This is a genomic window from Campylobacter hyointestinalis subsp. hyointestinalis (genome assembly GCF_013372145.1).
Taxonomy (GTDB): Bacteria; Campylobacterota; Campylobacteria; order Campylobacterales; family Campylobacteraceae; genus Campylobacter; species Campylobacter hyointestinalis.
Genome location: NZ_CP053827.1, coordinates 397743 through 455413 on the forward strand (window position 1 = coordinate 397743; position 57671 = coordinate 455413).

Below are 57671 nucleotides of genomic sequence, written 5' to 3' on the forward strand. Positions count from 1 at the left end.
TGCTTAGATCTCTAAATACCGCAGTCGTTTCATTTACGCTTTGTAAGATAGCTTTACGATAGACGATGAACATATAAACGGCACTTATGATGATAGAAGTGGTTGCTATCACACCATAAAGTAAATTTGACTTGAAAAGTCCAAAAATGATAAGAAGCTCTCCTATAAAGCCTATGGTTCCTGGTAGTCCTACGCTTGAGATCATAGCTATGGCAAAAAATAGTGCAAAGATCGGCGCTTTTATCGCTATGCCCCCTAGCTTATCTACGTTTCTAGTTAGTAGCTCTTTACTTATGAGTCCTACTAGTAAAAACATAATTCCGCTTGTGATAGCGTGAGCGATAACTTGATACATCGAGCCTACAAAACCCTCTACATCCAAAGAGAAAACTCCGGCCATAATAAGTCCTAAGTGTGAAGTAGAAGCGTAAGCAAGGATCGTTTTAAAATCTTTGGTTTTTATAGCAGCTACGCCAAAATACAGCATCGAAAATAGCCCTAAACCTACAAAAATCCAAGCAAAATTTGAATATGAAAAGCTAAATAGTGGCAATACAAAACGAAGTATCGCGAAAATAGCGACTTTTGATGCGATAACCGATAGCATAAACGTAGCGGTGGTAGGTGACTTCGTATAAGCATCTTTTAGCCATCCATGAAACGGAAATAGTGGAACTTTGATAGCAAAAGCAAGCATAAAGCAAAAAAACAGGGTTGCTTCTATGCTAGGTGTAAAGTTTGTTTTGACTAGATCATTAAGGGCAAAACTGAAAAACCCAAACTCTTTAAAATGAGCAACGCCTATATAGATGATAGCATAAAGCATAATCATAGAGCCAAATATGGCGTAGTATATCATATCCATAGCAGCTACATTTCTATCTTCTTTTTTACCATAAATTCCTATAAAGATAAATATCGGTATAAGCATCATTTCCCAGCCTGCATAAAAAAAGATAAGATCAGTAGCGCTAATAACTGCTAAAAATGCAGATTCCATAAATAATAAATTCGCCCAGTATCCTTTTTTATCAAAATCTACTAAAAAAAATAGCGGTGGAAACGCACAAGAAACTATAAGTAGTATAAGTAAATTTATACCGTCGATACCAACGCCGTAGTTTATACCATAAATATTTACTATATTAAAGTTATCTACAAACTGCATACCGCCGTTTGGAATGAAATTTAAAAAAATATAAAATCCAAGAGCAAGTATAGTTAAGCTAGTCACAAACGCTAGCGTTTTGCCGAATTTGTCATTGCAAAATAACACTATAAAAAGTCCTATGATAAGTGGTAAAAATATCATAAAACTAAGTATATGAGAAAGTATAACTTCTATCATAGATCAACCTTTATATAAATGACGATGATGCAGATCCATAAAACCATATAAAACGCGTAGCTATTTGTAAGTCCGGTTTGTGTAAATTTGGTGTAGATCTTGCTTGTAAATTTAAATGCTAAAGCTAAATTTAAAACGGCGCTATAAAACGCTTTATCTAATACTCCTGTGATAAATTTACTAGCACTAGCAAAAGTACGCACAAAGAGCGCATCATAAATCTCGTCGATATAAAATTTATTTGCGACTATGATTTCAAATTTACTCTCTTGCTCGTTTTTATTTTCATAGTAAAAGAACTTTTTATACGCTATAAAAATTCCCAAAAATGACACACTTAAGCTAATAACTCCTGCTATGATCTCTGCCATAAGGCTAACGTGAGGTAGCTCAAGAGCTAGCATAAGCACTCCACCAAAGAGCGCCAAAAAAGATAAAACAATATTTACGAAAGTCATAATAGACGGCACTTTATGTGCTTTAGGTGCTACATTTTTAGAGTAAAATACCAAGAAAAATAGTCTAAAAACGTAATACGAAGTTAGCCCAGCTACAAAAAGCAAGATTGCGCCTATAAGATAATGTCCTGATAAAAAGGCGTTTAGTATAATGGCGTCTTTTGAGAAAAATCCAGAAAATGGGAAAATTCCGCTTATTGCAAGAGAGCCGATAAGTATAGGATAAAATAAAACCCTATTTTTACGTAAAGAGCCCATTTTAAATATATTTTGTTCGTGATGAAGCGCGATGATAACCGAACCAGCCCCTAAAAATAAAAGCGCTTTGAAAAATCCGTGAGTAAAAAGGTGAAATAGTGATGCACCACTAGCATAGCTAAGGGCTGCAAACATATATCCTAGTTGGCTCATAGTCGAGTATGCTAGAATTTTTTTGATATCGGTTGCTTTTGTAGCTATCACGGCTGCAAAAAGTGCGCTAAAAACACCGATGAGTGCTAAAACTTCTAAAACACTACTTAAATTCTCATATAAAAAGTCAAAACGTATAACCATATAAACGCCAGCAGTTACCATAGTAGCTGCGTGAATTAGAGCCGATATCGGAGTTGGTCCAGCCATCGCGTCAGGTAGCCAAGTGTAAAGAGGAATTTGTGCTGATTTTGCTAAAGCTCCACAGATGAAGCAAGATCCGATAAATATAGCTAAATTCGGTGATATCAAAGATATGTTTGATGCTAAACTATCATAGTCAAATCCACTTATTCCAACAGCTATATATAAAGTGACTAGTCCTATTACAAAGCCGAAGTCTCCTATGCGGTTTAGTATAAAAGCTTTATTTCCAGCTTTTACGTTATCTTTTCCATCAAAATAAAAAGATATAAGCAAGTATGAACAAACGCCTACGCCTTCCCAACCGACAAACATAAAAATAGGAGAGTTGGCTAAAACTAGCACGAGCATACTTCCTAAAAATAGATTCACATAAGAAAAGAACTTACCAAATCCAGGATCTTTATCCATATATCCTATAGAATAAAAATGTATAAGAGTGGCTAAAAAAAGCACGAAAAAGCCCATAATAACGCTAAGCTTATCAAGATAAAATCCTATATTTATCTCAAAACTGCCTGCGCTTATCCAGTTAAATACGCTTAAATTTACTGATTTACTAGCTCCGCCATCAAATAAAATAATACCCATACAAATTAAGCTGATCAAAGGTGCGCTCATACCAAGAGCTGCAAATGTATTTTGCGTGATTTTTAAATTTACTCTATTTAAATAAGCTATGCCTAATACTGCACTACCGATAAACGGAGCTAAAACTACGATATTAATTAGCATCGTTATCCTTTAATTCGTTGTAATTTTCTATATTTAGATTGCGTTTTTGCTTATACATCAAAACGATAAGAGCTAAACCAAAACTAGCTTCAGCTGCGGCTATAGCTATGATAAGTAAAACGATGACTTGCCCATCAAGATTTAAATTTGCTCTAGCAAAAGCAGCAAAGATGAGTGCGACTGCATTTAGCATAAGTTCAACTGACATAAAAATAGTAAAGATATTTTTTCTAAGAACTACCCCAAGCATTCCTATAAAAAATAGTATCAAAGCAACTAATAGATATAGATCAAGCATCGTTTTTACCTTTTAAGATAGTTACTACTGCGATGAGAGCTGCAGTTAGTAAGACCGATATAGCTTCAAAACTAAGTGCCCAATTTGAAAATAGATAAAAACCAAGCGGTTTTATCTCTCCAAAACCATCGTTTGCTACTTCTAATTCAGGGTTTAAGCCTAAAACTAAACTAGCAAATATCGCAAATAAAATTACGATAGGCATCGCAAGAAGTAATGATTTTTTAGAAAATCTTTTTATCAAAAAGTCGCTTTTGATGTTGAAAAACATCACGACAAAAATGCTTAAGACCATAATAGCTCCTGCATATACGACGATTTGTATCAAGAACAGCGTTTTTGCGTTTAGTAAAAGATAAAGTCCTGCTATGCAAACAAGAGTAACTATAAGGCTTAAAGCACTATGGATAGGAGCTTTGAAAAATAGCAGACCAAGGCTACTTACAATAGCTAGTAAAGAGAAATTTATAAATAAAAATAGCTCCATTAAAAATCTCCTTGTTTTGTGTTTGCTAAAGTGACTATATCGACTATAAATGAGTTTCTATCATTTCCTACTTTTGTGAAAATTCCGCTATCCATTCTTATGGCATCTTTTGGACAAGCCTCTACACAAAGTCCGCAATATACGCACTCTAGCAAGTCTATATCAAATTTAATAGGCTCTTTTTCTTTTGAATTTGGTATCTCATGGGCTTCTATAAATATGCAGTTTGACGGACAAGCAGTGGCACACATATCACAAGCTACACATTTTAAAGCTCCTTTTTCATCTTTTAGCAATCTGTGAAGTCCTCTGTATCTAGGCGTTATATCAGAAGGTCTTTGCTCGGGATATTCTAAAAACTCTATGTTTTTACTATTTAGTAAATTCTTAAAAAAATGGCTAAGCGTTCTAGCCATACCGATAAAAATATATGGTAGATAAAGTCTTTGTAAAAGCGGCATTTTCTTTCGTTCTATTTTTTTGATTTTAATTGCCATAAGTCACCACCAATGCAGTTATAATGATATTTAAAATGGCTAGTGGCATAAGCTTTTCCCAGCCAAGGTGTCCGATTTGATCATATCTAAATCTAGGTATGCTCCACCTAACCACGATAAATAAAAATAACACTATGAGAGTTTTTATACTAAATACGCTCATATCTACTACTAAAGCTAAAAATTTGCTACCTTGCGTAGTTAGCCCACTGTTATAAAGATAAAAGCAGATCGCGTCTATAAGAATTACCGTAATAAGCGTGGATATGAGATAAAATTTATTTTCTCTTTTTCGTTTATCATAAGTGGTTTTGTATCTTGTAACGTTATTTTTATACGTCCAAAAGATAAATACCGCTCCAAATAAACTAATAAAAACAGCTATCCCTAAAAGAACTATCTCATAGTTTTGCGCTAAATCTGAAGTGCTTAGATAAGGCAAAGAGTATCCGCCAAAAAATATCGTAACTATAAGCGCACTCATAGCGGTCATTGCTATGTATTCGGCCATAAAAAACATAGCAAAGCTCATCGCGCTATACTCAAGATGATACCCAGCTACTATCTCGCTTTCTCCTTCTGCTAAGTCAAATGGAGCTCTGTTTGTTTCGGCAAATGCACATACTATAAAGATGATAGCGGCTAGTGGCTGAATAAATATGCCCCACGCAGGAAGCCCTAAAAAAGAGCCTTGTTGATATGATACGAAGTCGTTTAAATTTATAGAGCTGTATGTTATCATCATACTAACTACTGCAAGTCCCATAGGAATTTCATAGCTTATAACCCCAGAAGCAGCTCTTAGAGAGCCAAGGAGCGAGTATTTGTTATTTGATGCAAAGCCAGCTAACATTATGCCATATACGCTTAATGAAGCAACGCCAAGGTACCATAGCATTCCGCCATCAAACGCAACTGCTTGCATTATGTGTTTTACGCCACTTATCGTATAATAATCAGAAAATGGCACTACTGCAATGCTAAGAACACTCATCAAAAATAGCACCATAGGGGCTAGTACAAATAGAAATTTAGATCTAATTCCTTTTGGCGTAAAATCCTCTTTTATGGCTAGTTTAAGGGCGTCGGCTAAAGCTTGAACTATACCACCTAGTCTGATGCCTGCAATACTAGCTCTATTTGGCCCTGGTCTGTCTTGAATGAAAGCAGAGATTTTTCTTTCAAGTAGTACTAAGATCGGTATCAATAATAGTACGAATGATAGTATAAAAACAATCCTAAAAATGGTTAGCCCAATCTCACTCATTTAAAAGCCTTTTTATGTCAAATTTAAAACTTTTATCGCAAATTTTAGCTATGATCTCTTCAATGCAAGGAGCCAAAGGTAAAAATGCTGCTTTAGTGCTTCTTAAAATACCGTCTTTATTTATAGTGTGGCCGTTTCTATGATACGCGCTAGCACAAAGCACATCAGCATCTGCTTTTTGGCTTACCGTGATTATATTTTGAATGTTTAGTTTTATAGGAATTCCTAGATTGAAAACTATAACGTTGTCTTTTAAGGCTTCTAAATTCGTACTTATGCCGAAGTATTCTAAGCCTTTTTTATTTGGAGTTTTATTTGGCGATCTAAGGTTTAGCATATTTCCTTTATCATCAAAACTCTCATCAAAAAAATCATCATATCCATAAATGTTTGCACCAAATTCATTTGCAAACTCACGCGCCGCGTACATCTCTTCTAAAGATAGCGCAGAAGTGACAACAACGTCGAATTTAGCTCTGTTTTGCTCTGCAAAAGATTTTAAATTTAACAGAGCTTTCTCATTTGTATCTTTAAAAAACGGTTGTTCATCTTTATATAAATACCTTCCATAATCGCAGATAAAATGCCCATTTACTTCTTTGTCAAAGCGTGGTCTAAAGCGGTAGATTTTGTGATCTTCGTATTTTTCTTTATGAGAGTCTATGTAGATAGCACATCCTTTTTCGCATCCTTGACAGATAGCCTCGCTAATTTTTAGATGCCAAACACGTTTTTTAAATCTAAAATCACCTGAAGTCATAGCGCCGACAGGGCAGATATCGACGATATTTCCTGCGTAAGGATTGTCTATCTTTCTATCATCAAATAAGCTGATGTGGCTATGTTCTCCACGTCCAGCCACGCCAAGTTCATAAGTTTTAGTGCAAATTTGAGTGAATTTTACACAACGTCTGCATAAAACGCAACGCTCACTATCGTGGATAACCAAGCAGCCAAAGTCCTGTTTTTTAGCTTTTTGTACTTTATCTACAAGCTTTACTTTTGAGTCTTGTTTATCGAATTTCATATAGTATTCTTGCAAGGCACATTCGCCGGCTTGATCGCAGACTGGGCAGTCAAGTGGGTGGTTTATAAACTCAAGTTCTAAAAGTCCTCTTTGAACTTTTCTTGTAAGATCACTATTTATCTTTATTTCCATACCTGCAGTTATAGGCATATCGCAAGCTATTTGCGGACGTTTTTGACCGACGACTTCGATAAGACACATTCTACAGTTTCCACTCACTCCTAAAGCTTCGTGGTAGCAAAAGTGAGGAATTTCGATACCGTACTTTTTAAGCTCCGTTATTAGATTGCCTTTTTCATCTACGCTAAGAGTTTTGCCATCAACAATTATATCAACCATTTTCAGTCTTTCTTAAGATATCGTATAAATTCATCTTCAAATTTAGTTATAAAGCCTATTATCACGTCTTTTACAGCCGGTGCAAATACGCATATAGTCTTACCATCAAGCATAAAACATATATCTTTTAACGTTTGCAAGTCTTTTAAACTGCCTTTGCCATCAACTATCTTTTTTACAACTCTATAAGCCCAGCCGCACCCCTCTCTACATGGTGTGCATTGTCCGCAGCTCTCTTCTGTGTAAAACTCGAGTAAATTTAAAAGTGTTTTTGGCATATCTGTTTTATCGTCAAAAACTATCATTCCCCCAGTTCCCAAAGAGCTTTTAAAATCTTTTAAACTTTCATAGTCTAAAGTGGCTTTTAAAACTTCGTCTTTTGTGAGTACTGCGGCACTTGAGCCACCTGGAATGACTGCTTTAAGATCTCTGTTTTTCCATACTCCGCCACCAAATTCGTTTATAAAATCGATCATTTTAGTGCCAAACGCAGCTTCTTTTACGCAAGGTGTATTTACGCAGCCGCTTATCTGAAATAGCAAAGTTCCTGGCGATTTTTCCGTACCTACGCTCCTATAAGCTTCCCAACCGTTTTTTACTATAAAAGGTACGCTTGCTATGGTTTCTACGTTATTTACAACACAAGGCGAACCAAATAAAAAATCAGGCTCGCTTTTGTCGTGTGGTTTAAGCCTTGGATGACCTCTTTTGCCTTCAATTGACTCTAAAAGTGCTGTTTTTTCACCGCAGATATACGCCCCAGCGCCTTTATAAACTATTATCTCAAGTCCATTTAACTCGGCTTTTGCTTCATTTATAGCATTTTTTAACGAGTTATATTCTCTTTCATACTCGCCTCTAATATAGACATAAGCTATATTTGCACCAAGCGCGTAAGCAGAAATTATAATGCCTTCGATCAGCAAGTGAGGATCTAAATTTAGTATATATTTATCCTTGCAAGTTCCTGGTTCGCTTTCATCGCCGTTTATCACAAGGTAACATTTTTTGGCTTCTGTTTTTTTGGCGTAGGCGATCATATTTTTCCATTTTACACCACAACTTCCACCACCACCACCTTTACCTCTAAGTCCGCTTTTATCGATAGCTTCTACTATAAATTCTCTATCTAAATTCAAGTATTTTTCAAGTTCTAAGTACGCACCGTTTGCTTTTGCTACTTCTATTTTATGAGCGTCTTTTATAGAAAATCTTGCGCTTACTACTTGCATTCTTTTGTCCTTAAATTTTCTATCAGATTTGCGACTTTATCTTCATCTAAAGTATCTATTTGCTCTAAATTGCAAAGCATACAAGGAGCTTTTTCGCAGTATCCAAGACATTCAGTCTCTTCAAGACTAAAAAGTCCGTCTTTGGTAGTTTCTCCAAGTTTTATACCAAGTAAGCTTTCGCAAAGCTTGATAAGCTCATCGCTTCCTCTTAATTTACAGCTTATAGTTCTACAAAATTTGAGCTCAAATTTACCCTTTGGCTTGTCATTTAACATAGCAAAAAAGCTAATGGCTTCTTTAAAAAAGATAGCTCTTATACCTAGCGTTTTTTCTAGGTATTTTACGTCTAAATCATCTATAAATCCATTTTTGCGTTGCACCATCCAAAGAGCTGGAAGAACAAGAGCTCTTTTATCATCTACTTTATTTTTAAGCTCATTTATGCTACGTAACTCTTCATCGCTAAATTTAAAATTCATCTATCTAGCTCCCCTGCTATGATATTTAGGCTACCAAGATTTAGTATGCTATCTGCTATCAAAGAGCCCTCTACCATTTTTGAAAATGCGTTTAGTGCGTAAAAACAAGGCGGTCTGAGCTTTAGTCTATATGGTTTTGTCTCGCCACTACTTAGTATAAAAAATCCAAGCTCTCCGTTTGCGCCTTCACTCGCACTATAATAATGACCACTAGGCAATTTTATACCGTCAAATACAAGTTTAAAGTGATTTATAAGTCCTTCTATACTTCCATAAACTTGATCTTTGGGCGGCAATACAATATCTTTGTCTTTTATGTTTATATCACCGTTTGGTATTAAATTTATAGCTTGTCTTATGATAGATATACTCTCTTTCATCTCAAAAAATCTTACAAACATCCTATCATAGATGTCGCCGCAGCTTCCTACTGGAACGCTGAAGTCAAAACTATCATAAAAATAGTACGGTTTATCTTTACGTAAGTCATATGGAACTCCACTAGCTCTTAAATTTGGTCCGCTAAAGCCGTAGCTTAGAGCGTCAGCTTTACTTATTTTACAAATTCCCTGTGTTCTATCTAAAAATATACGGTTTTTTTCTATGAGAGTTAGAGTATCATCAAGCCCTTTTTCGACGTCTATCAGGTGGGCTTTTAGCTCATCTTTCCAACCTTCATAAAAATCATTTGCCATACCGCCTATTCTTGCAAACGAGTTTGTAAATCTAGCTCCTGTTAGCTTTGAAAGGAAGTTGTAAATTTTCTCACGAGGATTATAAAGATACCAGTAATTTGTAAGCCCACCCATATCCACAAACATAGCAGCCAAACAGACTTCGTGGTCGATTATCCTAGCAAGCTCCCCTAAGATCACGCGCATAAATTTAGTGCGATTTGTTATTTCTACGCCTAAAATTTCTTCTACCGCTTTTGCGTAGCCTACGTTATTTAGTAGAGCTGAGCAGTAGTTTAAGCGATCGGTATATGGGATGATCCCAGCGTAAGTATGATGTTCACAAGACTTTTCAAATCCACGGTGTAAATAGCCTATCTCGCTTACGCAAGAAACGATCTTTTCACCATCAAGTGCGACAAAATTTCTAATAGTTCCGTGAGTTGCTGGGTGAGATGGCCCGATGTTTAAAAATGTATATTTTGTTTTAAATTCATCATTTTCTTCGCTTGCAAGATTATTTCTTTTGAGCTCAAGCTTCATCTCATCAACAAGATCATCGCTAGTATGTAAAACTTGATAAGCATCTATAGGATAGTCTTTTCTTAGCGGATGACCGATGAACTCTTTGTGATTTAGTATGCGTTTTAAGTTTGGATGCCCATTAAATATCACGCCAAACTGGTCAAAACACTCTCTCTCAGCCCAATTTGCGCTCTTATAAATGCTTTGTACGCTTTGTACGCTATCATCAGTATCTACCCAAATGCAAAGTTTTTTGGCGTTTAAACTTCTAAAGATATAATAAACGCTAAATCTTTTTGTTTTATTTAAATTTAGATTATCAACGCCGACTATGTCAAGAAGTATCTCGAATTTAAGCGTTTCTTTTATAAATTTTACGGCACTTAGGAGATCTTCTTTGTCTATCTTTATGCTAAGAAGCGAGTTATCATTACAGGTTTCTAAGACTTTAAATTTAGAAGAAAATTCATCAAACATCTAGTATTCCTTTAAAATCTTTATGCCTATCTCTTATGGACTCTTTGGATATTTTTTCTTGTATAGCTAGAAGCGCATCTATGATAGCCTCAGGACGCGGTGGACAGCCACTTATATAAACATCTACTGGGATTATTTTGTCTATTCCTTGAAGTGTTGTATAGTTATCGTAAAATCCACCACTACAAGCACAAGCTCCCATACTTACAACCCATTTTGGTTCGCACATTTGATCGTAAATTTCTTTTAAGATCGGTGCTTGTTTAAACGAGATCGTTCCTGCAACTAGCATTAAGTCGGCTTGTCTTGGAGAAAATCTTATGACTTCAGCACCAAAACGAGATAGATCGTGCCTTGAAGATACAGTACTCATAAACTCTATAGCGCAACACGCGGTTCCAAAAACCATAGGCCAAAGCGAGTTTTTACGCCCCCAGTTAAATAGCTCATCGACTCTTGTAAGTAAGACGTCATTTTTGATCAGATTTTCTATTCCCATTTTAAGATCTTCTTTTTATAAACGTAAAATAATCCAACAAGCAAAATACCCATAAATATAAACATTTCAATAAGTCCAAAAACACCTAAGTCTCTTAAATTCAGAGCCCACGGATACATAAATACCGCTTCTATGTCAAAGATGACAAAAATAATCGCGACAAGATAGTACTTGACGTTTATGCTTGAGTTGATGCCACCATAAATATTTACTATACCGCTTTCATAGCTTCTATTTTTGGATTTTCCATCCACTTTAGGACCTATCTTTTTTGTAAAAGCAAGTCCGGCTATCAAAGCTAGAATAATAAAAATATAAAGATAAAGACTCAAAAAAAGATCACTATCCAAATTTATATCCTTTGCTTAAGTATTTTGGTGGAAATATTACTATGATTTTACATAATATTGTCTTTTGGGGTTAAATTAGTTTTAAGGTTTAATATTAGAAAAAATTACAGTATGGCTGTTTTTTGTTTTACGTAGAAATTTCAATCTTTTGCCTAGTAAAAAAATGTAAATGAAACAAATTCTAAAAAACAGCGTGAAACGCTCAATATAGGATAAAAAATGATGATAAACGTTATTAGAAATTTTTATGTTTATTTAGATTATACTTAGATTTTGAATTTAATTTAACTTTTGAATTTCTATATTTTTTAAATTTAGATATGATAAAATCAATCAGCTTAAAAATAGGACAAAACGTGAATGATTTTTTAGAGCATAATTGGGGTGTTAAAAAACTTTATATAGATCCGAATTTCAGTATATTTGTAGATGAACAAACTGCTAGTGTGATATTAAGCGTGAGTGCGAAAAATTACGACAGATATATGTTGCTTGAGAGTTTTAAAACCATTTTTGACACGGTTAAACTTGAGTTAAATGAGTATAGCGTCCAGCTTATGCAAACAGGAATACTAAATGGCATAATAAATTTAAAGATCAAATTAGACGAAGTTTTAAACGGACTTGAGGAGCTCAGAAAAAATGACGTTTTGGATTTTATTTCTTTTAAATTTATAAGCGAATATCTTTCAAATTTAAAGCTCGTAGAAAAACAAAATAGCGTTTTAAAAAAAGAAGATCTGACGTTTTATAAAAATATAAATAGTCTAAATTTGATCTGCAATGAGCTTAAAGCCTTAGATGAAAGCCATATAAAAAGGCTAGAAAATGCCGAAAATAGTGCAAACAATTCTAAATTTTATATAGCAGTAACTGGTGTCATAAACGCAGGAAAATCAAGCACTCTAAACGCAATGATCGGTAAAAAAATTCTCGGCGTTTCAAATGTACCAGAGACTGCAAATTTAAGCGTTATAACTTACAGTAAAGATGAGTTTGCAAAAGCAGTGTTTTGGAGTGGAAACGAGCAAGAAAGTATGGGACTTGAGCCTAAAAAACTGCAAGATCTAAAGGTAGATGTAAGCGAGCTCGTAAAATATACAGGTGCCTCAAGTCCGCTCGCGCCTTACGTGAAGCAAGTGATTTTAGGAGTGGATTTACCTATGCTTCGAGATGGAATAAACATCGTAGATACCCCAGGGCTTGATGACGCAGTAATCCTAAGAGAAGAGCTAACAAAAGCTTATATGCAAGAGAGCGACTTTACGCTTCATCTTATGAACGGTGCTCAAAGCGCTACAAAAAAAGATATGAGCTTTATAGTAAATACGTTAAAAAACTCCAAAAGTGGTGGGCTTATAGTGGTTTTGACTCACATCGATAAACTAAGCAGCAATGATCAAGCTGAAGTTTTAGAATACACGAAAAAAAGTATTGCCGCTGAGCTTAAAGAGTATGGATTTGATGAATCTCTTGCTTTGGATGTTAAGTTTTTCTTAGTTTCTGCGGTAAAAAATATCGGCATAGAAAATCTTAAAAATTACCTTTACGAGAGCTTTTTTGGAAGTAACTCTAAAAAAGCAAATTTGATCATAGAAAACTACAAAAAAGAGTTGCTTTACATAACAAGGCTCATAAAAGAAGATGTTGATTTTAAGCTTAGAATGCTCGGCGAAAACAGAGTTTTAGCCAAAGAAACTATGGAAAACTTAAAACTTAGTCTATCAAATTTAGAAGAAGATCTAAACTCTCTAAAAGCACAAATGAACGAATTTATTAAAAAGCTAGACTACTCTTTTAGTGAGCTTAGTTCTCTAAAAAGTATAAGTTCTAAAATAAAAAATAGAATTATAAGCGATGTGAAGTATGCTAGGGATAGAAAACAAAAAGTGAATTTTGATAGGCTTGGAGTTATCTGTGAGAGCGGATTTAACGATATGTTTATAGATCTTTTTAGGGAATTTGGTTTAGTCATAGCTAAAGATATAAACTCGCTTTACGAAACGGCAAGGATTAAATTTAGCAGTGATGATTTTACGCTAAATTTGCCTAAAACCAAAGAATATTTAGATAAGAATTTGCCTAAGTTCAGCTTCACACAGCTAAAGCAAGATCTCTTTTCTGCAGTAAAAAACGTAAGCGATATGGAGATTTTGAGCCAAAAATTGACAACGCTTTTTGATGAGTTTATAGTAAATTTAAATTTACCAAATGAGCTTAAAAAATTAAGCCTTGCTTGTTCTAAAGAGTTTATGGATGGTTTGCAAACTTCACTTCATCAGACATCACAAAGTCTAAAATCGAAAGAAAAAGAGCTTTTAGATATGCTTAGCGTCGCTAAAGCAGATGAGGCGCAGCATAGAGAAGATAGGGCTTTGTTAGAGTCTAAATTTGAAAAATTAGAAGAAATTTACAATAGGATAAGTGCGTGTTAAAAGAATTTATAAAAGAGTATAAAGCTAAATTTGAAATAAGTTTTGATAGTGGTTTTTTAGGGCAGTGGCAAAGATTTCGCGCACTTTTAACAGAGCCTAAGTTTCATCCTAGCAGACAGCTTTTAGCTAGATTAAATTTACTAAACTCTCTAAATCACGAACCGCCACTCATCGCCGTAGTAGGGCAGTTTAGCAGTGGAAAATCCAGCTTTTTAAATGCTCTTTTAGGACGCGAGATCTTGCCTACTGGTGTAGTTCCGGTGACTGCAAAGCCTACTTTTATAAAATACGCTCCAAATTTTATGCTCAAAGCACTTTATAATGATGGCAGCGAAGAGTACAGAGATATAGATGAACTTGCATCTTTTGTAGATCAAAGGCTATCTTTAAAAGGTGTCAAGTCTTTGTATATCTACGCACCAAACGAGCTTTTAAAAAAAGCTAGTTTTATAGATACACCAGGGCTCAACTCAAGAAGTGATGCTGATACGAACGAAACTAAAAAAATACTAAAAGACGCCACCGCGCTTATATGGATAAGCCTTATTGACAACGCCGCAAGAAGCACGGAGCTTGAAGAGCTAAGCTTAGTACCAAGATCTTTAAAGCTAAACTCCATCTGCCTTTTAAATCAAAAAGATAAACTTAGTCAAACTGAGATACAAAATGTTTTAAATCATGCTAGTATTACATACAAAGACTATTTTAGCGGTATTTTCGCAGTCTCATCTAAACTAGAGATAAAAGGGTCTAAGGATAGCGGTTTTGAAAATGTTTTTAAATTTATTGATAGATTAAACGATACAAAGCAGGAATTTATAAAGGCAAAATGCGAAGAATTAAGAGATTCTAGCATCGCACAAAATGCGAAATTTATAAATATATTAAGCGAGTTAGAGACCGTTTTTGATGAGTTTTGCTTGTCGTCAAATGCTAAGTTTGAAGAGCTAAAAAGTGCGTACGGGGATAAATTTAAACTTATGTTTGAAGAGGTAAAGCAAAACTCTTATTTTATTGCAAATGAGATAAATAAATCTTTGATAAGTCAGAAAAAAGAGTATTTCAAAGAAAAAACTACCGTTTTTGGTAAAAAGATCTATGAAAAAGTAGAGTATGAAAGAGTGATCTTAAACTCAGACGAAGTGCTTTCAAAACTCATCTATAATGATGATAAAATGAGCAAAATATTTAGAAAATTCAAAAAAGAGTTAGGAGAGTTTGAGACTGTCATAAAAAGTGACTTAGAAGCTATTTTCGAGACTCTTAAAGATAGGGTTTTGGGTTTTAAAGCCAAATATGAAAGCCTTAGAAAGAGTGATGAGTTTCATTCTGACGTACTTTTTGCCGATATTCGCAAGTTTAGTAGTGAAGTTTATGCACGGTTTTTGAATGAATTTGAAAAAACGCTTTTTAAAAGCTATGCTAAACTCGGACTATTTTTTGAAAAAATCAGTATAAAAATAGCTACAAACTATGAAAACGCTATAAAACTTGCTGTATTTTTCATAGAGCAAAAATGCCTTAAAGCAAGTAGCGATTACGAGAGCGATCCTTTGGCTTTTTCTTTGTACTATCCTAAGCTTGATGAGATAAATGAAAGAGTGCTTGGCTCACTTGGTTACTATGAGTTTGAAAATGAATTTATAGGAAATAGGGCGTTTATCATTAAATTTATAGATGAAATTTCATCTTGCTTTGCGTGTATCAAAGAAGAAAATCTAAAGCATATCAACGACGTAAAAGATATTTATCTTAAAAATATAGATGAGCTAAAAAGTGATTTAATAAAGTAAATTTAATTAGTCACTTTTATGCTTTGCATTAGTTTGTTTATATTTTATTTAATTACTAAAATATAACTATATATTATATTGATATGTGTAAATTTGTAAAAAGAATATTTAAATTTGATCAATATCAAGCATTATAAATGATAAATATGCTATAATTATCAACTATAAGGAAAGATTAAGTTATGTGTAAGTATGTCTTGATATTTTTTCTGTTTACCCAGTTTATTTTTGGTAAGTGCGAGTTATTACAAAAAGCTAGCAATGACATTTTAAGTGTTGATTGTAGCCAAAATCTTATAGCTTATAACGATGGCAAAACGCTATATATCAAAGAAGCTAATAGCGCGAAAAATTTATTTGATCTAAAAGCAGGATCTGATGAGATAAGCGTAGTAAAGATTTATGATCAAAATGTTATAGTCGGTTTTGATAGTGGCTTTGCTATACAAACAAACATCAAAGGCTTTCAAGAAACATTGCTAGATCCTTTAAAAACAGGAGTTTTTGAGCGAGTTACTTCGATAAACTTAATTAAAGATAAACTGATTTTTACCTTAGGCAATAGCCATATAATCATATATGATACTATAAATAAAATTTATAAAAAATCAGACATTAGTCTGAATTCAAAGATAATCGCGACGAAATTTATAAACGGCTCTTTATTCATAGCTTGTTACGATAGAAATCTTTATAAATTCGATCTTGCTACTTTAAAACAAAGTCATATTTTAAAAGCTTCAAATTTGATAACTTCTATAGAAGAATTGCACCAAAAACCACTTATCGGCTTGATAAATGGAAAACTTATCTATGAGCAAAAAATTTATGATGTAACGCAAAATCAGATAAGTGCTTTAAAAGTGAAAGATAAAAATATTTATGTGGGGGATTCTCGTTCAAATTTATATATTTATGATTCTGATTTAAATTTAAAAAACAAAACAAAGATAGGCGATGATACTATTTTTGGAATATTTATTGAGAATGGTGGCATTGTAGTTTTATGGAATGTTACTATTTTCGCCTGTGATTTTAATGGTATTAAGTAAATTGATACAAATCTTTTAAAAAGGAGAGTCTTATGAGTAGTTTTTTAAAAACGCCTCTAGCACTGAGTGCTGGCTTATGTTTGAGCTTAACTTCAATGTTTGGCGCAAACGAACTTGAAACTATCATGAAAGAGCGTAACTTGAGCGAAAAAGATGTTCTAGCAGCTGCTAAAACATATCAGCCAAGCGGTCGTAAGGATGAATATATCGTCTTTAGTTCCGGCGGACAAAGTGGACAAGTTATAGTATATGGTGTCCCATCTATGAGGATTTATAAATACATAGGCGTATTTACTCCAGAGCCATGGCAAGGTTATGGTTATGACAACGAGAGCAAAGCTATATTAAAAAGCGGAGCTATCAGAGGTAAAGAGATAAGCTGGGGAGATACTCACCACCCGAATTTCACTGAGAAAAACGGCGAATACGTTGGAGATTATCTATTTATAAACGATAAAGCCAACCCTAGAATGGCTGTTATTAGTTTGCACGACTTTGAGACAACTCAGATCGTAGTAAACCCTATTATGAAAAGTGAGCACGGCGGTAGCTTCGTTACTCCAAATACCGAGTATGTTATCGAAGCTAGTCAGTATGCAGCTCCTCTTGATAACAACTATCACCCGATAGAAGAGTATGAGGCTGTTTATAGAGGCGCTATAACATTTTGGAAATTTGATTATCCAAAAGGCAAGATAGACGAGAAAAAATCATTCTCACTTGAACTTCCTCCATATATGCAAGATCTAAGTGATGCAGGTAAGGGCGAGTCTATGGGTTGGGGCTTTACAAACAGCTTTAACTCAGAGATGTATACAGGCGGTATCGAAAAAGGACTTCCTCCGTTTGAAGCAGGTATGAGTAGAAATGATACTGACTATATGCACGTTTATAACTGGCAAATTTTAGAAAAACTTGTAAAAGATCCTAAAAATTACAAAATCATAAATGATCATAAAGTTATTCCTATAAGTGTTGCGGTTGCGAATAATGCTTTGTTCTTGATCCCTGAGCCAAAATCTCCACACGGTGTAGATGTAAGCCCAGATGGTAGATACATCATAGTCGGCGGTAAGCTAGATACTCACGCTAGTGTTTATGACTTTAGAAAGATCAAACAACTTATCGACAATAAAGAGTTTGTGGGTAAAGATCCATTTGGTATTCCTATCTTAGATATGAAAAAAACTCTTCATGGACAAGTTGAACTAGGTCTTGGACCACTTCACAACGCTTTTGAAGAAAAAGACGGCATCATTTATACATCTTTGTATGTTGATAGCCAAATCGTGAAATGGGATTACAAAAATCTAAAAACATTAGATAGGGTAAATGTTCATTACAACATAGGTCACCTTGATACCATGGAAGGTAAATCAGCAAAACCTGTTGGTAAGTACGCTTTAGCGCTTGATAAGCTTTCAATCGATAGATTCAATCCAGTCGGTCCGCTTCATCCGCAAAATCACCAACTTATCGATATAACAGGTCCTAAAATGGAGCTTATCTATGATATGCCTATCCCATTAGGTGAGCCTCACGACGTAATTTCTATAGCAGCTAGCAAATTAAAACCTGCTATGACATACAAAATGGGTACAAACTCAAGAACAGGCGAGCAATCAGTCGGTATGACTCTAGCTGGTCAAGAAAGAGTAGAAAGAAACGGTAAAAACGTAACTGTATATGCGACTTTGGTAAGAAGCCACATAAACCCAGAGCATATCGAGGTAAATAAAGGCGATAACGTTACTATCTACTTAACAAACCTAGAGCGTGCTCAAGATGAGACTCACGGTTTTGCAGTTGATCTATATAACGTTCATGCTTCTATCGAGCCAGGTAAAACAGCTAGTGTTAGCTTTGTAGCTGATATGGAAGGTGTTTTCCCTTATTATTGTACTGAGTTTTGTTCAGCTCTTCACCTTGAGATGATGGGTTATTTATATGTAAAAGATCCAAACAAAAAGTACGAGTCTGTTAAAAAAGCTAAACTAAAAGAGCTTAGCCCAGCAGAGCTTCAAGCAGAGTATAAAAAAGTCATCGAAACAAATAAAGCGACTGATGATGTTATCCAAAGTGTTGTTGCATTCTTAAAAGAAAAACACTTCGAGAAATATCCAAAAGTTAAACAACTTGTTGAAGATGCGCTTGATCAATACGGTAAAATAGCCGAAGTTAAAGCAAAAGCCGATGAGGCTTATAAAAAAGGCGATGTAAATGGCGCGATACTTTGGGAATACCAAGTATGGCAATATATGGTAAAAACAGCTGACGTTGGTTTAAGAGCTAAAAATAACCTTACAAAAGCACTTGCAACACCTATGAGCAAAGTTCAAGCTCGTGGCGAAGAAGCGTACCTAAAAGGCGGATGTAATGGTTGTCACGTCATCGGTCAAGTAAGTTCTGGTCCGGATCTAACAGGCGTTTTACTAAGACACGAAAATGCTGAACAATGGGTATTTGATTTCATCAAAAATCCAGCTTCTAAGTATGAAGAAGATTACGTAAAAGCTATGATAAACTACTTTAATCTTAGAATGCCAAATCAACATATGACAGATCAAGAGATCAAAGACATCATCGAATATCTAAAATGGATCGATGAGAATGCTGGTTTAAATTAATTTTAGCTTACCTTTTAGGTAAATTTGAGATCTTTGCTCTATGAGATTATCTTATTTTGAGTTAAAGATCTCAATAGAATTTACCTTAAGGTATATCTGAGATTTGCTTAGATCTAAATTTGGCAAAGTGTTTTTATAAGATGCTTTGCCATTAAACTCAATCAATACATAAATTTAAATTTATCATTAAACTATTTAGTTTAAGGCTAAATTTAAACAAAAAAAGGAAGAAAGATGAAGAAGTACCAAATTTACACCGTGCTAGCGCTTATATTGATGACGATCGGATTTACTATTCCAGTTATCGCATATCACGGAATGGGCGATAAGATAAAAAATGGGGTAAATTTACCTAGCTATGTTTATCCTGTGTATAATCTATACACAAAGATACAATACAAAAACCATCTTATGCCAGAAGATGTTAAATACAACCTTGCAAAGATGATAGAAACTAGGTCTGAAATAGGCGTTCCTAGTCTTCCTATTTGGTATGTTTCACTTGAAGCTCCAAACTATCCAAAAGAGGCATTTCCAGATGGAATCCCTGTGTATTTTCACGTAGATGGATATAGTGGCGATGTGCATGAGATGAATACTATAAATCACTATATCGGAATGTATCCTATGGAACACGGTGGCAACGTTGAGAGAGCTATAGCGCCTTATTATCTACTAGTTGCGACTATATTTATGCTTTTATACCTATACTATGATGGCAAAGGAAACTCTCTTTTACTTATACCTACTATCATAGCTCCGGTGTTATTTATGAGTGCATTTGTAGGTTGGCTTTACTGGTATGGACACAATATGCAAGAATGGGGTGCATTTAAGATCAAACCGTTTATGCCAACAGCCCTAGGAGATGGAAAAGTAGCTCAATTTACAACTCATTCATATCCTACTATAGGCTTTTGGGTGATGATGGCTATGAGCATACTTTGTATTTTAGCTATATTTTCAAAGAAAAAGTATCTAAAAGATAAGGACGCTGCGTGAGAAAAATTTGCTTTTTAGTCTTTGCTTTTAGCATTTGCTTGGCAAATCCTTTACAAGATGCTATAAATAGCGCTAATGACGGAGACGTTATAGAGCTAGGAAGCGGGGTTTATCAAGGAAATATCGTTATCACAAAACCCATAACTATAGATGGCAAAGATAGAAAAGCGATCATAAGAGGAGATGGCGACTCAGATGTTATAAAGATAAAAAGCTCTAACGTCAAGCTTCTAAATTTAACAATTGAAAATAGCGGCTGGTCTCATACTACTATAGATTCTGGTATAAGCTGCGACTCTGCTAATGGCGTAGAGATATCAAACAACTCTTTAAAAGATACTCTTTTTGGTATAAATTTCAAACAATGTAACGCCTCAAAGATAACAAACAATCTAGTTACTTCAAAGCCTGTTGATCTAGGACTTAGAGGAGACGCCATAAGGCTTTGGTATAGCCATGATAATCTAGTAGAAAATAACCATATCTATAAAAGTAGAGATATGGTTGTATGGTATTCGAGCAATAATATCATAAGAAAAAATTACGGCGAATATGGTAGATACTCTTTGCATTTTATGTATGCGGGTAAAAATTTAGTGGAAGAAAATATATTTAAATATAACTCCGTTGGGATATTTTTTATGTTTTCTTCTGGATCTTTAGTCAGAAATAACCAAGTCTTAAGCTCTACTGGAGCATTTGGCGTAGGTATAGGTATGAAAGATACTAGTGATTTTGTGATTGAAAACAACATACTTTCATACAATGCAAGAGGTCTTTATCTAGATCAGTCGCCATTTCAGCCAGAAACTATAAATAAATTTACAAATAATCAAATTTTATACAATACCGTAGGAATTCAGTTTCATGCTACTCAACATAAAAGTATATTTTTAGAAAATGACTTTATAGGTAATATGGAAGTCGCTATAAATGATACTCCGGGATCTAAAATAGCCAAAAACGAGTGGAATAAAAACTATTTTGACGATTATGAAGGATTTGATAGAAATAAAGACGGCATCGGAGATATAGAGTATAAAAGCTTTGCGTATTTGGATTCGCTTTGGCAGTATTATCCAAATTTAAGATTTTTTTATGGAAGTCCCTCAATGAGTATTTTAAATTTTATAGCAAGACTTGCTCCGTTTTCCGAGCCGGAGCTCTTGATCACGGATCCAAATCCAAAAATGGAGCCTCATTATGAATAGAAGGGAATTTGCCGCTTTTAGTATAGTAGCTCTTAGCGGTACAGCCATAACAGGAGTTTTGGTAAATAAATTTCATAAACCAAGACTTCATTTAAGACCGCCAGGTAGTGCAAAACACTTTGAGTCATTGTGTATAAAATGCGGGCAATGTGTCCAAGTATGTCCGTATCATAGTATAGATTTATTAGGCGTTGATGATGGTATAAACTTAGCTACTGCTTATATAGATCCTAGTAAAAGAGGTTGCTATCTTTGCGATCTTTTCCCTTGTGTTCTAGCCTGTCCTAGTGGTGCTTTAGATCACAATACCACGACTATCGCAGACGTAAGTATGGGCGTTGCAGTCGTAAAAGACTTTAGTAAATGTTACGCAAATTTAAACAAGCAAGTTTCATCTAAAGATGTAGAGCATCTGCTTGCTAGAGAAACTTTCAATGAAAGAGAAGAAAAAGCAAAACAGATCATAAGTGATAATGTAGGCAAGGCTTGTTCTTTGTGTATCGATGAATGTCCGGTAAAAGGTGCTATAAAATTTATAGAAATAGACGCAAAACTAGTTCCAAAGATAGAACCGAGTTGTGTTGGCTGCGGAGTTTGCGAGGAAGTCTGCTTTGCTAATGTTATAGAAATACTTCCAGATAAAACTTATAACGAAATTTACAAGGAAAACTCATGAAAAAATTAGCTATATTTACGGTCTGCGTACTGTTTTTTATAGGTTGTTCTGATGAAAAAAATAGACCAGAAACAAAATCCGTAGATCAAAATCAGACTTCTATTACTATCAAAAAAGGCGATGAAAACGCTAGTGGTACAAACAAATGGATCAGTTATGATATGGACGGAGCTAAAAATATCAAATTTGGCATAGGCGATGATAGCAATGAGACTACGAAATCCATCGGAGCTTTAGCTATGAGGCGTTCGCCTCTGCAAAGTATAAATAAAGCTCTCATTCGCGGTCAGCTTAGCAAAAACTTTATCACGAAATGCTCGGCTTGCCATGATGATTATGCAAATGGTATCATAGGACCATCTTTGCTTACAAAAAGTAGTGAAGAGATCTTTGATATGATAAAAGCTTATAAAACAAAGACAAAAGTAAATGTTTTGATGGCTGATCTAGTAAAGCCTATGAGTGATAAAGAGATAAATGGTCTTGCTAATGAGATAAGTGAATTTAATGCACAATTTAGGAGTAAAAAATGAGTATAGGAAAAATAATAGCGTCTATTTTGGGCGTTTTGGTTGTTGCTTTGATGTGCTATATGTTGCTTAGCGGTGATGGTTCATCTGTGGCAAAAGATAGCACACCTAAGGTAGAAAAACAAGAGGTTAAAGTCGTACAAAAAGAGGAAAATAGCTTCCAAACAAGTGATGAGTTAAATAAGATAAAAGAGCTAAAGCAAAGTGTTGCTCCTACAAATGACGGCGTTAGTAAGCTTTATTTAAAAAGCTGCGCTCCATGCCACGCAAAAGACGGTAAAGGCGTGATCGCACCAAGTATAGTCGGTAAAACAAAAGATGAATTACTAGTGTCGCTTCATGATTATAAAGCAGGTAAAATGCCAAATAGTTTGATGAAAGGACTTTTAGACAACATCAGCGATGAAAATTTGACTATTTTGGCTGATGAGATATCTAAATTTAAATAATCGATATGAACAAATATAACGAGCGTCAAACAGTAGCAAACGCCGGTTTTTTCAGTACGTTTATAAGCACGACAAAAGATGGAAAAAAACGCCCGAGTATAAGATTTTACCGTTATTTGAGTATGTTTTTAGTCCATCTCTTTTTTGTTTTGTCTTTCGTAGCCGACGTACAAGTCTTAGAAGGCGATATAACCGGATCTAGAATGATAGGATTTCACTTAGCAGATCCGTTTATCACTACAGAAGTTATACTCTCGCGCAATGAATTTCCTATAAATTTGCTCATAGGCGCGATCACGATTTTATCATTTTACGTGATTTTTGCTGGACGTGCATTTTGTAGTTGGATCTGTCCATATAATTTTTTTGCTGAGATAGCAGAAAGACTCAACGCAAAGTTAGTAAAAAGTAAAGTCATCAAACAAAGAGAATTTGATCCAAAAATCAGATATGTTTTTCTTTTGGCTTTTTGGGTTTTGAGTTTTGTCAGTGGATATTTGATATTTGAGATTTTCAACGTTGTTGGCATAGTTTCTAGATTTATCATATATGGCTATAGCGCGGCTATTTGGTGGGTTATTTTGATATTTTTAGGTGAAGTTTTCTTTAGTAGAAGGTTTTGGTGTAGATATGTCTGCCCAGTAGGAACGTTTTATTCTATCTTATCTAAATTTAGAGCTATAAAGATTAGTTGGAATAAAGAAAAATGCGATCACTGTGCTGTTTGTATGGACGTCTGCATAGTGCCTAAAGTTCTTGAGATGACTAAAGCAAAAAATAAAGATGCAAACGGTACTACATTTAGCGTCGTAAGCGGGGATTGTACGCTTTGTGGAAGATGTATAGATGTATGTCACCAAGATGCGCTTAGCTATGAAAATAGACTAAAAAAATTATTATAAGGACGTGGCTTGATACAAATCAGCAATATAACAAAAAAATTTGGTAACCAAATAGTTCTAAATGATATAAACTTAACCATAAAAGACTCTAGTAAAGTGCTTATAATGGGTCAAAACGGAGCTGGAAAATCAACCCTTATGAAAGCGATACTAGGCGAACTAGTTTGTGATAAGGGAAGCATAACTATAGATGGTATAGATCCGGTAAAAGATAGGAAAAACGCTCTTAGATTTTTAAGCTTTGTACCGCAAATGCCGCCTCCTCTTAGGCTAAAAGTATCTGAAATTTGCGAGTATAGTATAAGCTCGACTAGCTCAAGCCTAGATGATATAAAAATGTATTTAAGAGAGCTAGAGTTTGACTATGATAGCGAATGCAAGAAACCGTTTTATAAACTTTCAGGTGGTATGAAACAAAAAGTTTTGATAGCCATAGCGCTTGCAAGGCACTCAAAAACTATAATGTTTGATGAGCCAACGGCAAATCTAGATCCAGAAGCCAGAGATAAATTCTTGCAAATTTTAGGTTCTAAATTTAAAGATCATACGCTTATTTTCATATCTCATAGACTAAGTGAAGTAAAAGGTATAGTAGATAGAGTCATAGAAATGGATCTTGGAAATGTGATAAAAGACAGTAAGGACGCGCAATGAAAAATCTACTTTTGATAGCAAAGATCGACATAAAAGAGTCGTTTCGTTCTAAATGGTTCTTGCTTTATTTATTTGCTTTTGCAGGGCTTATAGCTACGTTTTTTGTAACAGGGGTAGTAGATAGTAGGGTTGCTGGATTTAGTGGGCTTACTAGAATGCTTTTGCTTTTTATCCAAATTTGCATTATCATTTTACCTATATTTATCCTTATAACAACAGTTAGAAGCATAAGTTCTGATAGAGAAGCTGGTGCTCTTGAGTATCTGCTTAGTTTTCCTTTGTCACTAAAAGAGTATTATTTTGGTAAGGCTTTAGGTAGGGCTTTTACGGTATTTTTACCTATGCTTTTGGCTTTGGTTTTATCGCTTTTTATAGCAATATTTAAAGGCGCTACTATCCCTTGGGATGTGTTTTTTTACTATACGTTGTTGCTTTTGGTTTTGTCTTTTGTATTTTTATCGTTTGGTTTTTTGATATCAAGCCTTATAAAAAGCAGCGAACTTGGTCTTGGATTCTCTTTTTTGTTTTGGTTATTTTTGTTGGCGTTTTTAGATCTTGCTCTTATAGGGCTTATGATGCAAAGTTCTGTAAATGAAAATATCATATATATCATATCTTTAGCAAATCCTGTGCAAATTTTTAGGATAGCGGCGATTAGCTTGTTTGATCCAAATTTGGCTGTTATCGGACCGGCTGCGTATTTTATACTCGATGGTTTTGGAAGAGTCAGCTTTTTGATTTATTCTGTGATTTATCCTATAATACTCGGAAGTATTTGTTTTATTTGCGGATATTTATGGTTTTGTAAAAAGGATTTGGTATGAAAAAAATTATATTTTTTATATTATGTTTTGGTTTGGCTTTGGGTGCAAATTTAAAAGACAGCGAATTTTTTAAAGACGTAAATTCTACTTGTCCTATTAAATTTATAGATGTATTTTCTCATCCTGATTGGATATCTGTTTTGGAGTATAAAAATGGTGAGAAAGTTCTTTTTAGCTCAGTCAAACCTATGTTTCATTATTTTTACGTTAGCTCATATAAGCACATCTCACCGCTTAAAAAGATGTACGTTACGGACTTTAAAACAAAAAATTTAATAGATGCGAGTGATGCTTTTTATGTTTTTGGTAGTCGCATAGTAAGTGCTAGTGGAGATGATCTAATACCGTTTTCAAGTATGGAAGATGCTAAAGAATTTATGGATAAAAACTCAGGACATAAGATACTGAAATTCAATGAGATAACAAAAAAATTGATCGATTATTTAGACTAAAGGTAAAATATGAAAAAAATTCTTTTACTTTCATTTGTAGGTGTCACGTTAGGTCTTGTTTTTGCTTTTATTTTTAATAGTCCAACTAAAACAAGCAACCGCGTAGTAGCCCAGTCAAACATAACTTGCGATCTAAATTTAGATAGTTGCAGTGTTCAAAAAGATGGTAAAACAATAACTTTTTCTTTCTATCCAAGACCTCTTAGCGCTATGACGCCAGTAACTCTTAAAGTAGAGGGGCTAGGCGGCGAGTATAAAAATTTAAACGCTCAAATTTATGGTATAAACATGGATATGGGAACCATAAAAGCGGCGCTTGAAAAAAGGTCAAATATCTATATGGGAAGTATCGTTCTTAGCTCGTGCGTAGTTGCTGTGATGAACTATCGCTTAGAGCTTTATGAGGGCGATAAACCACTTGGAATTTACATCGACTTTGATCTTAGGAGCTAGATTTTAGTATAATACACATAAAAAGGAAATTTATGCGTATAAGAATTTACTATGAAGATACCGATGCTGGTGGGATAGTTTACCATTCAAACTATATTAAATTTTGTGAACGTGCTAGGAGTGAGTTTTGTTTTACAAACGGTGTCAAATTTAGCAAAGATAGACACTTTGTTGTTACGAAAATACTTGCTAATTATATCAAGCCCGCAGTTTTAGGCGATATGATAGATGTAAAAACTAAAGTAAATAAAATCGGCAAAGCAAGTATGATCTTAGATCAAGAAATTTTCAGAGTCGCTTCATTAGAAACTCAGTGTTTTGAGCTGCTCTTCACAGCTCAGATAACAGTGGCTTTTATGTGTCATGGACGAGTAGGAAAGATGGGTGATGAACTTGCTTCGCTATTTGCGTCTAAGCTGTAAAAGCCAAATTGATTGCTTTTCATTATCTTTGTATCATAAATAACTTGATTGTTTTGCACTTTTTCATCAAACAGTGAGCTTGCGTCACTATTTATAAATTTAGTATAGATATAATCAAACCCGAAAGTAGATGAATAAGCAACCCAGTCGTACTCTATGTTTTGTCCTAAGATGGCGTTATTTGAAATGATCTCATCGTCGATTTTAGATATGGAGTTTGCTATGTACATATTTTTTCTATCATTTGGTTGAGTTAGGCTCAAAAGAGCGTTGTTGTAGTTGATCTGAGTTGAAAGTAAAGTGTTTGGATTTAGATCAAATACTCTAAATTGAGAGCTAAGAAGCGCTGTTTTTATGAGAGGAGTATTTAAAAATATAGACGAGTTTCTAAGTCTAGAGTTGTTTTCAAGAGTAGGTTTTAGATCAAGCTTGTTTCCGCTTATCTCTTTTGTGTATACTGGCGTACTAAGGTTGTTTATATAGCTGTTTAGCATATTTCCTAGCCTACTACCGTCGTTAAATACGGCTATTTTTTGGTTTGAATAAGAGAGTAGTTTTTTTATCTGATCTTCATAGTCGATACCACCAAATATCAAATTTTTTGCTGCTAAATTTGTTGTTTTTGAATTTATAGTAGGTATATAAAATATCATATCTGAATATTTTGGATCTGAGATGACGTTTAGTCCGGTGTTTGTTAGCGGAGCTATGACATATCTAAAGCCCCCAGCTCTTGCTTTTAGTAGAGCAGAGTCGATATTTGCACTCGTTTCATTTTGAGATAGGAAGAATTCGATATTGCTACTAAGACCTCTTTTAATAGCGTATGACAATATAGCGTTTGTAACTATGATAGAGTAACTTTTTATGACTTGTTCTGGTAGTAAAATGGCTATTTGCACTTCTGCGGTTGATGGATTATAAAAATCATTTCCTGAATTCAAAAATACAAAAAAGTTTCTAAGCTCTTCATTTGCCTGTTTTTCATCATATCTTGTTAAAAAGCTTATATAAAGTTCGTCTTTTATAAGTTTTTCAAGGCATTTTGTATCACAAATTTGTGGATCTAAATTTATATAAAAAATTTGAGCAGGCGGGATATCTGAGAGTTTTTGGGTTTTTGCAAAAAGTATGGCTATGCTTATAAATAAAACTACTATTTTTTTCATTCATATCCTTTTAATTTTTCTAAATCTTTTTTAAAATCATTCATATAGCTTGGATTTTTCTTTATCCACTCATGCGAGTAAGTCGGGAGTATGAAATGATCTTTGAACTCAAAGATCCCGCCCCTTACGCTTTCAAACGCACAAATGCATTTCGTAATATAAAAAAACGTCTCTTGCCCAAGTGTCACTATGATCTTTGGTCTTACTAGTTTAAGCTCGTGCTCGAAATACATTTTGCATTGTTCATACCAAAGTTCTTTATCTAGTCCTGAAGTTTTGCATTTTATCAAAAACGTAAAATAGACAGCTTTTTTATCTATATTTACTTCTTCTAAAACTTTAAAAAGTTCATCATCTATGGCAGATCCGGTTTTATCGCTACTTGAATTTGGACTTTTGGCAACTAACATTATATTTGAAGCGCCTTTGCCCAAAACAGCGTGAGTTCTGCTTTTGCAAAGCTCACAGAGATTGCAATTTTTTATGTCTTTATTTAAGATATCTAAATTTAAAAAACCATTTTTTTCTATTTTCGGATTATAAATTTGGTTTTTATCTATAAATTTATACCCGAGAGCTTTGTAAAAATAGAGGCTATAAAGTAAATTTTGGCTACTCATCGTAATACTATCTAAAAGCTTTTTAAATACATATAAATTTAGATATCTGCTAGTTTTATCAAATTTTGACCATCAACTCTTAGGCTGATCCATTCATCAAGCGTTTTTGCACCTATTTTTTTATAAAATGCAAGGCTTGGCTCATTCCAGTCTAAACACGCCCATTCTAGTCTACCGAGATTTTCATTTATACAAATTTGAGCTAAAGTTTTTAGTATTTTTTTGCCTATGCCTTTGTTTCTAAATTCTTTTTGTATGTAAAGATCTTCGAGATAAATTCCGCCTTTTCCTAGAAAAGTAGAAAATGAATAAAAATAAATAGCGTATCCTATTATATTGTTTTTATATTCGCAAACAAGCGCTTTTGCGTATTGTTTTTCAAAAAGAGATTTTTCGTAATCATCTTTCGTAAAAGTGATTTGATCTTCCATATTTTCATATTTTGCTAACTCTTTTATAAGATTTATTATGGAGTCTAGGTCTTCTTTTTTCGCTTCTCTTATTTCAAACATAATGTAGCCTTTTTTGGAATTTAAGGCTACATTATATCATTTTTTAGGTTAATATTATAAGTCTTATTAGCCCAGTCTTTCACCGTGGCTTACTATATCTAGTCCTTCTCTCTCTTCGTCTTTAGATACTCTTAGCCCTATAGTTTTATCTATTATCTTTAGTATGATGTAACTTATGGTTCCACTATATATGACAGTGATGACTACGCCTATTATCTGAGTGCTTATGCTTCCTGTAGCTCCACTTATAGCTTCGTCGCAAAACACGCCTGTTAAAACGGCTCCTACGATCCAGCCGATTCCGTGTATGCCAAAAGCATCTAAACTATCATCATAATTTAGCTTTCTTTTTACTACAGTAACTGCGTAATAACAAGCTATAGCAGTAAGAATTCCTATAGCCAAAGCCCCGCTAGTTCCTACAAATCCAGCTGCTGGAGTTATACCTACTAGTCCGCAAACAGCTCCACTTGCAAATCCAAGAGCAGATGGCTTGTTCTTATAGATGATCTCTAAGACCATCCAAGTAAGTGCGCCTATAGCTGTTGCGACTTGAGTCGTAAGCATAGCCATACCGGCTCTTGCGTCCGCTGCTACTGCGCTTCCTGCGTTAAATCCAAACCAGCCAAACCAAAGCATCGCAACGCCGATGAGTGTTAAGACTAGATTGTGTGGAGGCATAGCTTCTGTTTTATACCCAAGGCGCGGTTTTAGCATAATAGCTCCTACTAGACCTGCTATACCAGCATTTATATGTACCACGGTACCTCCTGCGTAATCAAGTACGCCATGACTAGCCAGCCAGCCGCTTCCTTCCCAAACCCAGTGAGCAGTCGGTGCGTAGACTGCCAAAACCCAAATGGCTATAAATAAACATAAGGCGCTAAATTTGATCCTTTCGGCAAAAGCTCCTGTTATAATAGCGCAAGATATAATGGCAAAAGTCATTTGAAATACGATAAATACGGATTCTGGTATAGAGCTTGCATTTGGATGTACGCTTAAAAGTGCGTCACTACTAACAACGCTTACTCCGTTTAAAAATAACCTATCAAATCCTCCTACAAAAGAGTTTCCTGACGTAAAAGCTATAGAGTATCCTATGACAACCCAAAGCACGCTTACTATGGCTACTGTAGTATAGTTTTGCATCATAGTAGCTAGGATATTTTTCTTTCTGATCATTCCTGCGTAAAACAGAGCGATACCAGGCATAGTCATAAATAAAACCAAAGCAGCACTTATCAGTATCCAAGCAGTATCGCCGCTATTTATCTTATCAAATGAAGTCATCCAATCGTCTGCGCCAAAAAGTGGAGCTAAAAATATCGATAAAATTGTGATCTTTTTCATTTCTCTCTCTCCTATAGTGCATCGCTACCGCATTCGTTTGTGCGTATTCTTATGACTTCTTCTAAATTTGTGATAAATATCTTTCCATCCCCAGTAGATCCTGTTTTAGCAGAAACTATGATAGCATCAACGATCTTGTTTGCATCACTATCTGCTGCTGCTATTTCTACTTTTAGTTTCGGTACGTAATTTACCAAATACTCAGCTCCACGATAATTTTCTATGTGACCTTTTTGCTTTCCGTACCCTTTCACTTCTGTGATAGTTATGCCGCAAACACCTATTTTGTCGAGCTCACTTCTAACATCCTCAAGCTTATGAGGTCTTATGATCGCTGTTATAAGCTTCATTTTTTCCACCTTTCAAATTAGATTTTCGAAATTGTATATAAAATATTATAAAAGAAAACTTAAATTAAAAAAAATAATTAGTAAAATTAAAATTTACTTTTGATGAGCTATCATTATCCGCAAAATTTAATTTAAAAGGTTTTTTAAGTAATGATTTGATAAAATCCAAAACTTAATTTATGACAAAAGGAAAGTTATGAAAAGAACTTATCAACCACATAAAACTCCTAAAAAGAGAACACATGGTTTTCGCGAGAGAATGAGAACTAAAAACGGAAGAAAAGTGCTAAATGCTAGACGTGCAAAAGGTAGAAAAAGATTGGCTGCGTAGCAGTAGTAGGCAAACTTGATTATAGGTAGGTTTGGCTCTATTAGCGATAGCAAGGAGTTTATGCATGTATATCAAAATGCTAAAAAATGGCATTGTGATTGTGCGGTTGTGTATTTTTTGGAGTCTAGTTCTACTAAATTTGCTGCAATTGCCAGCAAAAAAGTAGGAAAAGCAGTGATCAGAAATAGATCAAAAAGACTTTTAAGGTCTGCTTTTTATAGTTTTGGCAATGAGCTAAAAGATGGCGTTTATATTTTGATAGCAAAAGCAGGGCTTGAAAAATTACCATACGATAGGATTCAAAAAAGTTTAAAATGGTCTTTAAAGAAAGTAAATTCCATATTATGATTTCAAATTTTATAAAAATATCTGTATGGAATTTCGTCATTTTATATAAAAAATACTTTTCTCCAGCATTGCCGGCGACTTGCCGCTACTATCCAACCTGTTCAGAATATGCTTTGTGGCAACTAAAATATAATAATACTTTTTATGCTATAGTTGCTATTTTTTTAAGGATTTTAAGGTGTAATCAGCTGTTTCGTGGCGGCATAGATTATCCGATCGTAAAGAGAAAATTTGCGCCTTATACTATCTTTTCAAAAAATAGGTTTAGCAGACTGAACTTTTGGTTTGTTCCTTATGGAAAAGATAGATTTTATATTATAAAAGTATTTGATTCATTAAAGGAAACATAGTGTTTGATCAACTCTCAACCCAAAAAAGACTTCTTATAGCAACGGCTATCTCTATACTATTTTTTATCGCTTATGATTATTTTTTTATACCAAAACAACAAATCGCAGATATAAATACAACCACTACTACGGCGTCAAATGCTCCAAAAACAGACGCAGCAAATGATATAACAAAAGAAAATGCACCTATCTTTACTAGTAAAAGTATAGTAAGTATCAAAGGCAAGACATACAACGCTACGATAGACGAACTAGGTAGGATTAGTACTTTCGTACTTGACGAAGCTAAATTTAAAAACGAATCTGGTGAGCAAATATCTTTGATAAGTCCAAAGAACTCTCCGCTACCTTTAGAGGTTAGATTTTCTGATAAGGCATTAAACGATGCAGCTTTTAAGACAAATTATGTAGCCAACATTTCAGAAGTGGATGCTGCAAATGGAGCTGCTAGCGTTACGCTAACTCAAAACTTAAATGACTTGATACTTACAAAAACTATCACGTTTTATCCTCTTGGCTCTTATGATGTAAAAGTTGAGCTCAGTAAAAATGAGGACTATTTTATAACCCCAGGATTTAGACCAGACGTTATAGCAGACGGTTATACTGTGCATGGAACGCTTGTTAGAAAGGCAGATGGTAGCCTAGATATCTTAGAAGATGGAGATATAAAAGGCGATGAAAGAATACCAGGAGCTGATATAGTAGCTAGTAGTGATAGATACTATACTGCTTTATTTTTTGAAACTAATAAAACTTTAGACGTTTATATGCAAAAAGATGCGAAAGATAATACTATAGCTTTTGTAAGAGGCACTCAAAATTTCAGTGCAAAAGGCTATATAGGACCAAAAGATCATAAAATACTAAAATCCATAGATCCAAATTTAATAGATGTTATAGAGTATGGTTGGTTTACTTTTATAGCTAAACCTATGTTTTTACTGCTTAGCTGGTTACATACTTATATAGGAAATTGGGGTTGGGCTATCGTAGCTATGACTCTTATAATAAGAATAGTACTATTTCCTTTGACATACAAAGGTATGGTTTCTATGAATAAACTAAAAGATCTTGCTCCAAAAATGAAAGAGATCCAGACAAAATACAAAGGCGATCCGCAAAAAATAAATGCTCACGTTATGGAGCTTTATAGGAAAAACGGTGCAAACCCTATGGGTGGTTGTCTTCCTATATTGCTACAGATCCCTATATTCTTTGCTATATATAGAGTTTTGTTGAACGCGATAGAGCTAAAAGGGGCTGAGTGGATACTATGGGTAAAGGATCTTGCGATTATGGATCCGTACTTTGTGCTTCCTGTACTTATGGGTGTAACTATGTTTGTTCAACAAAAGATCACCCCTACAAACTTTACTGATCCTATGCAAGAAAAGATTATGAAGTTTTTACCTTTGATATTTACATTTTTCTTTGTAACTTTCCCAGCCGGACTTACGCTTTATTGGTTTATAAACAATCTTTGTTCTGTTGTGCAACAAGTTTTCGTAAATAAAATCTTTAAAAAACACAAAGAGCAAGCTGCTTTGGAGAAACATCATGAAAACAACTGAAGTAACTGCGCCAAATTTAGAAGCGGCTTATAAACAAGCCGCAAAAGAGTTGGAATGCTCTGTGATGGAGCTTGATATAGAAATACTTCAAAGACCAAGAGCTGGGATATTAGGTATGTTCCATAAAGATGCTATAGTGCGTGCTTCATACAGCGATAAAAGACAAAAAGAGCATTATAAACTAGGGCAAAAGACAGAACATCTAGATAGAAAAAAAGATAAGAAAAGACGCAAACCACATAGCGAAAAGCCTATAGCCGAGGCGCAAAAAGAACCAGAACCGATCAAGCAAGTAAGACAAAAAAAACTCGAAATGGATAATTCTATCTTCGATACGTTTCATAAAAGCGATGAAAATGAAGTCGTAGAAAAAAAAGAGGCTAAAAAGCAAAATCCTATATCGCAATATTTATTAGATCGTATCAAAGAAGGGCTGATAACTATTTTTAAAGTCAGTTGCTACAACATAAATGTAGTAGAAGTCAGCGAGTTCGACGAAGATACTGTATTTATAAAGCTAGACGGAGAAGACGCGGCGCTTCTCATAGGAAAAGAAGGTTATAGATACAAAGCGGTTTCTTATATACTTTTTAATTGGATAAACTCAAAATATAACTTAAATATTCGTTTGGAAATAGCCCAATTCCTGAAAAACCAAGAAGCTGGAGTAGGCGCGTATTTAGTTAGTGTTATAGAAAGAGTGGAATCTTCAGGCAGAGCTCAGACAAAACCGCTTGATGGCGTACTTGTGAAGATAGCTTTAGAGCAGCTTAGAAAGCGTTTTCCAGATAAATATGTAGGTATAAAAACTAGCGATGATGGTCGCTATGTTATCGTAAATGATTTTTACAAAAAATGAATATAGTCGCACTTGCTACTGCTTATGGAGTAGGTAGCATATCTATCATAAGGCTGAGCGGAGCGAACTCTTATGAGCTTGCTCTAAAGCTTTGTAAAAAACCACTCACACCAAGACAAGCGCATCTTAGAAAATTATATGATAGTGAATCTAATTTTTTAGATGAAGCTATCGTCATATATTATAAAGCACCTTTTAGTTTTACCGGAGAAGATGTTGTGGAGTTCCAAACTCACGGCGGTTTAGTAGTAGCAAATTTAATCATAGATGAGCTTTTAAAGCTAGGCGCTAGAGCAGCTGGTCCTGGAGAATTTAGCAAAAGAGCTTTTTTAAATTCAAAAATGGATCTAGCCAAAGCAGAAAGCATACAAGCCCTGATAAATGCTAGAAGCGAGGGTGCGGCTAAGATACTAGCTAGAGTAATGAATGGTGAGCTTAGCAATTTTGTAGGTTCGCTCAGAGATGAGTTAATAAAGATCCTAGCTTATACCGAGACTTGCATAGACTACGCCGATGATGATCTACCTGCCGATATTTTAGATAAGACTAAAGAGTTTTTACTAAGTGCGAGTAAAAAATTAGAACATATAGTTCATATATCAAATTCAAAAAAAGGTTTGATAGACGGCTATAAAGTCGCTATCATAGGCAAACCAAACGTCGGTAAAAGCTCTATACTAAACTCATTGCTTCACTACCAAAGAGCTATCATAAGCGACATCCCAGGAACTACTAGAGATACCATAGAAGAGCAGATCAAAGTAGGAACTCATCTTGTTCGCATCATCGACACAGCAGGCATCAGAGAGACAAAGCAAAATATTGAAGCCATAGGCATAGAATACTCAAAAAAAGCGGCAAATGAGGCAGATATTGTATTTTGTGTATTTGATAGTTCAAAGAAAAGTAGTGAAGAAGACACACAAATACTAAATTTTATATCGAATTTAGATAAAAAAGTCATTTACGTCTTAAATAAAGCCGATCTTGATTTTAAATTTGATATAGATTTGGACGCTATAAAAATATCGGCTAAAACAGATACTACTGCTTTAAGCTTAGCACTTGAAGAGTATCTAAATTCTCAAGATACAAATGAGATAATGCTTAGTTCAAACCGTCAAATAGCATCTTGTGAAGAGGCAAACGCAGCTCTTCTTAGAGCTTTTGATCTGTTAAATGAAAACCAGCTTGAACTTTTTGCTTATGAGCTAAATTTAGTAATCGAAAAAATAGGAAGTATCACTAAAAAAATGGAAAATTCAGAACTACTTGACGCTATGTTTAGTAATTTTTGTTTAGGAAAATAAATTTATAAAAAAAAGGGGAGCAATATGGATGAAAAAACGATAAAAGCACACAAAATAAGCGACGCTGAATATACTAAGATATTAGAAATTCTAGGCCGTGAACCAAACCTACTTGAGCTTGGTATATTTTCTGCGATGTGGAGCGAGCATTGTAGTTATAAATCGAGTAAAAAATACCTAAACGGTTTTCCGACTAAAGCTCCTTGGGTTTTGCAAGGACCTGGCGAAAATGCCGGAGTTATAGACTGCGGTGATGGCGTAGCAGCCGTGTTTAAGATGGAGAGTCACAATCATCCTAGCTTCATCGAGCCTTATCAAGGAGCTGCGACTGGAGTAGGTGGTATCTTTAGAGATGTTTTTACTATGGGAGCTAGAGTCGAGGCTAGTCTAAACTCACTTAGATTTGGCGATATCAAAGGTAAGAGCAAGATAAATAAACATCAAAGATATCTCGTAAAAGGTGTTGTAAGTGGTATAAGTCACTATGGTAACTGTATGGGAGTTCCTACAGTGGGCGGCGAGACTACTTTTGATGAGAGTTTCAATGGAAATATCTTGGTAAATGCTTTTGCGCTAGGACTTTGTAAAAGTGATGAGATATTTTACGGTAAGGCTGAGGGCGAGGGCAATCCAGTTATGTATGTAGGCTCAAAAACAGGTCGTGACGGGCTAGGTGGTGCAGTTATGGCAAGCGATAGTTTTAATGAAGAAAACAAAAGCCTACGTCCGACTGTTCAAGTAGGAGATCCATTTGCCGAAAAACTTCTTATGGAGGCTTGTTTAGAGCTATTTAAGTACGACTACGTAGTAGGTATCCAAGATATGGGCGCAGCAGGACTTACTTCAAGTAGTTTTGAGATGGCAGGACGTAGCAGAAGCGGTATGAAAATGTATCTTGATAAAGTTCCTATGAGAGAAGAGGGAATGACTCCTTATGAGCTTATGCTTAGTGAAAGTCAAGAAAGAATGCTGATCTGTGCTAAAAAAGGTTGTGAAGAGCAGATAAAAGCTATATTTGCCAAATGGGATCTAAGTGCTGAAATAGTAGGGGAAGTGACAAATAGCGGTATTATGGAGCTATTTTGGCATGGAGAACTAGTAGGAAATATCCCGGTAAATCCGCTTAGCGAGGCCGCTCCTATTCTTGATCGTCCTACGAAAAAACCGGCTTATCTTGATGAGATAAAAAATATTAAACTAGAGGATTATCCTAAATTTGACAATAACGACGCTTTTATAAAGCTATTAAAAGATCCAAATATTTCTAATAAATCTTTTATTTATGATCAATACGACGCCAACGTAGGTACAAACACTATCAAAAAACCGGGATTTCTAGGCGCATCTAGTATAAGGATAAAAGGTACGAACAGAGCTATAAGTATGGGCGCTGAGTGTAATACCAGACATAACTATGTAAATCCTAAAATCGGGGCCGCCGCCGCAGTAGCTGCAAGCGGTAGAAAAGTTGCTATGAGTGGCGCCACTCCTCTAGCTATAACAGATTGTTTAAACTATGGAAACCCGCAAAATCCTGAGGTTATGTGGCAGTTCGCAAATGGTTGCGAGGGCATAAAAGAAGCGTGTAAAGCCTTAAATACGCCAGTAGTCAGTGGAAATGTTAGCCTTTATAATGAAACTGATGGAGTGAGTGTTCAGCCAACTCCAGCTATCGTAACTGTGGGCGTAAATGATGATGTAAATAGGAATTTGACTAGTATTTTTACTAAAGAAAATACACCAGTTTATCTTTTAGGTAAAACAACAGGGGAATTTGGCGGAAGTCTTTATATGAAAGCCATTTATAACGTTTGTGGTGGAGAGCTAAAGGATATTGATTTTAAAGCTGAGAGAGCTCTTTGGGATCTTGTCATAGAGGCAAATAAAAGCGGAATTTTAGAGTTCGCGAACTCTATTGGTGTTGGTGGTGTGGCTATAACTTTGGCTAAAATGAGCGCTGTTAGCGGATTTGGATTTGTCGGAAAAACAAACTTTAAAGATACTAGATATAACTTTGATGAGAGTTTCTCAAGATCTATCGTAGGCGTAAAAGATGAGGCTAAGTTTGAGCTTTTAGCTGCTAAATTTGGAGTTGAAATTCAAAAAATCGGCTTAACCAACAAAGATAAATTTGAGTTAGACGATATAAATTTAAGCTTAGAAGAGATGAGAAAAATTTATTTTGATGAGTTTGTTTCTATCATAAAGAGTGAAGAATAATGAATATTCTTCTCGTCTTTTTGGCTGCTATCATTTTATTTTATGCTTTAAGTAAAGGGTATCTTTCGAAGCCTGCAACACCTAAGAATTTTGCGCTACTTGACGCTAAATTTTTGATCAGGCTTTTGGCAAAAGTAGCAAAAAGTGACGGTATAGTAGATAAAACAGAAGCTTCATATATCACTTTGGTTTTAGACGATATCTGCTCAAAACTCGGTAATGATAGTATCAGATATGAGTTAAAACAAATTTATACACAAGAAAAAGACAGTAAAACTAAAGCATTTGATATAGCTCTTGAGTATAAAACGCTTTTAAATTTAAAAGAGCAGACTTGTATAAATTTGGTTGTGTTCTTTTTAAATTTAGCTTATATAGATGGTGAGTTTAGTGATAGTGAAAGAAAAACATTGATCCAAATTTGCGATGGTTTTGGGCTAGGCAATGATCTTTGTGAACAACTTTTTACTAAGTTTGGAACTGAATTTGAGCTAAGATATAAAAATACTAATGATTTAGATCCTTATAAGATCTTAGAAATTAACAAAGACGCCAGTTTTGATGAGATAAAAAAACAGTATAGAAAACTTGCTAAACAAAATCATCCAGATTTCTTAGCAGGAGCGGACGAAAAAGTTATTAGTAACGCTACAAAGAGACTTCAAGAGATAAATGAAGCTTATGCAGTTTTAAAAGCTAAATTTGAAAAATAGATATTAAATTTAAAAAAGGAGAGATTTATGAGAGCGCTTATCAGTGTGAGCGATAAAAGCGGGATCGAGCATTTTGCAAAAGGACTTGAAAGCTTAGGTTTTGAGATTTTGAGTACCGGTGGAACTTATAAAGTATTAAAAGAAGCAAATTTAAAAGTGGTTGAAGTCAGTGATTATACCAAAAGTCCTGAGATGTTTGAGGGTCGCGTAAAGACTTTGCATCCAAAAATTCACGGCGGAATTTTACATAAAAGAGATGACGCTAACCACGTAAAACAAGCAGGTGATTTCGGTATAGGCGCTATAGATTTAGTTTGCGTAAATTTATATCCGTTTAAAGAGACTACTATCCGCACTGATGATTTTGGTGAAATCATCGAAAATATTGACATTGGCGGCCCTGCTATGGTAAGAAGCGCGGCGAAAAACTTTAAAGACGTCATTATCGTAACGGACGTAAATGACTATGACGCGGTTTTAGAAGCTCTAAAAAATGGTAGTGATAGCTACGAGTTTAGACTAGATATGATGATAAAGGCGTTCGAGCACACCGCTAGTTATGACTCTATGATAGCAAACTATATGAACGATAGATTTAAAAGCGGTTTTGGCGAAAAAAGATTTATAAGCGGCTCAAAAGTGTTTGAGTGCAGATATGGCGAAAATCCTCACCAAAAAGGCGCTGCTTACGAGTTTGATAGCTTTTTGAGTTTAAACTTTACTCAGTTAAAAGGCGAAGCAAGTTTCAACAATATGACAGATATCAACTCAGCTGTTTCTATCGCTAGTAGCTTTGGCGACGCTCCTGCGGTGGCTATCTGCAAACACGCAAATCCTTGTGGTTTTGCTATCGGTAAAGATGTTTTAGATAGCTATGAAAAAGCTTTGAAATGTGACCCTGTGAGTGCATTTGGCGGAGTCGTAGCGATAAATGGAACTCTTACCAAAGAGCTTGCACTTAAGACTAAAGAGATATTTATAGAAGTCATTATCGCTGCAAATGTCGAAGATGGTGTTTTAGAAATTTATAGCGATAAAAAGCGTACAAAGATCTTTACTCAAAATAACAAATACCTTGTCCTCTCAGGCGATAAATGGGATTTTAAGCATATAGATGGCGGTTTTGTGTTCCAAGAAAAAGATTATGTGAAGGATGATGAAGTTACTAATGCAAAGTTAGTAACCAAAAAACAAGCTGACGTTAGCGAGCTAAACGACTTAAAGATCGCATGGAAGATAGCTGCGCTTACAAAATCAAACTGTGTAGTTTATGTAAAAGACGCTACGCTTTTAGCTATAGGTATGGGTATGACAAGTAGAGTGGACGCAGCTAGGGCAGCAGTGGCAAAAGCTCACGATATGGGTATAGATCTAACAGGCTCTTCACTTGCAAGCGAAGCTTTTTTTCCATTTAGAGATAGCATAGAGATAGCTAGCAAAGTAGGCGTTAAAAATGTCATACAACCAGGCGGTAGTATACGCGATGAAGACGTTATAGCTGCGGCTGATGAGTCTGGTATGAGTATGTACTTTACTGGTATCAGACACTTTTTACACTAATTTTTATAAAAAATAAGCCGGTACTCCTCCGGCTCTTTTTATAAATTTATAAATATTACTTATAAATTTAATCCACCTTTTTTATTTTTTACTTTATAAAATTTACCGGTGCTATGGATTTGGCGTTGATTATCGTCAATTATTATTTACAAAACTCGGATTATAATTTTCTTAAATTTAAAATAAGGACATAAATATGAAAAACTATTTTGAGGGCTGGGAACAGTTTGAGCTAGATGGTACGACTGTTAGTTTTTATAAAAAAAGTGAAAATGGAACTATTTTTATAGGCTTTGACAGCTCATCTTGTACGCCTCCAGGTCCCATGGTAAATGCTTCTGCGGCGTTAAATTTAGTGAAAGATAAAAACATAAAAGTAGTGATGATAAACCATAAATTTCCAGTTGGACTTATACCAAAAATAGAAGATATGTTTGATTACACTAATGAGAATTTAGAAGATGGTAAAGTGAAGTTGGTATTTAGTCTTAAAGATGAAGCTAAATACGAGCGTATAGATGATACTTGTGGTTCATTTGCAAAAGGCACGACTTACTAATGGCAAAGCTATTAAATACGTTTGCACCGCCTTTTAAGCTAGTTGGAGCGTATTTTATCATAAGTATATGTTTTGCTATATTTAGTCTAGTAGCTCTTTTGTGGGCTGATTTTAGCATACTTACTGATCTAAAAACGGCTGCATTTTTTCATACGTATTTTATAGGATTTGTCATCAGCATCATCATCGGATCTATTTATCAGCTAACTTCTGTTGTGTTAGAAAGGCCGTTTTTTAGCTTAAAAGGTGCTTATCAAAATGTGTTTATTTATCTTTTTGGGCTAAGTATATTTTTAGTCGGAATGCTTGTTGGTAAATCAAATTTAATCTATATCGGCGGAATTTTATTATATATTGGTTTGTTGTATTTTGGAATGTGTTACTTTTTTACATTCATCGGAGCAAAATTTAAAAGTTTTTCTGCTTTTTGTTTTTTTGTATCTTCGATCTTATTTCTACTTGGTATAAGCGTTGGATTGTTGCTTGTAATGACGCTATTTGGAGGGTTTGAGTTTGATTATTTGATGATGCTTAGGTTGCATTTATATTTTGTATTTGGTTTTATATTTTTTGTACTGCTTGGAGCGTCTAGTGTTTTGCTTCCTATGTTTAGTTTAGCACATAATGTTAATTTTGGTTTTTATTATTGTAGTGCAAGTTTGTATATATTTGGATTTGCGCTTATTTTTATTTATCCGTATGAGTCTGTTTTTGCATTTTTGGCAGCTTTTTTGATGTTTATACTTCAATGTTATTTGATACTTAAAAATAGAGTTAGAAAGGCTTTGAACGTTTGGAGTTCAAATCTATATTTTAGCTTTTTAAATTTGATATTAGCGGTTGTATTGTTTAAATTTAATCTGCTTGAAGAGGCGATATTTTGCCTATTATATGGATTTTTGTATCCATTTATAACAGCGCACATATATAAAATAATGCCGTTTTTGATATGGTACCATTATATATCGAAATTTGTAGGTAAGATAAAAGTACCTATGCTTGAAGATATGGTTTTAAAATATTTTGCTTACGCGGCTCTTATTTTAAATTTATTTGGAGTGCTCTTTTGGATGTTTGGCTTAAAGTATATTGCTATTATATTTATTTTGATAAGCGCTATATGTGTATTTGCAAATATGATAAATTTTTTAAGATATATTAAATTTGGAGCTAAGTTATGAAAGACGAAATTTATGATGAATTAAGAAAAGTAATAGATCCAGAAATTGGCTTTGATATTGTATCTTTAGGGCTGATCTATGGTGTGGATGTTAGTGATAAAAAGGCTGTCGTTACTATGACTTTATCTACTCGGTCTTGTCCCTTACACGAGCTGATTTTAAGCTGGGTAGAAGAGGCTGTTTTGAGAGTTGCAAACGAGTGTGAGATAAATTTAGTCTGGGAACCGGCTTGGGATATAAGTATGGCTAGTGATGAGGTAAAAAATAGCCTGAGATAAGAATACAAAGGGTTTTAAAGATAAAAATTGTCTAGTTTCATTTTATGTTTTATTTAAGTTTTTTAGTGTATGATTGAAAATCAAATTTTTAATAAAGGCTCGCTATTATGAGAATTGATACCATCGGTAAAAAGATAGCTTTTAGCATGATCGCAGTTTTGTTTATCAGCTTTGTCATCATGCAGTTTGTTATCGTCAGTCAGTTTAACAGCTCGACAATGCAGATTGTAAAGCAGAATTTAGATATGTTAAGTAAGTCTATATTTCAGACGGTTCAAGCATCTATGAACACCGGTGATCCGGCTATAATAAGCAAAGCCATCAAAGACGCTGGAGATATAGAAGGCGTATCTTCGATAAAAATATATAGATCTGATGAGTTAGCTGAGTCTTTTGGGCTAGATAAAGTAACCCCAAAAGACGAATATATCAAAAAACAATTCGAAAAACCAAAGGCACAAAGTTTTGATATAAAAAATGAAGAAGATCACACTCTTAGGCTGGTTACTCCTCTTGTTGCAAAAACAGAGTGTTTGGCATGTCACGGTACGTCCAAAGAAGGAGATGTGTTAGGAGTTATGGATCTTTCTTATTCATTCAATACCATAGACGCAAATTTACAAAATAAAAGTATGGTATTTCTAAGCATTTTTGCTTTTTCTCTTATTATAACTACGTTAGTAGTACTATTTACTCTTAGAAAAGTTGTTATAAGACCTATAGCTGAGCTGCTTTTAAAAGCAAAAGATCTAGCTAGTGGAGACGGAGATCTAAGCGCTAGGATCGCTGTGAAAAATGACGACGAGATAGGAAGGACTTGTAAAAATATAAATACGTTTATAGAAAAAATTCAAAATACGGTAAATATAACAAAAGATTGTGCTAAGAGCGTTGAAGACGAAACAGAGAATTTAAATAAAAACGCCGGAATGCTTTCAAATAGCGCTGAAGCTGGAAAAACCGGAGCTAAAACATCTTATGATATAAGTAAGCTTGTTAGTAGTGAGCTTGACGACTCTAAAAGTATAGCTCAAAAAGCAGCAGATGCAAATAAAAAATCCTACGATGAGCTAGAAAATATGATAAGCTCTCTTAATCAAGTAGTGGAGAATTTAAACGCGTCAAATGTAAAAGAACAAGAGATAGCCGAGAGAACAAATCTAGTCGTTAAACAGACTGAAGATATGAGAAAGGTTTTAGACGTGATAGGCGAAGTGGCTGATCAGACGAATTTACTTGCTCTAAATGCGGCTATCGAAGCAGCTCGCGCTGGAGATATGGGTAGAGGATTTGCAGTAGTTGCAGAAGAAGTAAGGATTTTAGCCGAGAGAACCAATGACTCTTTAAAAGACATAGACTCAAATGCTCAAGGTATGATAAATGCAGTGCGTGAACTAGGAGTGCTTTTAAATGAAAATGCAAAAGATATATCTATCTTAAGTGATGAAGCAAATGAGTTAATGAGCCAAGCTCGCTCTACTCAAGAAACTACGTCGCAGTCCATGAAACTAGCTACAAAAGTCGCAAATAAAAGCGTTGACATAAATGTAAATATAGAAAAGCTACTAGAACAAACTGAAATTTCCGTCTCTCTTTTAGAAGACAATGCAAAACTTGCTAGTGAGTTTATACAAGTATCTGGAAGTTTGAAAAACGTATCTTTAAGCTTGGAAGAAAATCTAAATAAATTTAAAACTTGATATAAGGTAGGTATCGCCCTTAAATAGGGCGATATTTTTTAAATAAGCCCAGCCTCTTTTTTTAGCTTATTTGCGTAAAGCTCTCTTAGTTTTGGAGCGTATTTGCCTATCTTTCCATCACCGATCAGCTTACCATCAGCTTTGATAACTGGTAAGAGTATAAGCGTAGCAGCGCTGATAAATACTTCATCTGCGTCATAAACTTCATCCATAGTAAATTTTCTTTGCTCTACTTTAAGTCCGATAAGACCTGCTAGATTTAGTAAATTTTTTCTACGAATTCCGGGTAATATCTCGTTTGAAAGAGGTTTTGTTATCAAAGTATCATTTTTAATGATAAATGCACTACTACTACTAGCTTCTGTTACGAAGCCGTCTTCAGTCATAAAACATTCGTAAGCACCTGCTTTATAAGCTTCGTTTTTAGCGTAGCATTGCGCTAAAAGAGATATCGATTTTATATCTCTTCTTTTCCATCTAATATCTGGAGTACTTATGATCTTAATGCCTTTGTTCGCGTACTCATTATCAAAGATCTTCGTTTCATAGACGTACGCTACTAAAGTTGGCTCTAAGCCTTTGACAAATTTAAACTCTCTATCTGCGACGCCGCGAGTGAGCTGCATATAAGCGCCACCTTCTTTGAGCTGGTTTTTTTCTATAAGAGTATAAAGGATCTGTTCAAATTCATCTTTTTTCATAGGAAGTTCTAGTTCTATTTGTGATAAGCTTCTTTGAAATCTTTCCCAAAATTCCTCTTTATCTACTAGTTTTGAATTTACGATAGGCACTACTTCATAAATCCCATCGCCAAATACAAAACCACGATCCAAAATGCTGACTTTAGCATCATCCTTATCTAAAAATTGTCCTTTTAAATAGACTATTTTTGAGGTTACTGGGGCTGCCATATTTTTGCTCCTATATAAAATTTGCGTTATTTTAGCAATATTTGACTTATTTTTGATATAATATAAGACTAAAAAACGAATTAGAGTGAAAGAAATGATCAGCAAAATAAAAGAATTGATATTTAAAAAAATGTTCGTAGTCTCTAGACAGCCGGTTTTATTTAAAGACTTATTAGAAGCAAATTCATTGTTCAATGAAGGAATGCTAGTAGATCCGTCTAAACTAAATTTTAGATTTAGATATGGTAGATTTTATGCTTTATACTCGATTTTATGCTTTATATTTTTATCTTTTATAGTTGTTGTTTTTCACGAAATTTTTGAAAAGATAGATTTTCACTTCTCTATAATCTGCACGATGATAATCACAGCGCTTGTTTTTGTTGGATTTGATTATTTTAAAATTTGGGCTAGAAAAAGTATGAGTAAAGAGCTTATAATGAGAGCGTGGAAGGTTCATTTTCCATACTTTCCGTATGACAAATACTCTCAAAAAATAGAAATCATATACAATGAAGCCATAAAAAAAGAGATACCTAAAAAAGATTTAGAAAAGTATGTCCTAGACCAACTCGTGTTAAGTGTTAGCAGCGCTTGATTATACTAAATTTGCGATCTTATTTTGTCTGTCTGCTATGAGTTTGATCAGATATATTATTTTTTTATCTTCGGATATGACTTTGTCGTCTAACGTGTCATAAAAATAATACGGTAGTTTATTTACCTTCTTTTCTATCATCTCAAACCTCGTTTTTATGATATTGATATCAGATGTAAAGGTCATAGAACCATTCCAACCGCTATGTTTTAGAAGCTTTATATAGTCTTTTAAATTTATGATCAAACTGTTTATCTCGCTTAGATTTTTATAGATCTCTAAAGAAGCTTTAAACCCAGAATAATCTCTTTTATCACCTTCTAATACAGCTTGTTTATAAGTGTTTAGATCTTTTAGTACTGCTTTTTCATAAGTTGCGAAATTTCCGTTTTTGTGTATAAGACAAGCAGTTAGTTTGCTCAAGCTAAGCGTGACTAAAAGTAAATTTGAAGTGAGCTTTTGCTCTCCTATCTTTCTAAAAAATATAAAACTAACACCAAATGCAACTAAAAATCCTATCAAAACATCTGTAACTCGGTATATGATCAGCTCTAAAAAATCCGTTTTTATGACGGAAAATACAAGCACAAAAGTGGTCATAAAAGCAGATGAAAAGTATATGGTCGGAAATATTTTTAGGTAAAATGTTAAAAATACAAAAAACAAAACTATCACTAAAAATAGAAGCGTTGATTTTAAAAAATATATGATGACTAATCCTAGACAAACCCCTATAAGAGCGCCTTTGATATTGTCAAAGCCAACAACTTTTGTCATATATGAGCTTGCTCTGCTGACGCTCAAAACTCCTATAGCTATCCAAACTCCATGATCTATCTTTGTAAGTTCTGCGATAAGTATGGCGATAGCTACACTAAGAGCTAGCCTAAAAGAGTTCCTAACTGTATCATTTTTGAAATTTATCTCTTTATAAATTTGTTTTAGGCTCTTTTTTGGCTTTTTGTCCAAAACTATATTGTCCTCGCCGCCGTCTTTTATCAGCTTAAATTTATTATAAAGTACGCTTAAAGAAGCGGCAAATATACTAAAATTTGACTGTTTTACTGTCTCAAAAGCATTTTTTGTTATATTTACTTTTTTATCTTGAAAGATATTTTTTAGCTCGGTTAAATTTAAAATGATCTCGTTTTGTACATCTTTTAAAAGCTTGTCGTCTTTGATTTTTATAAAATATCTTTTAAGAGATATCAAAGAGTGAAATATATCTTCTATCTTATAAAGATAAAATATGGATTTTGAATGATGTATGATGATACGCTCATCTTTTATACTCGCACTTTTGTTTGCAAATATCTTTTTTATAGCGTCTATATGGTCGCCGCATTTTGTTGTTAATCCATCAAATTCTTTTGTATCAAATAAATTTTGACTCATTTTTATAACATCATCAAGTAGTAAATTGTATGTTTTTTTAGTAAATTTACCATAAGTTCCTATGTGTAAGGTTCTCATAAATGAGGCGATAAATCCGCCTAAAACAAGTCCGAAGAGTGAGTTTTGTAGCTCAAAATATCCACTACTTTGGACGATGAGAGCTACTAATCCAGTTATGTTTGCTATGCTTAAAACTTTATTTAAGTTTTGGTTAAATAGAGAGCTTATACCTACAAAAAACATCCAAATAAACGTCGGTACGATCAGAAGCCAGCCTATATCGTAAGCGATTTTAACAAATGGAAGAAACAGAGCTGAAATGGCTATGTATAAGTATAAATATTTTAGTTTTGTAAAGTTTGTTCCATCGAGCGAGTTTATAAAAAATATAGACATTGAAGCGTTTGTAGCAAAAATAGCGCCATCCATACCAAAAAAATAGTATGATAAAATACCGCAAAGCAGCATAGAAATAGAGGCTTTTAATGCATACGTAAGTCCGAAATTTGCAGGATCGTAAGTTTTTATAAATTTATAAAGCCACATTAATAACTCATATTGTCTATTATCTGATTTTTGTACCTTATCTTTTCTAGTTTGGATTTTAGCTCTTTATTTTCTTCTAAAAGCACATTTAATTTATTTCTTAGTTCGGCTATATCGCGACTAGTGTAGTAAATTTCATTTGCGATATAAATTTTAGGAAGCGCTACTGCAAGTATCAAAAGTACGATTAAATACGCGGTAAAAAGTGATCTTACGCTTAGATTATGCTCAGTTTTTTGGTACTCGTCGTGGCTTTGTAATAGTTGCTCTTTGTCGTTCATTTTTGCCTCAGAATTCTAAAAGTTCTAAGCTTAGCACAGCTGCTTCTAGAGTTTGTTTGCAGCTCTTGTTCTGACGCGGTTAGCGGTTTTTTTGTTATTATTTTTCCTATGGCGTGATTGTTTCCACATTCACATCTTAGAGCGGAGTTTGGGCATATACAGCTTTTTTCCCACTCTTTGAATTTAGTTTTTACTATCTTATCTTCTAAAGAATGAAACGTTATGATATCTAAAACGGCGTCTTTGATCTTGGAATCTTCTATATGTTTGAGTAAATTTTCTAGCTCGTTTAGCTCTTTATTTACTTCTATTCTAATTGCTTGAAATACTAGCGTAGCTACCAAAACAGAGCGATTTTTTAAATTTGAGCGTCCGATGATGCTTGCTAGCTCTTTTGCGCTTGTTATTTTGGATTTTTGTCTATAAGCTACTATCTTTGTCGCTATGCTTTTTGCATTTGGAAGTTCGCCGTATTTATAAAAAATTCTTGTTAATTCATCGAGCGAGTATGAGTTTATCAGCTCTTTTGCGTCAAAAGTTTGTGATTTATCCATTCTCATATCAAGAGCATCACTATTTGTACTAAAACCCCTCTCGTTTAGATCTAGCTGCAATGAGCTAACTCCGATATCTGCTAAGATCCCTTTGATACCATTAGTTTCTATTTTTTCAAAGATAGTTCCAAAAGTGCTTTTGTGTATCTCTATCCTGCCTTTGTATGGTCTGAATTTTTCATAGCAAAAGTTCAGCGCGTCATCATCTCTGTCACAAGCTATGATTTTTAAATTTGGATTTGATCTTAAGATAGCTTCACTATGTCCACCATAACCTAAAGTACAATCAAGTATAATTCCGCTTTTTATCTCTTTAAATGAGTCTAGAACTTCATTTAGTAAAACCGGTATATGTGGAGATTTCAAAAACCTATCCTTATTTTTATTTTGATTAAATTTGTTATCCTATCATAAATTTAATAAAGTTGTTATAAAATTTGTTGTGTTATAATGACAATAAAAATCGGAGCATAAATGAATATAGAATACTCCATGAACGAGATAAAAAAGATATCTGGATCTATGTTTAAAAAGAACTTTTTTGGCGTTTTTCACGGCTCTATCTCAGCTAGGATAGAACATAACCAGTTTATAATAAACAAAAAAGATGCTATATTTGACGGGCTTAGCGATGATGATCTAACTCTACTTTTTTCAAAGAAAGATTATCGTTGGAATGATGCTAGTATAGATAGCGATATCCATCAAAATATTTATAAAAATATAGGAGAAGCAAAATACATCTGTTACGCTATGCCGCCGTATCTGACTGCTTATAGTTTGGAACATACAAGTATAGAGCCAAGAGACTACTTTGGTGCTATGAAATTTGATAATATTTTCGTCTATGATCCTAAGCAATTTGATGATTGGTATGAAAGAGCGCCATCTGAAATTTGTAGATATATGGTAGATAAAAAGACTAACGTTATAGTAATAAAAGGCTATGGAGTATATGTTTATGAAAGAACTGCTTACAATCTCGCAAAAACCGTAGCATTGCTAGAAAACAGCTGCAAACTGTTAAGCTATGCGTACAAATTTATGTAGTAAATAAATTTAGTAAAAAAGTTTGTAAAATTTTACAAAATTTAATTTTAGCAGTTGATTTTAAGGTATTTTAAACACAAACTTAGATAATATTTTATCGTATATTGTCATTTAAAAAAGGAAAATTATGATCACTTGGATGCAAAAGCATAAAAAGTATTTGGTTATCACTATTTGGGTAAGTACTATAGCGTTTGTCGGAGCCGGATTTGTAGGTTGGGGAGCGTATGATTTAAACAGCAACAGAGCGACTTCGGTGGCAAAAGTAGGAAACAGAAATATAAGCGTCCAAGAATTCCAGCAAACTTATAGCGATTTATATAATTATTACGCCAGTTTATCAGAGGGTAAATTTAGCGCAGAACAAGCTGAAGAAATGGGCTTAGATAAAATAGCGCTTGATAAAATCATAAGAGAGAATTTATTTTTAAATTACGCTGATGAGCTTGGATTGGATGCAAATAACCAAGATATTATAGCTTATTTGATGAATGATAAGAGTTTTCAAGTAGATGGTAAATTTGATAAAAATAGATATGAAGAAACCCTAAGAAGAGCTAGAATAACACCAAAAGATTATGAAAACGGTCTAAAAAATAAGATTTTACTAAATAAAATGTTTGATGCGCTAAATTTAAAAGCGACAACGTCTGATCTAGAGATGCTTTCTTCAAGTTATTTTATGAAAGACAGAGTTTCTTTGCAGATCGTAAAAGCTAGCAATAATGATATTGCTATAGATGAAAATGAGCTAAAGAAATTATGGGAAAAAGACAAAAACAAATACCTTACAAAAACAGAATATTTTTTGGATACAAAATACATGCCAAATTTAAATTTAGATGTAAATGAGACGGTTTTAATGGCGTTTTTTGAGGATAATAGAGGAAATTACCGCGATAGCGCGGATAAGCTTTTGAGTTTTGAAGAAGCTTTGGAGTCTGTAAAGAAAGACTATATGCTGAAAAACAGTAGAAAATTTGCCCTTGAAGAGTATCTGAAAATAAAAAAAGGTGAAAGTAACGCTACTGAGTCTATGAAGATATTTGAAGATACTCAAAATTTCCCTATAAACGAGCTTGCTAAAGCGCAAGTAGGTGAAGTTTTAAAACCTTTTGAGTATAAAGATGGATTTTTGATAATCAAGCTTCAAAAAGTCGTTAGACCAGAAGTTATGAGTTATGAAAATGCTAGGAGCGAGGTTTTAAAAACCTATGAAGAAATGAAAATCAGAGAAAAACTTGAAGAAAAAGCCAAAAAGGCTTTAGAAAACTTTAATGGTAAGGATATAGGGTTTATCACTAGAGATAGCAGAAAAAGCGTTGATGGACTTAGTGAGACTGAATTCCTAAGTTTTGCTATGAAGTTATTTGAATCTCAAAACAAAAAAGGCTATGTTATGCTCGATGGAAAGGCGGTTGTATATACTATTTTGGAACAAGAATTGCTTAATAGTGACAAATTAAAAGAATATAACAGTCTGCTGGTTCAAAATATGGGTGCTATCAAAAACGGTCAATTGCAACAAGATCTATTAGATACGTTGCAAAAACGTTATGATGTAGAATTATATTATAGAAGGTAATATTGTGGGAACTAAGATACTTGGTATAGATATTGGATCTACTCAAGTTTGTGCTGTGATGGCAGAATGCGAGCAAAATAGCACCAGAGCAGATAACTCTGTAAAAATAATCGGTATAGGAACAGTAAAAGCCCAAGGACTTAAAAAAGGTTCTATCACAAATATAGAATTAGCATCAAACTCTATTAAAGCAGCAGTCAATGACGTTATGAGAATAGCTGGAACTAGATATGATAAAGTTGTAGTTTCTATATCTGGTAAAGATGCAAAAAATATCGACTGCAAAGATGTTATAAATATACCAGAGCGTGAAGTTAATATAAAACAAATTGAACGTGCTATAAGTTCTGCTGAGTATAAAGTCAAGATACCTCACGATTATGAGATTATCCATACGCTTCCGTATAATTTTAAGATAGATGAGCAAGATAACATAGAAGATCCGCTTGGTATGAACGGCTCTAGGCTTGAAGTTCAAGCTCACATAATAGTAGTTCAAAAATCAGCACTTATGAATTTAAGAAAAGCTATAGAAAAAGCAGGATTAAAAGCGGATAATGTCGTACTCTCTGGTTACGCATCTGCCATAGCTACGTTAAACGAAGATGAAAAATCTCTCGGCGCCGTACTTATAGATATGGGTGGAGCTAGTTGTAATATGGTCATTCATTCTGGAAATTCTATAAGATATAATGAATTTTTAGGTGTCGGTTCATCAAATATAACTATAGATCTATCTACTATCTTACATACTCCCCCAACTGTAGCAGAAGATATAAAAGTAAAATATGGAACTTTAAAAAATCAAGAAAATGAGCTTATAGTACTACCTGATCTTGGCGATGAAAACTCATCTCACGAAGTCGATATAAGCGTGATAACAAAAGTTATCTATATGCGCGTAGAAGAGACTCTTATGATACTTGCTAAAATGCTTAGCGAGAGCAATTATAAAGACTTAGCAGGAGCTGGAGTTGTCTTGACTGGTGGAATGACAAAACTCGAAGGTCTTAGGGAGCTAGCTTCTGCCGTGTTTGATAGCATGCCTGTGCGTGTTGCAAAACCAAAAGAGCTAGATGGGTTAGTTGATGTGCTTAGAGATCCTGCGAATTCATGTGCTATAGGACTTTGTCTATATGGAGCTGGATATTTTACTCCTTATGAGATAGATTCTGAGAGAAAGCTGAGATATAAAGATGATCCATTGGTAAAATATCAAGGGCTTATTTCTATTAAAGAGATGGATGATGAGCGTGAGAAAAATTTTATTAAAGTAGACGAAAAGGAAGATGAGATAAACACAAAAACTCAAAATTATGAGAATTTAGATCTAAAGATAGAGAGTGTTAGTTTGGATAAAAAAGCTACTGCGAATACAATAAAAAGCAGTATAAATCCTTTTTCTAAATTTGTTAATTATTTAAAAAATCTGTTCTAAAATAAGGGAGATATGATGAGCGATTTTATAGTCGAAGAAAACAAAAACGTTTATGGTGCAAAGATTAAAGTCGTCGGAGTGGGCGGCGGCGGCGGCAATATGATCAATCATATAGTAAGAGAAGGTATAAATAACCAAGACGGTATGAAAACAGTCGATCTTATAGCAGCCAACACAGACGCTCAAGCTTTAGATAGCTCCTCGGCTACTACTAGGATACAGTTAGGCGAGAAAAAAACAAGAGGTTTGGGGGCTGGAATGTTACCTGAGGTAGGCAAAGAAGCTGCTCTTGAGAGTTACGAAGAGATCAAGACTACGCTTGAGTACTCAGATATAGTATTTATAGCCTCTGGTTTTGGCGGCGGTACTGGTACTGGAGCGGCTCCTGTTATAGCTCAAGCCGCAAAAGAGATAGGAGCGCTTACGGTCGCTGTTGTGACTACTCCGTTTTCTTTTGAGGGCAAAAAAAGAATGAGACTAGCACTAGAAGGTATAGAAGAGCTTAAAAAAGAATGTGATAGCATAGTTATCATACCAAATCAAAAATTGATGGGCATAATAGATAAAAAAGCCGGTATAAAAGATAGCTTTAAACAAGTTGATAATATTTTAGCACGTGCGGTGAGCGGTATGAGTTCTATAGTTTTAAATTCAGGTACAAGCGATATAAATCTTGACTTTGCCGATGTTAGAACTGCTATGAGTCATAGAGGCTTATCTCTTATGGGCGTAGGCGAAGCACAGGGCGAAGAAGCAGCTCAAGAAGCGCTTAAAAACGCTATCCAATCTCCGCTACTTGATGATATGAATATAAAAGGCGCTATGGGAGTTCTAGTTCACTTTAAATTCCATCCAAGTTGCCCTATGAGTGATATAAGCGAAGCTATGGTTATGATAGAAGAAAATGCGGATCAAGACGCCGATATTTTCTTTGGAACTCTTGCTGATGAAAATATGGAAGAAGGAAAAGTTCAAGTGACTTTAGTTGCTACTGGATTTTACGATAAAACATCAGCAGTAGCACAACCGGTAAAAGAACCTGAAATAGTCGTAGAGAAAAAAGAACAAAATATTTTTGGTATGTATAGAAGGGCTTCTGGTTATGATATAAATATACCAAGCTCTGATGATCTAGATATCCCGACTGCTAGTCGTTTTAGACAAGACTGATAAAATTTCCTCCCTTAATAATCGTTATCGCCCGTTAGCTCCGGGCGATATTCAAAATGCATAGTATCAAAGTGTTCCCATCTTCCACCCCATATAAATCCATTCTTTTCGAAAACATACACTATCTCTTTTGGGATTAGATTTTTATATTCTTTATGCCATTGCCAATAATGACTGTTAGCAACATTTATATCTATGGCTATACCCCAGCTGTGAGCTGATAGCTGGTCTGTTTTTGCTATATTTCTATAGTTGAAAGTTCCTGCTATATTGTCTATATACTTTAGCAAATTTGGATCTTTTTTTATCAGTTCGTTTAACTCGTCGCTAACTTTTTGAAGTGAAGCAGCAGCTCCGAATTTGGCGTTGAATTTTATTTTTTTATTTACACTATCTTTTAGCCAGACTACATCTACTAAGTTTGATATAACTTCTTCTTTATTTTTACCATATAGCTTAGAAAAAAACTCGCTATTTCTTATTCTTCCAGCGTCTATTAGCTCTTCATTAAGCGGCTTTAAAGCATTGTAGTCAAGGCTAAACATATCTTTTATACTTGGGTTTTTTAGTAGTTCTTTAAAGTCTTTTTTAACTCCGTCATCATAAATCATACTACTTCCGTCTTCAAAAATGGCGGCATTGTCTATTACTTTTATAGCGTAGGCTTTTTGAAGCGATAATATATTTTTATCGATTATCGTATTTAAAGACGTTATTTTTGATAGTAGTAGAGACTTTTCATCTATATCGTCATATCCTTTTCCTATCTCAAGGTCTGTTATGGCGACCTTTCCTATCATTGCTCTACCGCCGTCTTTTGTGCGTATGCCCCAAGCGTCATGTACGCTTACTAGTTTTCCATCTACTTCGCCACCATAGATCATTATATGTCCAGGCATATAAAGCAAGCTTAAAAAAGGGATACCGACTTTAGCAATGATCTCTTTCTTTTCTTTATTGCTTAAGTTTTTTAGGTCTATCATTTGTCCTATTTTTCCTTGTTCTTTTGAGTTTCTAGGAAGCCAAATTCCAAAAGAGCCAAAGAAATCTTTTATAAATAATGAACAATCCCTAAGGTAATTTTCTCCGCCCCAGCCGTAATTTTGTCCGAGCAGCTCATTTAATGTATTTTTTAGATTTGCATTATTTATAGATTGAAATTTTTTGGCATATTTTTTATCTACTACGAATTTGTTGTTAAATTTAAAATGTGTAATATTTTCGTCTGTATATGGAAATACTCCGCCGAGTCTTGAGTAAAACATAAATTTGCCGTTGTCATCTAAAATAGACGCATTATCTTTTACAAAAACCCCAAAGTTATATTTTTTAAACTCATCTACTTCTTTTTTGCTTAAAATCTTTAAGTTTTTGCTAGGCACAAAACCCCAAAGCGCATCACTTTTTACAAATGCAAAAGCCTTGTCTTTGCTAAAATGAGATATCATAACCGGATGAAAAGCGCCTATTACCGAATCTTGCAGATAATCAAATGGATATCCTTCTCCGGCTTTTTTAGGATCTAAAAATAGTTTATCATTTGTAGGAAAGTTTCTAATTAAAGTATTTGAAAGCGTGATGGCAGGTTTAAAAACAGTGCCTAGCTCATCAAAATTAGCGTTTTGTTTTTGATCTAAAAACCATTCTAAATTTCTTGGTAGTTTGCTCTCGCCAAAATACTGTTTTTTGCCGTTATAAGTATTGAAAGCCCACATAAGATCTGATTTTTTTTCTTTGATAGACTTCATTTGCCAGACTGAAAAAAGCTTATCTAAAAACTCTTTGTGTCCTATATCTAAATTTGGTTTAAACTCGCTAAGAACAGAAGCGTTTTGTTCGTATTCTAAATTTAAAATAGTTGGAGCTTTGTTTGCACAGCCGACAAATAAAAGTGTAAAAATAGTAAAAACAAGCGTTTTCAAATATCTTCCTTTTAGTTTTTGTGTATAATTATATCAAAAAAATAAGGGACATTTTGTTAGACGAAATTTTAAATATTTTAAAGACTTCAAATTTGTTTTTGACAGGTGGTGGTGGAGTTGGTAAGAGCTACTTGACTAAAAAAATCATAGAGCATTATAATAAAAATGAAAAAAATGTAGTTGTCTTAGGAAGTACTGGGATAAGCGCTATAAATATCGGCGGCGTTAGCGTTCATAGCTTTTTTAAATTTGGTATATCGCAAAATGAGGAGATGTTAAAGTTTTTAGACAAGAAGCAAAAATCAAAGCTAGCTGGGCTAAAAGATATTTTGAAAAATACCGATCTCATCATAATCGACGAAATTTCTATGCTCAGTAGCGAACTGATAGAGATGATAAATTTACGTCTTATCTGGGCTAAATTTATCGGTAAGATACTTTTTGTAGGTGATTTTTACCAGCTTCCGCCTGTTAAAAAGAAAGGCGAAAGTTTGCTTTTTGATCTTACTTATGCTTTTCATGCTAGTGCGTGGCATAGTTTAAGTTTGACAAATGTTGAGCTTTTGGTTTCTAAAAGAACTAATGATATAAAGCTTTATAACATCCTCTCAAAGATACGAATCGGTGTTTTAGATGATGAGATCATAAGTTTTTTAAAAAGTAGGATTATAAAAGATATCCCAAAAGATCTAAGCGTTTTGTTTGGAAAAAACAGCGAGGCAAATGCTCTAAATAGCGCAAGACTAAAAGAGATAAGATCTGATTCTAAATTTTTTAGTGCAAAGATAAACGTGTATGATGATAGGCTAAGCGATGAAGTGTTTGATAAATGGGTACAAAATATAAATTTACCTTATGAACTTGAGTTAAAAATCGGTGCAAAAGTTATGTTTATCACAAATAAATGGGGCGAATACCACAACGGTGAGCAAGGAGTCGTGGTGGATTTCGTGAGCAAAAACGATAAAGAGTTTATCTGTATCAAAAAAAGCAATGGAGATATAATACAAATCGAGCCTTATAAGTATGAGCTTTATGAGTTTATTTCAGATAATAGTGATGTTTTGCAAAGCGTCAGGGCTGACTTCGAGCAGTTTCCGCTCAGGCTTGCATATGCGATCACTATCCATAAAGCACAAGGTATGAGCATAGAAAAATTCGTATGCAATCTAGATAATATCTTTGAAGCCGGACAGCTTTACGTCGCACTTTCTCGCGCCATAAATCCAGATGGACTTTATATAAATTATACTAAAAATATGGATTTTGAAAAATATTTAAGAAGTATCGTTAAAATAAATCCGGAAGTAGATGCTTTTTATAAAAATACAAACTTTATAAAAGAAGATATAAAATAAAATTTGATCAAAGGAATAATGATGAAAAAATTTATTTTAATGTTTATGCTTTGTCAAGCTGTTTTTGGCGGATCACTTGTTATAAATGATTTTCAAAGCGATCTGTATTCAAAAGCAGGTGCAAATAATATGAAAAAGATCACTATGAATTTAGAGATTATCACTAGAGATGAAAGTGTGGATAAAGCTCCTATTTATGATGCTATAAACGTTATAGTAAGTAGTTTTTACGTTGAAGATATGATGACTTCTTTAGGCAAAGAAAACTTTAAAAAAACGCTGATACAATACGCAAGCAAAAAATATGGCATAGATATCGATGAAGTCTATATCATAAGCCTAAAAACCATAAATGAAATAGACATCGAAAAGATTATAAAAGCTATAAAAGATAGAGATCTGTGCGGTTCTAGCACTAGCAAAGATATAAATTTAAATAACGACACAAATATAATCAAGGATTTCGGAAGAGATTTTGGCGAAAATTAATTGCTTAAAATATCGTAATTTTCCGGGATATTTGGTTCAAGTAAACCTTGATTTATAGGCTCGTTTTTTCTAGTTTTAGATAGTTTTATGCTAACTTTGTTGTCTAATTTATCGGTATAATCTATACTAGTTGGTAGTCCATTTTTTACTTTTATAGTATATGTTGTGTTATCGTACAGAGCTTTATAAGTGTCTTTTGATGTCATTTTAGCTTGTGAAAGTATGCTTGTCAAATTCGGTGAATCTTTTAGATCGGTAAGTATAGCTTGCTCTAGTTCTGGCTCTAGTATAGTGACTCTTCCGTAGTTAAAATATATAAGTTTCGTAGCAGGTGTCTTATAGTGCCAAAATGCGCCAAGATCTTTGTGTAGGGCGAAGTATCCTGAGTATGTGATCTTTTTTGTTTTGCTGCTAACAGTTTGTGTAAAATCGCTAGAAAGCGTGTTAAAGTCAAGCTCGTTTGCTCCAAAACACATAGTAGCTAACGCAAACAAAACCAAAATTCTCTTCATCTGTTTTCCTTTTTTTGATCCGTAGTTGTGAGGCGGATTTTATCCAAAATAATATAACAAAAGAATAAATTTATGATTTTTGGATA

The 57671-nt window shown here is 34.2% G+C and carries 57 protein-coding genes and 2 pseudogenes (1 of these 59 only partly in view); 36 read left to right on the forward strand and 23 right to left on the reverse strand.

Annotated elements, in window-relative coordinates:
- The 12 genes in view from CHHT_RS02180 to CHHT_RS02235 are tightly spaced (at most 2 nt apart) and all read right to left on the reverse strand, a layout consistent with a single transcriptional unit that may run on beyond the window.
- Positions 1–1348: the 5' portion of a complex I subunit 4 family protein gene (locus tag CHHT_RS02180; RefSeq protein WP_051663787.1), read on the reverse strand. The gene continues 146 nt to the left of window position 1, outside the view; the window shows 1348 of its 1494 coding nt (coding positions 1–1348); the start codon lies at positions 1346–1348; the stop codon falls past the left edge of the window.
- Positions 1345–3156 carry an NADH-quinone oxidoreductase subunit L gene (gene nuoL / locus CHHT_RS02185; RefSeq protein WP_034963424.1) on the reverse strand — a complete coding sequence of 604 codons (1812 nt, stop codon included), beginning with the start codon at positions 3154–3156 and terminating at the stop codon, positions 1345–1347. Before nuoL ends, CHHT_RS02180 begins: the two co-directional genes overlap by 4 nt.
- Positions 3146–3454 (reverse strand): NADH-quinone oxidoreductase subunit NuoK, encoded by a 309-nt coding sequence (nuoK, locus tag CHHT_RS02190; RefSeq protein ID WP_034963426.1) that lies wholly within the window; start codon positions 3452–3454, stop codon positions 3146–3148. The genes nuoL and nuoK overlap by 11 nt, the downstream gene beginning before the upstream one ends.
- Entirely contained in the window at positions 3447–3941 is a 495-nt protein-coding gene (locus CHHT_RS02195) for an NADH-quinone oxidoreductase subunit J family protein (RefSeq protein ID WP_034963428.1), read from the reverse strand. The genes nuoK and CHHT_RS02195 overlap by 8 nt, the downstream gene beginning before the upstream one ends.
- The gene (locus CHHT_RS02200; protein ID WP_111948078.1) at positions 3941–4438 is read right to left on the reverse strand and encodes a NuoI/complex I 23 kDa subunit family protein; all 498 of its coding nucleotides are present in this window, start codon (positions 4436–4438) and stop codon (positions 3941–3943) included. Before CHHT_RS02200 ends, CHHT_RS02195 begins: the two co-directional genes overlap by 1 nt.
- A complete protein-coding gene (locus CHHT_RS02205) occupies positions 4428–5705 on the reverse strand; it encodes a complex I subunit 1/NuoH family protein (RefSeq protein ID WP_034963430.1) in 1278 nt (425 codons plus the stop codon). The genes CHHT_RS02200 and CHHT_RS02205 overlap by 11 nt, the downstream gene beginning before the upstream one ends.
- Positions 5698–7071 (reverse strand): 2Fe-2S iron-sulfur cluster-binding protein, encoded by a 1374-nt coding sequence (locus tag CHHT_RS02210; protein WP_034963432.1) that lies wholly within the window; start codon positions 7069–7071, stop codon positions 5698–5700. The genes CHHT_RS02205 and CHHT_RS02210 overlap by 8 nt, the downstream gene beginning before the upstream one ends.
- 2 nt (positions 7072–7073) lie before the next feature.
- Positions 7074–8303, reverse strand: a complete 1230-nt coding sequence (gene nuoF, locus CHHT_RS02215) for an NADH-quinone oxidoreductase subunit NuoF (RefSeq protein WP_034963434.1) — start codon at positions 8301–8303, stop codon at positions 7074–7076.
- Positions 8294–8782, reverse strand: a complete 489-nt coding sequence (locus CHHT_RS02220) for an NADH-quinone oxidoreductase subunit NuoE family protein (protein WP_034963436.1) — start codon at positions 8780–8782, stop codon at positions 8294–8296. Before CHHT_RS02220 ends, nuoF begins: the two co-directional genes overlap by 10 nt.
- Positions 8779–10458 (reverse strand): NADH-quinone oxidoreductase subunit D, encoded by a 1680-nt coding sequence (locus tag CHHT_RS02225; RefSeq protein WP_034963439.1) that lies wholly within the window; start codon positions 10456–10458, stop codon positions 8779–8781. The genes CHHT_RS02220 and CHHT_RS02225 overlap by 4 nt, the downstream gene beginning before the upstream one ends.
- The gene (locus CHHT_RS02230) at positions 10451–10957 is read right to left on the reverse strand and encodes an NADH-quinone oxidoreductase subunit B (RefSeq protein WP_034963440.1); all 507 of its coding nucleotides are present in this window, start codon (positions 10955–10957) and stop codon (positions 10451–10453) included. Before CHHT_RS02230 ends, CHHT_RS02225 begins: the two co-directional genes overlap by 8 nt.
- Complete coding sequence (locus tag CHHT_RS02235; protein WP_034963442.1) at positions 10948–11307, reverse strand: NADH-quinone oxidoreductase subunit A; 360 nt, start codon at positions 11305–11307, stop codon at positions 10948–10950. The genes CHHT_RS02230 and CHHT_RS02235 overlap by 10 nt, the downstream gene beginning before the upstream one ends.
- A gap of 356 nt (positions 11308–11663) precedes the next feature.
- On the opposite strand from CHHT_RS02235, the gene CHHT_RS02240 reads away from it, so the two are divergent.
- The 15 genes from CHHT_RS02240 (at position 11664) to CHHT_RS02310 (ending at position 26789) form a co-directional block, all read left to right on the forward strand.
- Positions 11664–13742 (forward strand): dynamin family protein, encoded by a 2079-nt coding sequence (locus tag CHHT_RS02240; RefSeq protein ID WP_034963443.1) that lies wholly within the window; start codon positions 11664–11666, stop codon positions 13740–13742.
- Positions 13736–15535, forward strand: a complete 1800-nt coding sequence (locus CHHT_RS02245; RefSeq protein ID WP_034963445.1) for a dynamin family protein — start codon at positions 13736–13738, stop codon at positions 15533–15535. The genes CHHT_RS02240 and CHHT_RS02245 overlap by 7 nt, the downstream gene beginning before the upstream one ends.
- Positions 15536–15717: 182 nt before the next feature.
- Complete coding sequence (locus CHHT_RS02250; protein ID WP_034963446.1) at positions 15718–16587, forward strand: hypothetical protein; 870 nt, start codon at positions 15718–15720, stop codon at positions 16585–16587.
- Between the two features lie 32 nt (positions 16588–16619).
- Entirely contained in the window at positions 16620–19214 is a 2595-nt protein-coding gene (gene nosZ / locus CHHT_RS02255) for a Sec-dependent nitrous-oxide reductase (protein WP_034963448.1), read from the forward strand.
- 234 nt (positions 19215–19448) lie between these two features.
- The gene (locus CHHT_RS02260; RefSeq protein WP_034963450.1) at positions 19449–20216 is read left to right on the forward strand and encodes a hypothetical protein; all 768 of its coding nucleotides are present in this window, start codon (positions 19449–19451) and stop codon (positions 20214–20216) included.
- Complete coding sequence (locus CHHT_RS02265; RefSeq protein WP_034963452.1) at positions 20213–21427, forward strand: nitrous oxide reductase family maturation protein NosD; 1215 nt, start codon at positions 20213–20215, stop codon at positions 21425–21427. The genes CHHT_RS02260 and CHHT_RS02265 overlap by 4 nt, the downstream gene beginning before the upstream one ends.
- The gene (locus CHHT_RS02270; RefSeq protein ID WP_074898821.1) at positions 21420–22103 is read left to right on the forward strand and encodes a 4Fe-4S dicluster domain-containing protein; all 684 of its coding nucleotides are present in this window, start codon (positions 21420–21422) and stop codon (positions 22101–22103) included. The genes CHHT_RS02265 and CHHT_RS02270 overlap by 8 nt, the downstream gene beginning before the upstream one ends.
- Positions 22100–22636 carry a c-type cytochrome gene (locus tag CHHT_RS02275; protein ID WP_034963454.1) on the forward strand — a complete coding sequence of 179 codons (537 nt, stop codon included), beginning with the start codon at positions 22100–22102 and terminating at the stop codon, positions 22634–22636. The genes CHHT_RS02270 and CHHT_RS02275 overlap by 4 nt, the downstream gene beginning before the upstream one ends.
- Positions 22633–23082, forward strand: a complete 450-nt coding sequence (locus tag CHHT_RS02280; protein WP_034963455.1) for a c-type cytochrome — start codon at positions 22633–22635, stop codon at positions 23080–23082. Before CHHT_RS02275 ends, CHHT_RS02280 begins: the two co-directional genes overlap by 4 nt.
- Before the next feature lie 5 nt (positions 23083–23087).
- Positions 23088–23984 carry a NapH/MauN family ferredoxin-type protein gene (locus CHHT_RS02285; RefSeq protein ID WP_034963457.1) on the forward strand — a complete coding sequence of 299 codons (897 nt, stop codon included), beginning with the start codon at positions 23088–23090 and terminating at the stop codon, positions 23982–23984.
- Between the two features lie 9 nt (positions 23985–23993).
- Positions 23994–24638, forward strand: a complete 645-nt coding sequence (locus CHHT_RS02290; protein ID WP_034963459.1) for an ATP-binding cassette domain-containing protein — start codon at positions 23994–23996, stop codon at positions 24636–24638.
- A complete protein-coding gene (locus CHHT_RS02295) occupies positions 24635–25462 on the forward strand; it encodes an ABC transporter permease (RefSeq protein ID WP_034963460.1) in 828 nt (275 codons plus the stop codon). The genes CHHT_RS02290 and CHHT_RS02295 overlap by 4 nt, the downstream gene beginning before the upstream one ends.
- Positions 25459–25914 carry a nitrous oxide reductase accessory protein NosL gene (locus CHHT_RS02300; protein WP_034963462.1) on the forward strand — a complete coding sequence of 152 codons (456 nt, stop codon included), beginning with the start codon at positions 25459–25461 and terminating at the stop codon, positions 25912–25914. The genes CHHT_RS02295 and CHHT_RS02300 overlap by 4 nt, the downstream gene beginning before the upstream one ends.
- Before the next feature lie 9 nt (positions 25915–25923).
- Positions 25924–26367, forward strand: a complete 444-nt coding sequence (locus CHHT_RS02305) for a hypothetical protein (protein WP_034963464.1) — start codon at positions 25924–25926, stop codon at positions 26365–26367.
- 32 nt (positions 26368–26399) lie between these two features.
- Positions 26400–26789 carry a YbgC/FadM family acyl-CoA thioesterase gene (locus tag CHHT_RS02310; protein ID WP_034963466.1) on the forward strand — a complete coding sequence of 130 codons (390 nt, stop codon included), beginning with the start codon at positions 26400–26402 and terminating at the stop codon, positions 26787–26789.
- Here the strand turns inward: CHHT_RS02310 and CHHT_RS02315 are convergent.
- The 5 genes from CHHT_RS02315 to CHHT_RS02335 form a co-directional block, all read right to left on the reverse strand.
- Positions 26729–27958, reverse strand: coding sequence for a hypothetical protein (locus CHHT_RS02315; protein WP_034963468.1), 1230 nt, complete (start codon positions 27956–27958; stop codon positions 26729–26731). The genes CHHT_RS02310 and CHHT_RS02315 overlap by 61 nt on opposite strands.
- On the reverse strand, positions 27955–28578 hold the full coding sequence (locus CHHT_RS02320; protein ID WP_034963470.1) for a uracil-DNA glycosylase family protein: 624 nt from the start codon (positions 28576–28578) through the stop codon (positions 27955–27957). Before CHHT_RS02320 ends, CHHT_RS02315 begins: the two co-directional genes overlap by 4 nt.
- A 38-nt stretch (positions 28579–28616) precedes the next feature.
- Entirely contained in the window at positions 28617–29090 is a 474-nt protein-coding gene (locus tag CHHT_RS02325; RefSeq protein WP_034963471.1) for a GNAT family N-acetyltransferase, read from the reverse strand.
- 66 nt (positions 29091–29156) lie between these two features.
- Positions 29157–30443 (reverse strand): ammonium transporter, encoded by a 1287-nt coding sequence (locus tag CHHT_RS02330; RefSeq protein ID WP_034963473.1) that lies wholly within the window; start codon positions 30441–30443, stop codon positions 29157–29159.
- A gap of 11 nt (positions 30444–30454) precedes the next feature.
- Positions 30455–30793: a P-II family nitrogen regulator gene (locus CHHT_RS02335; RefSeq protein WP_034963475.1), complete on the reverse strand. Its 339-nt coding sequence runs from the start codon at positions 30791–30793 to the stop codon at positions 30455–30457.
- A gap of 196 nt (positions 30794–30989) precedes the next feature.
- Here CHHT_RS02335 and rpmH point away from each other — a divergent pair, with 196 nt between their 5' ends.
- The 14 genes and pseudogenes from rpmH to CHHT_RS09385 form a co-directional block, all read left to right on the forward strand.
- Positions 30990–31124, forward strand: a complete 135-nt coding sequence (rpmH, locus tag CHHT_RS02340; RefSeq protein ID WP_034963480.1) for a 50S ribosomal protein L34 — start codon at positions 30990–30992, stop codon at positions 31122–31124.
- 15 nt (positions 31125–31139) lie between these two features.
- Positions 31140–31472, forward strand: a complete 333-nt coding sequence (rnpA, locus tag CHHT_RS02345) for a ribonuclease P protein component (protein ID WP_074898820.1) — start codon at positions 31140–31142, stop codon at positions 31470–31472.
- Positions 31469–31822: a membrane protein insertion efficiency factor YidD gene (gene yidD, locus CHHT_RS02350; protein ID WP_034963561.1), complete on the forward strand. Its 354-nt coding sequence runs from the start codon at positions 31469–31471 to the stop codon at positions 31820–31822. The genes rnpA and yidD overlap by 4 nt, the downstream gene beginning before the upstream one ends.
- Positions 31822–33396, forward strand: a complete 1575-nt coding sequence (yidC, locus tag CHHT_RS02355) for a membrane protein insertase YidC (protein ID WP_064019655.1) — start codon at positions 31822–31824, stop codon at positions 33394–33396. The genes yidD and yidC overlap by 1 nt, the downstream gene beginning before the upstream one ends.
- Positions 33383–34255 (forward strand): Jag N-terminal domain-containing protein, encoded by an 873-nt coding sequence (locus CHHT_RS02360; protein ID WP_034963483.1) that lies wholly within the window; start codon positions 33383–33385, stop codon positions 34253–34255. The genes yidC and CHHT_RS02360 overlap by 14 nt, the downstream gene beginning before the upstream one ends.
- Positions 34252–35565, forward strand: coding sequence for a tRNA uridine-5-carboxymethylaminomethyl(34) synthesis GTPase MnmE (gene mnmE / locus CHHT_RS02365; protein ID WP_034963486.1), 1314 nt, complete (start codon positions 34252–34254; stop codon positions 35563–35565). The genes CHHT_RS02360 and mnmE overlap by 4 nt, the downstream gene beginning before the upstream one ends.
- A 24-nt stretch (positions 35566–35589) precedes the next feature.
- Positions 35590–37785: a phosphoribosylformylglycinamidine synthase subunit PurL gene (gene purL, locus CHHT_RS02370; protein WP_034963487.1), complete on the forward strand. Its 2196-nt coding sequence runs from the start codon at positions 35590–35592 to the stop codon at positions 37783–37785.
- Complete coding sequence (locus CHHT_RS02375) at positions 37785–38498, forward strand: DnaJ domain-containing protein (protein WP_034963489.1); 714 nt, start codon at positions 37785–37787, stop codon at positions 38496–38498. Before purL ends, CHHT_RS02375 begins: the two co-directional genes overlap by 1 nt.
- Positions 38499–38525: 27 nt before the next feature.
- The gene (gene purH, locus CHHT_RS02380; protein ID WP_059427495.1) at positions 38526–40058 is read left to right on the forward strand and encodes a bifunctional phosphoribosylaminoimidazolecarboxamide formyltransferase/IMP cyclohydrolase; all 1533 of its coding nucleotides are present in this window, start codon (positions 38526–38528) and stop codon (positions 40056–40058) included.
- Between the two features lie 196 nt (positions 40059–40254).
- Positions 40255–40617, forward strand: coding sequence for a hypothetical protein (locus tag CHHT_RS02385; RefSeq protein WP_034963491.1), 363 nt, complete (start codon positions 40255–40257; stop codon positions 40615–40617).
- Positions 40617–41798 carry a hypothetical protein gene (locus CHHT_RS02390; RefSeq protein WP_034963493.1) on the forward strand — a complete coding sequence of 394 codons (1182 nt, stop codon included), beginning with the start codon at positions 40617–40619 and terminating at the stop codon, positions 41796–41798. Before CHHT_RS02385 ends, CHHT_RS02390 begins: the two co-directional genes overlap by 1 nt.
- Positions 41795–42076 carry a metal-sulfur cluster assembly factor gene (locus CHHT_RS02395; protein WP_034963496.1) on the forward strand — a complete coding sequence of 94 codons (282 nt, stop codon included), beginning with the start codon at positions 41795–41797 and terminating at the stop codon, positions 42074–42076. Before CHHT_RS02390 ends, CHHT_RS02395 begins: the two co-directional genes overlap by 4 nt.
- A 245-nt stretch (positions 42077–42321) precedes the next feature.
- Positions 42322–42918, forward strand: a pseudogene (locus tag CHHT_RS09380) (HAMP domain-containing protein); the annotation flags it as partial.
- Positions 42919–43164: 246 nt separating this feature from the next.
- Positions 43165–43776, forward strand: a pseudogene (locus tag CHHT_RS09385) (methyl-accepting chemotaxis protein); the annotation flags it as partial.
- A gap of 38 nt (positions 43777–43814) precedes the next feature.
- On the opposite strand, the gene CHHT_RS02405 reads toward CHHT_RS09385, so the two are convergent.
- A complete protein-coding gene (locus tag CHHT_RS02405) occupies positions 43815–44687 on the reverse strand; it encodes a D-amino-acid transaminase (RefSeq protein ID WP_034963500.1) in 873 nt (290 codons plus the stop codon).
- A 94-nt stretch (positions 44688–44781) separates the two neighbouring features.
- Between CHHT_RS02405 and CHHT_RS02410 the strand changes: the two genes are divergently transcribed.
- Entirely contained in the window at positions 44782–45285 is a 504-nt protein-coding gene (locus CHHT_RS02410) for a hypothetical protein (protein ID WP_034963564.1), read from the forward strand.
- On the opposite strand, the gene CHHT_RS02415 is transcribed toward CHHT_RS02410, so the two are convergent.
- Genes CHHT_RS02415 through rsmH form a run of 3 tightly spaced genes read right to left on the reverse strand, consistent with a single transcriptional unit; the run spans position 45286 to position 48427 of the window.
- Positions 45286–47226: an FUSC family protein gene (locus CHHT_RS02415; RefSeq protein WP_034963501.1), complete on the reverse strand. Its 1941-nt coding sequence runs from the start codon at positions 47224–47226 to the stop codon at positions 45286–45288.
- Positions 47226–47507, reverse strand: coding sequence for a hypothetical protein (locus tag CHHT_RS02420; protein WP_034963503.1), 282 nt, complete (start codon positions 47505–47507; stop codon positions 47226–47228). The genes CHHT_RS02415 and CHHT_RS02420 overlap by 1 nt, the downstream gene beginning before the upstream one ends.
- Positions 47504–48427, reverse strand: coding sequence for a 16S rRNA (cytosine(1402)-N(4))-methyltransferase RsmH (gene rsmH / locus CHHT_RS02425; protein ID WP_034963505.1), 924 nt, complete (start codon positions 48425–48427; stop codon positions 47504–47506). The genes CHHT_RS02420 and rsmH overlap by 4 nt, the downstream gene beginning before the upstream one ends.
- A gap of 108 nt (positions 48428–48535) precedes the next feature.
- Here rsmH and CHHT_RS02430 point away from each other — a divergent pair, with 108 nt between their 5' ends.
- The 4 genes from CHHT_RS02430 to ftsZ all read left to right on the forward strand — a co-directional run bounded on the left by CHHT_RS02430 (position 48536) and on the right by ftsZ (position 53304).
- Complete coding sequence (locus tag CHHT_RS02430; RefSeq protein ID WP_034963507.1) at positions 48536–49111, forward strand: class II aldolase and adducin N-terminal domain-containing protein; 576 nt, start codon at positions 48536–48538, stop codon at positions 49109–49111.
- A 127-nt stretch (positions 49112–49238) separates the two neighbouring features.
- Positions 49239–50696 (forward strand): peptidylprolyl isomerase, encoded by a 1458-nt coding sequence (locus tag CHHT_RS02435; RefSeq protein ID WP_034963509.1) that lies wholly within the window; start codon positions 49239–49241, stop codon positions 50694–50696.
- A gap of 4 nt (positions 50697–50700) precedes the next feature.
- Complete coding sequence (ftsA, locus tag CHHT_RS02440; RefSeq protein WP_034963511.1) at positions 50701–52134, forward strand: cell division protein FtsA; 1434 nt, start codon at positions 50701–50703, stop codon at positions 52132–52134.
- A 15-nt stretch (positions 52135–52149) separates the two neighbouring features.
- Complete coding sequence (ftsZ, locus tag CHHT_RS02445) at positions 52150–53304, forward strand: cell division protein FtsZ (RefSeq protein ID WP_034963513.1); 1155 nt, start codon at positions 52150–52152, stop codon at positions 53302–53304.
- Between the two features lie 14 nt (positions 53305–53318).
- Here the strand turns inward: ftsZ and CHHT_RS02450 are convergent, their stop codons facing one another.
- Positions 53319–55226, reverse strand: a complete 1908-nt coding sequence (locus tag CHHT_RS02450; RefSeq protein ID WP_034963515.1) for a bifunctional C40 family peptidase/M15 family metallopeptidase — start codon at positions 55224–55226, stop codon at positions 53319–53321.
- A 53-nt stretch (positions 55227–55279) separates the two neighbouring features.
- Between CHHT_RS02450 and CHHT_RS02455 the strand changes: the two genes are divergently transcribed.
- Both CHHT_RS02455 and CHHT_RS02460 read left to right on the forward strand, forming a co-directional pair.
- Entirely contained in the window at positions 55280–56584 is a 1305-nt protein-coding gene (locus CHHT_RS02455; protein ID WP_034963517.1) for an ATP-dependent DNA helicase, read from the forward strand.
- Positions 56585–56605: 21 nt separating this feature from the next.
- Entirely contained in the window at positions 56606–57073 is a 468-nt protein-coding gene (locus tag CHHT_RS02460) for a hypothetical protein (protein ID WP_034963519.1), read from the forward strand.
- On the opposite strand, the gene lolA is transcribed toward CHHT_RS02460, so the two are convergent.
- Positions 57070–57585, reverse strand: coding sequence for a LolA-like outer membrane lipoprotein chaperone (gene lolA / locus CHHT_RS02465; RefSeq protein ID WP_034963522.1), 516 nt, complete (start codon positions 57583–57585; stop codon positions 57070–57072). The genes CHHT_RS02460 and lolA overlap by 4 nt on opposite strands.
- Positions 57586–57671: the final 86 nt, after the last annotated feature.

Bases quoted from the DNA above. Each gene is read 5' to 3' on its own strand.
- lolA (WP_034963522.1), bottom strand. From the start codon at position 57,585: ATGAAGAGAATTTTGGTTTTGTTTGCGTTAGCTACTATGTGTTTTGGA.
- CHHT_RS02360 (WP_034963483.1), top strand. From the start codon at position 33,383: ATGAAAACAACTGAAGTAACTGCGCCAAATTTAGAAGCGGCTTATAAA.
- nuoF (WP_034963434.1), bottom strand. From the start codon at position 8,303: ATGCAAGTAGTAAGCGCAAGATTTTCTATAAAAGACGCTCATAAAATA.
- CHHT_RS02280 (WP_034963455.1), top strand. From the start codon at position 22,633: ATGAGTATAGGAAAAATAATAGCGTCTATTTTGGGCGTTTTGGTTGTT.
- yidD (WP_034963561.1), top strand. From the start codon at position 31,469: ATGATTTCAAATTTTATAAAAATATCTGTATGGAATTTCGTCATTTTA.
- CHHT_RS02300 (WP_034963462.1), top strand. From the start codon at position 25,459: ATGAAAAAAATTATATTTTTTATATTATGTTTTGGTTTGGCTTTGGGT.
- CHHT_RS02330 (WP_034963473.1), bottom strand. From the start codon at position 30,443: ATGAAAAAGATCACAATTTTATCGATATTTTTAGCTCCACTTTTTGGC.
- CHHT_RS02430 (WP_034963507.1), top strand. From the start codon at position 48,536: ATGAATATAGAATACTCCATGAACGAGATAAAAAAGATATCTGGATCT.
- nuoK (WP_034963426.1), bottom strand. From the start codon at position 3,454: ATGCTTGATCTATATCTATTAGTTGCTTTGATACTATTTTTTATAGGA.
- CHHT_RS02230 (WP_034963440.1), bottom strand. From the start codon at position 10,957: ATGGGAATAGAAAATCTGATCAAAAATGACGTCTTACTTACAAGAGTC.
- CHHT_RS02220 (WP_034963436.1), bottom strand. From the start codon at position 8,782: ATGAATTTTAAATTTAGCGATGAAGAGTTACGTAGCATAAATGAGCTT.
- CHHT_RS02385 (WP_034963491.1), top strand. From the start codon at position 40,255: ATGAAAAACTATTTTGAGGGCTGGGAACAGTTTGAGCTAGATGGTACG.
- CHHT_RS02375 (WP_034963489.1), top strand. From the start codon at position 37,785: ATGAATATTCTTCTCGTCTTTTTGGCTGCTATCATTTTATTTTATGCT.
- CHHT_RS02395 (WP_034963496.1), top strand. From the start codon at position 41,795: ATGAAAGACGAAATTTATGATGAATTAAGAAAAGTAATAGATCCAGAA.
- CHHT_RS02205 (WP_034963430.1), bottom strand. From the start codon at position 5,705: ATGAGTGAGATTGGGCTAACCATTTTTAGGATTGTTTTTATACTATCA.
- CHHT_RS02410 (WP_034963564.1), top strand. From the start codon at position 44,782: ATGATCAGCAAAATAAAAGAATTGATATTTAAAAAAATGTTCGTAGTC.
- CHHT_RS02415 (WP_034963501.1), bottom strand. From the start codon at position 47,226: ATGTGGCTTTATAAATTTATAAAAACTTACGATCCTGCAAATTTCGGA.
- CHHT_RS02435 (WP_034963509.1), top strand. From the start codon at position 49,239: ATGATCACTTGGATGCAAAAGCATAAAAAGTATTTGGTTATCACTATT.
- CHHT_RS02250 (WP_034963446.1), top strand. From the start codon at position 15,718: ATGTGTAAGTATGTCTTGATATTTTTTCTGTTTACCCAGTTTATTTTT.
- CHHT_RS02420 (WP_034963503.1), bottom strand. From the start codon at position 47,507: ATGAACGACAAAGAGCAACTATTACAAAGCCACGACGAGTACCAAAAA.
- CHHT_RS02225 (WP_034963439.1), bottom strand. From the start codon at position 10,458: ATGTTTGATGAATTTTCTTCTAAATTTAAAGTCTTAGAAACCTGTAAT.
- purH (WP_059427495.1), top strand. From the start codon at position 38,526: ATGAGAGCGCTTATCAGTGTGAGCGATAAAAGCGGGATCGAGCATTTT.
- rpmH (WP_034963480.1), top strand. From the start codon at position 30,990: ATGAAAAGAACTTATCAACCACATAAAACTCCTAAAAAGAGAACACAT.
- CHHT_RS02285 (WP_034963457.1), top strand. From the start codon at position 23,088: ATGAACAAATATAACGAGCGTCAAACAGTAGCAAACGCCGGTTTTTTC.
- nuoL (WP_034963424.1), bottom strand. From the start codon at position 3,156: ATGCTAATTAATATCGTAGTTTTAGCTCCGTTTATCGGTAGTGCAGTA.
- CHHT_RS02460 (WP_034963519.1), top strand. From the start codon at position 56,606: ATGAAAAAATTTATTTTAATGTTTATGCTTTGTCAAGCTGTTTTTGGC.
- CHHT_RS02275 (WP_034963454.1), top strand. From the start codon at position 22,100: ATGAAAAAATTAGCTATATTTACGGTCTGCGTACTGTTTTTTATAGGT.
- nosZ (WP_034963448.1), top strand. From the start codon at position 16,620: ATGAGTAGTTTTTTAAAAACGCCTCTAGCACTGAGTGCTGGCTTATGT.
- CHHT_RS02260 (WP_034963450.1), top strand. From the start codon at position 19,449: ATGAAGAAGTACCAAATTTACACCGTGCTAGCGCTTATATTGATGACG.
- ftsZ (WP_034963513.1), top strand. From the start codon at position 52,150: ATGAGCGATTTTATAGTCGAAGAAAACAAAAACGTTTATGGTGCAAAG.
- purL (WP_034963487.1), top strand. From the start codon at position 35,590: ATGGATGAAAAAACGATAAAAGCACACAAAATAAGCGACGCTGAATAT.
- CHHT_RS02305 (WP_034963464.1), top strand. From the start codon at position 25,924: ATGAAAAAAATTCTTTTACTTTCATTTGTAGGTGTCACGTTAGGTCTT.
- CHHT_RS02200 (WP_111948078.1), bottom strand. From the start codon at position 4,438: ATGGCAATTAAAATCAAAAAAATAGAACGAAAGAAAATGCCGCTTTTA.
- CHHT_RS02405 (WP_034963500.1), bottom strand. From the start codon at position 44,687: ATGGCAGCCCCAGTAACCTCAAAAATAGTCTATTTAAAAGGACAATTT.
- mnmE (WP_034963486.1), top strand. From the start codon at position 34,252: ATGAATATAGTCGCACTTGCTACTGCTTATGGAGTAGGTAGCATATCT.
- CHHT_RS02270 (WP_074898821.1), top strand. From the start codon at position 21,420: ATGAATAGAAGGGAATTTGCCGCTTTTAGTATAGTAGCTCTTAGCGGT.
- CHHT_RS02325 (WP_034963471.1), bottom strand. From the start codon at position 29,090: ATGTTTGAAATAAGAGAAGCGAAAAAAGAAGACCTAGACTCCATAATA.
- CHHT_RS02315 (WP_034963468.1), bottom strand. From the start codon at position 27,958: ATGAAAAAAATAGTAGTTTTATTTATAAGCATAGCCATACTTTTTGCA.
- CHHT_RS02310 (WP_034963466.1), top strand. From the start codon at position 26,400: ATGCGTATAAGAATTTACTATGAAGATACCGATGCTGGTGGGATAGTT.
- CHHT_RS02390 (WP_034963493.1), top strand. From the start codon at position 40,617: ATGGCAAAGCTATTAAATACGTTTGCACCGCCTTTTAAGCTAGTTGGA.
- CHHT_RS02210 (WP_034963432.1), bottom strand. From the start codon at position 7,071: ATGGTTGATATAATTGTTGATGGCAAAACTCTTAGCGTAGATGAAAAA.
- CHHT_RS02195 (WP_034963428.1), bottom strand. From the start codon at position 3,941: ATGGAGCTATTTTTATTTATAAATTTCTCTTTACTAGCTATTGTAAGT.
- CHHT_RS02295 (WP_034963460.1), top strand. From the start codon at position 24,635: ATGAAAAATCTACTTTTGATAGCAAAGATCGACATAAAAGAGTCGTTT.
- CHHT_RS02320 (WP_034963470.1), bottom strand. From the start codon at position 28,578: ATGAGTAGCCAAAATTTACTTTATAGCCTCTATTTTTACAAAGCTCTC.
- CHHT_RS02335 (WP_034963475.1), bottom strand. From the start codon at position 30,793: ATGAAGCTTATAACAGCGATCATAAGACCTCATAAGCTTGAGGATGTT.